Below are 57671 nucleotides of genomic sequence, written 5' to 3'. Positions count from 1 at the left end.
CGACCCGAACGAAACCCATGACCTCTCCAGCGACCCCGCGCACACCGAGGACGCCGCCCGGATGAAGGCCCTCCTCCGCAAGCGCCAGGGGGAGTTCGCCGACAACCTCCCGGCGACTCCGATCACCCCCTGATTCGTCCGATACCCTGCAAGACGCTCGTGGGAGGGCGGGGCTCCGGGGGCCTCCGGCCTGGTCGCGAACGCCGGGTCGCATGCTCCTGATCCACGAATGCGGATAATAAAAGAGAATTAATCAACCCGTCCCAGTCGCTGTGCACGCCTGCTCGTTATGTCAGCGAGCTGAAGCGACGCAATCCTCGACGAAATTATTCGTCGAACCACAAGCTTCTACCAAAACACGACTTGCAAATCACCACGACTTCACCGCACGGGGCTTTGGCACACAAATAGCTTGCAACACGCTGTTGAACCGACGACGACCTCAGTCGGCATCCCCCCTTGCGACTTGGCCCCCGCTACTCGACGCCGAATGCAGAAATCCATACGATACGATATGGCTACTGCATCGTATTAAGAAGCGATCGAGTGTGAACCACCCAACCACAATCGGTCCTTCTCCCTCCACTGCCCTGATCGTACCTCTGAATCCTGGGATATCAGCATGAGTCGAACTCGCCGTCTTCGCGGCTTTACGCTTATTGAACTTCTCGTCGTGATCGCCATCATCGCCGTGCTGATCGCGCTGCTGCTGCCGGCCGTACAGAGCGCCCGCGAGGCCGCCCGTCGCGCCCAGTGCGTCAACAACCTGAAGCAGATGGGTCTGGCCGCCGCCAACTTTGAGTCGACCTACAGCAATCTGGTGCCCGGTATCGGGCCCTACCCGACCGCGACCACGTACACGACGCGGATGTCGTCGCTGGCGATGTTGCTGCCGTATTTGGAGCAGTCGGCGGCCTATTCGGCGTTCAACCTCCAGCACGGGATCGACACCGGCGCTCCGGCGCAGCTCACGGCCAGCTATCAGATCGTCTCGGCCTACGTCTGCCCGTCTGACGGCGAGACCGCCAAGTTCAGCCAGTACGCCCCCGGCGGTCTCGGCTACAACAACTACATGTGCAGCCTGGGCAACTCCCCCTCCCAGCAGTTGGGCACGGCGACCAACCAGGAACCGGATTCCAGCCGGGCCGGCGTCTTCAATTACCGTCTCAAGACGGGGGGCTCGGCGTTCCTCGACGCGGCCAAGACGATGCCGAACACCGACTACCTGGCCTGCGTTCCGGTGAAGCTCTCGGAGATCACCGACGGCACGAGCAACACCGCCCTGTTCTCAGAGACGAAGCGGTCGCGAGCCGTCCAGAACACGACGGCCGAGATCCTCTTCGCCGACAAGATCAACGTTTACACCTCTGCGGCCTCGTTCTCGGGGGCGACGGCCATCGATCCGCCCGCGGACTGCGCGAGCGGCGCCACGCAGACTCGGATCCGCTATCGCGGTCAGATGTACTACCGCAGTCTTCCTTCGACCTACGCCTATTCCCACACTGTCCCGCCCAACTACAAGCTGTGGGATTGTGCGGACCTTCCCACCTACACCCAGGTTCACGGCGCGGCCCGGAGCTACCACTCCGGCGGCGTGAACGTGGCCTTCTGCGACGGCTCCGTCCGGTTCATCAAGGACTCCATCAGCCTGCCCACCTGGCGGGCCCTGGGGAGCAAGGCCGGCGGCGAAATCGTCAGCGCCGACTCGTACTGAGCCAACGTCGCCCGCCGTCGACCATCGCGATCGACGGCGGGCCGTCTTTTGGAATGAGCACCGAGTAAAGGGAACTTCGTCGATGCGAGGATTGGATCGAAGGCGATGGCTGGGACTGGTTCCGGTCCTCCTGAGCCTGGCGGCGGGTTGCGGCGGCGAAGGATCGCAGTCGGCTGGCGCCGCGGACGACAAGGTCTTTCTTGAGACCTTCGCCGAAGACTATCGGATGTACACGATCAAGAAGAAGCAACCGCCTCGCAAGGTCGACGATATGAAGGCCTTGCAGAACATGGTCTCGCCGGCCGTGGAGTCGGCGCGCCAGGGCGATATCATCGTCGAGTGGGGGGCCTCCCTCCCCGACACCATGGAAGAGCCGGGCCATACCTCGTCGCCGGAGATCCTCGCCTACGGCAAGGACGTTCCGGAAAAGGGAGGCTACGTCCTCCACCTCGACCGGACCATCTCCAAGATGACCCCCGAGGAATTCAAAGCCGCCCCCAAGGCCGCGAGCTCGGCCGAAAAGAAGCTCTGAGCGAAGCCCGTCTCCGATCGTCGCGGACGCCATCCAACCTCCGCGGCGAACTCGAACAATCCACGACTCCCCCCGCGACTCACGCCGGCGCTGGAACAAGATTCAGCGCCGGCTTTTCTTTTGGTCCGGCTTCCCATCGCATCTTCGCCCAGAATCGCGGCTTGGCCGACGGCAACGGGGGTTCTACAATGGTAGCGTGGGTCGTGAGGGACGGGGTCACGTCGAGGTCGCGGGGCGCGCATGCAAGAAGGCGGAGAGCCGCAGGGGATCGAGGTCGCTTCGAAGCGCCCGCTGTTCGGGGCGTCGGCCGACGAGCTGCGCGCATGGATCGCCGAACAGGGCCATAAGCCTTATCGGGCCAAGCAGATCCAGCAATGGGCCTTCCATCGGCGGGCCAAGACGTTCGCCGACATGACCGACGTTCCGCTCGACCTGCGGAAGAAGCTCGACGCCGAGTGGACGCTGTTCGCCACCGAGCTGGCCTACCGGGGGATCGCCGACGACGGCACGGACAAGCTCCTCCTCCGCTGTCGCGACGGCCGGAACATCGAGTGCGTCTCCATGTCCGACCCGCCCCGGCGGACCGTCTGCATCAGCACGCAGGTCGGCTGCGGCATGGGCTGCGTCTTCTGCGCCAGCGGGTTGAAGGGGGTCGAACGCAACCTGACCTCCGCGGAGATCTTCGACCAGGTCCTGCAGGCCCAGTCTCTCCTGCCGCCCGGCGAATCGATCACGCACGTCGTCGTGATGGGGATGGGCGAAAGCCTGGCGAACCTGGACAACCTGCTCGTCGCCCTCGACCGATTCTGCTCGCCGGAGGACGGCCTGGGCATGAGCCAGCGGAGGGTGACGATCTCGACCGTCGGCCTCCCCGCGAAGATCCGCAAGCTGGCCGGAATGGACCGCCAGTACCACCTGGCGGTCTCGCTGCACGCTCCGACGGAAGCCCTCCGCGACGAGTTGGTGCCGGTCAACGAGAAGGTCGGCCTGGCCGCCGTGATGGCCGCCGCCGATGAATACTTCCAGATCACCGGCCGCCAGGTGACGTATGAGTACGTCCTGCTCGGCGGCGTCAACGATCGCCGTGAACACGCAACAGCGCTGGGCAAGCTCTTGAAAGGCCGCAAGGCGCACGTCAATCTGATCCCCTACAACACGGTCGCCGGCCTGCCGTTCCAGCGTCCCGAACCGGACGACGTCCGACGGTTCGTCGAGACGGTGCGGCGGTTCGGCGTGGCGGTGACGGTCCGTCGTACCAAGGGGCGAGAGATCGACGCCGCCTGCGGCCAGCTCCGTCGCCGCCTGGAGGCGCCGTCGGAGCCCGTCGCCATCGGATCGCGTCCGTGAGCCTCCCCGTCATCGACTTTCGACGCTGAAAGGAGCGAGCGCCCTTGAGCCGAGGAGGAGAACTCGACGCGCTGGAACGGCAACTGGAAGCCCGCGATCCGGACGTGCGGCTCATGCTCCAGATCCGCGACGACGTCCCCGGCGCGTTCGAGGCGATGGTCGCGCGGTATCAAGACCGGCTCGTCGGCGTCCTCTTCCACATCGTCGGCAACCAGGACGAGGCCGAGGATCTCTCGCAGGACGTCTTCCTTCGGGTGTACAAGGCGCGCAAGGGATATCGACCCAAGGCGAAGTTCTCGACCTGGCTGTTCACCATCGCCAACAACCTGGCGATGAACCACGCGCGGACGAAGGGTCGCAATCCCTCTCGGCCGATGGGGGGGGCCGGCGACGAATCGCGGGCCGAATCCCCCGCCCTGGCCGTCCCCGGGCGCGAGAAAACCGCGTCGACCCAGATGCGCCAGGTGGAGCTTTCCGAGGTCGTCCGCGAGGCGATGGGGTCGCTCAACGAGGACCAGAAGATGGCCGTCCTCCTCAACAAGTTCGAGGAGATGAGCTACGCCGAGATCGCCCAGGTGATGAACCGCTCGCCGGCGGCCGTGAAGTCGCTGCTGGCCCGGGCGCGAAACGAGCTTCGCGAGCGGCTGGAGCCCTACCTCCAGCTGGACGACTCGGTTCCAAGACCCCGCGCCGAGGGGCGCTGAGGTGGCCTCGGCCGGCGGCTCGAACGCCGTCGGACGGCTCGCGACGGCCTGGCGGCTCGTCGGCGAGGCGGTCGGCGACCTCGTCTTCCCCTGGCGCTGCCTGCTCTGCGAGGCGTCCGGCCCTTCCGTCCGCGGGCCTTTCTGCTCAACCTGTCGGGGCGAGTTGCTGGAGCTCGCCGAAAGCTACGCCGCCCTCTCCTGCCCCCGGTGCGCCCTGCCGATCGGACCGTTCGCCGACCTCCGCGGCGGCTGCCATCACTGCCGACGCCGGCCGCTGGGGTTCGACTCGGCGGTTGCTCTCGGAGCACACGATCACGACTCCCCCTGGCGCGAGTTCGTCCTGAACCTCAAGAAGGAGCGTGGGGCGTTCCTGGCGCCGGCGATGGCCGCTCTCTGGGCCGAGTCCCGCCGCGAGACGTTCGACGCCGTTCCGGCCGACGCCCTGGTCGCCTCGGTGCCGCAGCACTGGTTCCGCCGGCTGGCCCGGAGATACAATCAGGCCGACGCGCTGGCCGGCGCCCTGGCTGAGACGCTCGGCCGCGAGCACCGACGCCTGCTGCGAAGAATCAAGCCGACGCCCCACCTGGTCGGCCGAGGCCGACAGGAGCGAGCCCTCGTCATGCGAGGAGCCTTCGCCCCCCGTCGCGGCGTCGGCCCCTCGCTCCTGAAGGGCCGCACCATCCTGCTCGTCGACGACGTCCTGACCACCGGAGCCACCCTGGGCTCCGCCGCTCGAGCGCTGAAACGGGCCGGAGCCCGTCGCGTCGTGGCGGTCGTCGTTTCCCGCGAACGTTGATGAGGGCCCGATGGCCGAGGCCATCCTGATTTACCTGCTCCTGATGCTGGCCTTCGGCCCCGGAACGTTCGTCTACGGATTGCTCACGATCGCGCGGAAAAAAGTGCGTGCGACTCGCAAGCTCACCCTTCAGGGCGCCCCCGCCGTGGCTGCCGGGCTCGTGTTGATGATTGTGGGGTGTGCGACGACCTGGTTTTTCTGGACGATGGGGGCGTACTTACCCCCTTGAGTTCCGGTAGGCTGGGTCCAAACCCAGTTCACGTAAAGCGTCACTCTCTCCAGGCTGGGTCTCGACTAAGCCTACGGGGAGAGCCCCCTCTCGCCCTCGATCCTGAGTTTCCCCGCCATGACCGCCCCCACCAACCCCCGAACGATCCGCATCGGCACCCGAGGCAGCCGCCTGGCGCGATGGCAGGCCGACTGGGTGGCCGATACCCTTCGCAACCGCAGCCCCGGCCTGTCCGTCGAACTGGTCGAGATCAAAACCCAGGGCGATCGCGACCGCAACTCGCCGCTGGCGGCCATCGGCGGCACGGGTCTGTTCACCAAGGAGATCCAGCGGGCCGTGCTCGACGGTGCGGTCGACGTCGCCGTCCACAGCCTCAAGGACCTCCCCACGCAGGGCCCCGCCGAACTCGTCCTGGCCGCGGTGCCGCCTCGCGAGGATGTGGCCGACGCCCTGATCGCGCCGGCCCGCAAGACGCTGGAGGCTCTCCCCGCCGGCTCTCGCGTGGGCACGGGCTCGATTCGACGCCGGGCGCAGATCCTCAACGCCAGGCCCGACCTGGTGGTCACGTCGATCCGGGGGAATGTCGAGACCCGGTTGAACCTGGCGCTCGGAGGCGAACTCGACGCCGTGGTCCTCGCCTGGGCCGGGTTGCATCGGCTCGGCCTGCACCACCACGCGACCCAGCGGCTGGAACCGCCCGCGATCCTGCCGGCCGTCGGCCAGGGGGCGCTCGGGATCGAGTGCCGAGCCGACGACCAGGCGACGCGCGGCCTCCTCGCTCTGCTCGACGACCCGGACGCTCATCGCGGCGTCGTCGCCGAGCGTCGGGCTCTGGCCGAGTTGGAAGGCGGCTGCATGATCCCGATGGCCGCCTGGGGACGGATTGCTGAGGACGGCCAGTTGCATCTGGACGCGGCCGTCCTCGACCCTGACGGCCGAACCCGCCTGCTGGCCTCGCTCTCGGGTGATCCCAACGCCGCCGACGAACTCGGCCGGCGCGTCGCCCAGGCCCTTCGCGATCAGGGCGCCGACGCGATCCTCAACGCCTTCCGCGCGGGGAGGTGAGCGACGCTCATCACGAACGACGAAGCATCGGTTTCTCGATGTAGGGCATGGCAACGGACGTGATCGGCTCGGTGAGCAACGCATCCGCCCGACGCCGGCCTACGGTTCGGAAGTAGCCAAGCGTTCGCCCCCGATCAGCGCCGAGCGCCGCCAGTTCGACTGCGTTGTCCGGCGCGACGGCTTCGACCCAGGCTCGCCAGTATCGCCAGCCGCCCTCCAGCTCATCGGCCGTTTCGACATCGAGGATTCCGGTCCGCCCCCAGTGCCGACGCCACCAGGCGGCCGAGTGGAGGCACCAGGGCTTGTCTTGCTCCCACCATTCGCGGAGATGTTCCGGGGGCGTTCCGTCGTCGAACTCGTGCATCAGGCCGGCGCCCGCGATCGCCAGCGGCCCGCCAGGCTTCACGAACCGCGCGATCTCGTTCAGGTAGAGGTCGTCGGTCCCGTAATAGAAGAACGAGTCGATCGACACGATCGCATCGAAAAACTCGGCGGCGAATGGCAGATTGCGGGCGTCGGCGTGGATCGGGAACACAGCGTCCTCGGCGCCAGCCGCCTGGATTCGGCGGAGATTCTCCGAGGCGCTGAACCAGAGGTCGACGGCCCAAACCTGCACGCCGAACTCGCGATGCAGGAAGATCGAGGAGAGAGCCCGACCACAGCTCAGGTCGAGCACCCTCATGCCGGGTCGGAGGTCAAGAGCCTCCGTCAGCCACTCCGCCAGCCAGAGCGGGTTGGCTGCGCCGGAGAAGCCGGCAAGCATCCATTCCGGGCTGTACCTTGAGGCGCGAGGGAACCGCGCCAGAGCCAGGGAATCATCCAGGGACATGCGAGTCTCCGGGGTGCGGCGCGACGGATCGACCGAGAACGTTCTGGAATTCGACACCCGCGCCGCACGACCGGTTCGCTCGTCAGAGTTCCCAGCCCTTGCGATAGGTCCCCTTCACAAGCTCCTGAGCGGCGGAGCTGTTGGTGATCCGGCCGCTGACGCCATCGTAGTCGACGGCTTCACCGGTCCGCATGGCGATGTTGCCGACCAGCAGAGCCTCGGTCTGGACGGCGGCGAAAGCGAAGTTCGAGAACGGCATCTCCGGCTTGCCGGCGCGGATGGCCTGGAACCACTCAAGCTTGTGGTTGTCGTCGTTGTTGGCGCCGGCTCCCTGGATGCGAGGAATGAACGGCTCGGGGGCCTTGAAGTCCTTGAACTTCTCGACGGGCCACAGTTGACGACCGACCGACTCGCCCCTGGCAGAACACATCGTTCCGTTCGAGCCGATGCAAAGCCAGCCGTTGTCCTCCATCTTGTACCCTTCAGGGAACAGATCGGAGGACGGCCGGTTGGGCTTCCCGTCCTTGGCGCCTTCATACCAGGTCAGCTTGACCGGCGGCCGTTTGCCGCGGGCGGGGAACTCGTAGACGACCGTGGCCCAGGCGGGGAAGGTCTCGGGGTTGATTTCGCCGCTCTTGGCCGAGACCCGCACCGGGAGACCGAGGTCCAGGCCGTGGAACGGGACGTTGGTGTTGTGGCAGCCCATGTCCCCCATGACGCCGGTGCCGAAGTCCCACCAGCCGCGCCAGAGCATCGGGGTGTAGACCGGGGCGAAGGGGCGTTCCGGAGCGCCGGCGAGGAAGAGGTCCCAGTGCAAGCCGGTGGGGGGCTCGAACGACCCCTGGGGACGGGCGGTGATGTCCGGGGCCTGCTTCCAGTACTTGCTGGGGCGGTCGGTCCAGACGTGGACGTCGGTCACGTCGCCGAGCACGCCGGCTTGAAGGATCTCGACGCTCTGTCGGAGGCCCTCGGTGGCCCCTCCCTGGTTGCCCATCTGGGTGCAGACGCCGTACTTCTTGGCGGTCTCGCGCATCAGGCGGGCTTCCCAGACGGTGTGCGTCAGGGGCTTCTGGCAGTAGACGTGCTTGCCCAGCCGCATCGCGGCCACAGACGCCTGGGCGTGGGCGTGGTCGGCCGTGGAGACGGTCACGGCGTCGATCTTGTCGCCCATCGTCGCCAGCAGTTCGCGGAAGTCGTGGAAGGTCTTGGCTTCCTTGAATTTCTCAGCCTTGCTCTTGAGCGTCTTATCAGAGACATCGCAGATGGCGACGACCTTGCCGTGGTTGCCGGCGTGGTCGATATCGCTGCTCCCCTTACCGCCGACGCCGATGCCGGCGACCTGGATCACGTCGTTCGGCCCGACGCCGGCCGCGCGGCCGTTGCGGCCCTGACAGAAGATCCCGAACCCCGCGAGCGAGGTCCCATACAAGAACGCGCGACGATCCATGACCGGCTGCTGCGACATCGGCGGGTCTCCAGGTGGGTGAAACCGGCGGGCGAGCCCCCGAGTGGGGGCGTGGCAGGCGACGAGGCCCACCATAGCGCGCGCAAGATCCCAAAGCCAGAGGCTGCCCGAACGACGGCGAGATTCTCCCGGATCGACCTGATCGCCGATTCAGACCACCGGCGCGAGGCGGTCGAGCGCCTCCAGGACGTCCTTGAGCTTCAGAGGCTTGGAGAGGACGGCTAGCTGATCGGCCGACGGCAGCTTCTCCTGGAGTGCGCCCTGCCGGGGTCCCAGGAGGACCAGGACGCGGAACGGCACCGAGGCCGCCTTGGCCCGATCACGCATCGCTTCCAGGTGAGACAGGGCCTGGGGGCCCAGGCCGTCGACGTCGAAGAGCACCGCGTCCGCCGGCTCCTCACCGTAACGCTCGGCCGCGCGTTCCGCGTCGGCGATCATGAGAATGCGATAGCCCCGGCGCGTCAGGCTCTTCCGCAGGACGTCCTGAATCTCGGTCAGAGGCTCAACGCAGAGCAGCGTCGGCGGGGCGGCCGCGTGGGGCTCGGGAGCGGGGGGCGCGGGAGCAGGCTCGACGACCGCCACGGGCTCAGGTTCGGCTTCGACCGGCGGGGTCCCCAGCAGAGCGTCGAGATCGGCTTCGTCGGGCTGCGACTCGAAGTGCTCAAGATCGAGGGCCAGGGCTGCTTCCTCGGCGGCGGCGCGGTTCTCAGGAGCCTCGGGATCGGTCGAGATGAAAGGATTGCGGAAGAGGGCGCTGCCGATCTCGGGATCGATCTCCAACTCGTCGTCGGAGATGGGGGCGTCAGTCCCGAGCTTGCCGTCGCGGAAGGCTTCCAGGTCGGCGAGAACCTGGTTGATGGTCTGGTAACGGGAGCGGAGGTCCATCTTCATCATCTTCTCGACGATCTGCGCCAGCGCCGGATCAGGGGCGTTGCGATGCTCGGAGATGGGACGGATGATGCTGAACGACCGCTTGAGCATCTTCTTGAGCGGGTCCTTGCTCTCAGAGTCCTCCAGCGGGACCTGCCCCGTGAGCATGTAATAGAAGACGCAGCCCAGGAAGTAAATGTCGGAGCGATGATCCCCCTTCGGGCTGCCGCACGAGCGTTCCAGCGCCGAGTAGTCGATCGTCCGCTGGCTCCGCCCGACCTTGCCGTCCTCGTCGATGTTCGCCAGACCGAAGTCCACGAGCTTCGCGACGCCCGAATTGGAGACCAGGATGTTGGTCCCCTTGATGTCGCGGTGGCCGACGCCGTTGCCGTGGGCGTAGGCGAGCCCCGCGGCCAGGTTGATCATCAACGGCAGGGCCTCTTTGCCCCGCAGGTTGTGGCGGAGGCGCAGGAGTTCGCGAAGGTTCATCCCCTCCACGTACTCCATGATGATGAAATGCTTGTCGTCCTGATCGCCGTAGTCGAGCACGCGGACGATATTGTCGTGCTGCAGCCGCATGCCGGCCTCAGCCTCTTTGCGGAAGGCGGCCACTGCCTCCGGATCGGCGGCGAATCGGCCCCGCAAGACCTTGATCGCGACAGCCTCGCCCGTGTTCGTCCGCTCGCCGCGGTAGACTCGCGCGAACGTCCCCTCCGCGAGATGGAAGAGCGCTCGATAGGGGCCGAAGAAGAAATGGGTGACGTCCCCCTTCTTCATCCGTTCGAGCTGCCAGCTTGTGATCCAGCTACGGCGCAGGCAGTATCGGACGAGGGCCTCGGGCGAGCCGTCCTCGGCCTCCATCCGCGCTTCAATAAACTGATCGCGGCTGATCAGACCGATGTGAGTCAGCTGATCCACGATCGTTTCGACGTCGAGTTCCGGCATAAGAGAGTTCCTGACCTTGCGCAGGGTGTCATCCATGATGCCGATGGAATCGGCGACGCTCCGATCTATTTTATACCTACACCGCAGAACCTTGTGACGCGAGGCCGGATTCGCGGATTTTCCTCCCCGCGAGACGCCGGCGAGGCCTGAAAAAACTACATCGATTGTACCAACTCGACTTCCGGGCGCTTTAGATTCCCCATGTGCCGCCCGCGGCAAGCCCCGCACGGCCACGAACCATGAGGAGCGACCCAGGAATGTACGAGCCCACCGGACGACCCCAGGCGACCCCCACTGCGGCGACGAAGAGCCCCATCATGACCCAGCCCAAGCCGAAGGATCCGACGCCCCCCCCCGAGGGTGGTGCTGAGTGGCTGAACCGCCGGGCCAGCGAGCAAGCCACTCGTGCGGCCGTCGCCCGTCACGCCAGCGGCCGGCGGCGGTTCGTGGACCCGACCACCTGCGAGCGCGACTACAGCGAGGCCGAGATGGAATTCATGCTCGCCATGAACGCCTACAAGCAACGAAGCGGCCGGATGTTCCCAACGTGGAGCGAGGTCCTGGAAGTCCTCCGCAGCCTCGGATACGAGAAGCCCGTCGAAGAGGGCTTGATGGACTGACGATTGAAGACCGACCGGCCCCGGCGTCAGACGTCGGGCTCGGCTTCGGGACGAGGAGGCTCGATGGGCGCGGCCAGTCGGCCGAGGGCTCGGCCCCACTTCCGGGGAACGCGGGCCCGGCCGAACTCCGAAAGCCGAGGCTCGAACTGGTTCCAGGTCAGAACGGTCAGACACGCCCCTTCCTGAAGAATGGCGACCAGAGTGCGGGCCTCGTGCAACGCCACGACGGCGATCGCACTGTTGGCCGGGTTGCGGCCGAGTCGCCGGGTCCGACGCAGGGCCCCCCGCAATCGTTCCTCGGCGGCCTCGGGTTCGACGCCGAACCGCTCGACGAAGCGCTCCAGGGCGTGCCGCGACAGCCGCACGCCGCTGTAATCGCGCTGGCCGGGGGGAGGCGTCATCGCACCTCGGCGGGCTCGCGCTCGGCAGCGCGGGCGGCCCGACGGGGCGCTTCAAGGGCCGGCGCCGAAGCGTCGGGTCGGTTCGACAGCAGAGAACGCAGGTCGAACGCATGGTATGGCTGCTCGGCTGCGGGACTGCCGTCCTTGGCGGCGTTCGCCACCCAGAATCGGCCGGTATCCGTCTCGAAGAGGACGTTGTGGAGGTTCGACTTCATCGCCACGGGGCGATCCATCAGTTTGCGGGCCGAGTCCGCATCGAAGCCTCCCCGGCCCTCCTTCACACGCTTCGCCAGTTCGACGTAACGGTCCCCCGCCGAGAGGACGACGGCGTCGGCGATCGGCTCGGGCAGCTTGGGATGCGACTCGCCCATCGCGATCAGGGTGAAGGCGTCCCAGGACGCCTCCATCCCAACGGCCTTCCCCGTCTCGCCGTCGGCGACGACGAAGTAATATTCACACGTCCGAGGATTGTCGCGGAAGATCGCCACGGCGTCGTCCAGCGACTTCGCATCCTCCAGAACCATGCGCATCAGGAACGACATCGGCACGCCGTCCCAGTGGCCCAGGCCCTTGCCCCCCATCTCGCCGATCGAAACCTTCTCCGCGTTCATCCCCGTGACCGAGCCGACGAAGCCGGCGTACGTCACGTTCACAAACGGCGTCCGACCTTCCGGTTCGGCGACGGTCAGAATCGCGTGTTCCTGGAGCCGCCAGTCGCAACCGTAGTCGAGGACCCGGCCGTGGTAGACCCGGCCGTCCTTCGTCGTCGAGCGTCCTAGGGCGAATCCGGAGCAATGGAACAATTCGGGAATGAAGTTGGCGTCGATCACCTCCTGCACGGGCAGCCCCGCGCCGTCGGCGACCCCCTGCATCTCCTCGAAAAACCGCTCCGGAACGTACTTCTTCTGCCGAGCGGCGATCCCGCCGATGACCCGCCTGGGATTGAGCAGGTTGAGTCCGGCGACTTCGACCTTCAGCTCCTTCCCCTTCACGTCGAAGAGGTAGCGGACGTTCTCGCGGATGTCCTCGCGAAGGAGCGTCCCCTGCTGAAAGCCCATCTGGTAGGGCGTTCCCTTGACGTGGAGCACCCGATACCCGTCCACATCCTCAAGAAAACCCTCGCCGCAGCGGGCGATCGTCCGGCTCCCCGCGCGGACGGACGGGAGAGCCGCGAGCAAAACCACAAAACACAGGACGGCGCGTCGCGAACGGCGAACGAACATGCGATGCGTCCTTTCGGTGCGTGCGAGAGGAGTGGTGAAAGGGTCACCCTTGACGGTAACCTACGTTCGCCCTGATTCCAAGGCGATTCGTCCCACCCCTCCCGTTGCACCGGATCGCATCAACCTACTTCGTCTTTCCTTTCACGTCGAAGTCGAGTTGGTTCTCGCCGGGCGTCACTTCAGCAGGGAACTCTCCACCGGGCTTGCCGGCCTTCGCGGCCTTCTTGGCTGGATCGATTCCCAGAGACATCATCGCCATGCGACGTTGCTCTTCGTCCTCGAACTTAGCCTGATCGGCCGCTGCTTCCTCCGCCGACGGACGAGCGACGACGATCACCTTGTACTTTCCGGTCGGAAGCCCGGCCCGTCCATTGTTGATCAGCTTGTAGTTCCCTTCCGGACCGGTCACGTCTTCGGCTTCCGCGAGCGCCAGGTTCGTCGGTTCCGGAACGAACTGGACGGCGACGCCAGGATAGGGCTTTCCATTCAGCGTTACGGTCCCCTGCACGGAATGCCGGGGAGCCTCGCCGCCGCTGCAACCCACGAGCCCCGCCGCCAGCAGGACCAAAGCCCTGCGCGATGATCTAACTAGCATGATCGTCTTCTGTCCTAGATCAGTTAATTAAGGCGTAGCGACCCCGACCGAAGCCGCAGAGCGTCATCGCCTGCGGTCGGTCGGGGCCCGTTAAAATCCAGGCCGATCGTGGCGGGCCTCCGAAAAGGCCCCTTGTCGGCAAAAGCCCGATCAGAGCGAATCGGCGCTGATGATCTCGTCGCCCGCCATGGTGTGCAGGGAGTACCAGGTCGAGGGGTTGATCGAATCCTTGATGAACCGGACGCTGCCGTCTCCGAGGAGCATGTTCAGGCCGCCGGGGTGCTTGCTTCCCAGAGTCCAGGCGTAGAGCAGCTTCTGGGTGTTGGCGGCGTTGTCGTACTTGCCGTTCGGCAGATACCGCGTGTAACCGGCGACCGAGGGCGGGAAAGCGATGCCGTGAACCGAGGTGTGGCTGCCTGCGCCCCACCAGGTCCCCCAGTTCGTCGAGTAGGTCCGCTGGGGGGCCTCGGCGACAGCCGCGGTGTTGCTGGTGCCGTCGGTGACGGCGGCGACGTTCGTGGCAAGGTCGCTGTAGAAGATCCCGCGGATCGAATTGCTCGGCGAGGCCGAAGCAGCGCAGTAGGAATCCGTGTACTGAGAAGTGCAGAACTTGTAATTGCTCCTCCGCGCGTTGACGCGGAAGAAGTTCGTCGTGGTGTCGGTCTCGACAGGCATCTCCTCATCCGAGGGGCACTGATAGCTCGAGATCTTCGCGCCGACGACCGTCGAATTCGCGTAGCAGGACCCCAGCAGCGTGGTATTCGGCGAGCCGTTGACCCCTACGCCGTTCGCCGAAGGCTGGCTGAAATTGTATGCGTTGTACATCGACGACTGCTCAACCTGATTCAAAATCAGAGCGAAGCCCGTCGTGTTCAACACCAGACCCGGCGTCGGTCCGTTCGGCAGGTTCTTCGAAGTGCAGCTCCCCGTCATCAATCGCGGAGGAGGGTATGCTCCATTCACATCATGATAGTTATGCAGAGCGATGCCCATCTGCTTCAAATTATTCACGCACTGAGCGCGACGGGCGGCCTCACGCGCCGACTGCACAGCCGGCAGCAGCAGGGCGATCAACACGGCGATGATGGCGATTACCACCAGGAGCTCGATCAGTGTAAACGCCGCAGCGCGCGCAGCTCCGCCTCGAACATTAACCCGCATTCAAAAACTCCTCTACCGAACGGCGCAGACTAAACCCACGACATCACCGGGGAGGAGAGGACCCCCGAGGACACAACGACGTGTCGATAATTTCCAGCCAGGCTCCAGAAAGAGAGTTGCTCCGGAGCCCGGCGGGAATTCTAAGGGATTCGGAGTCGCGAGAACAAGGCAACTATCGGCATTCGAATTCTAAATTTCGGTCACGCGACGATTCTCGTCAAAGTCGCTTTCCGAACCGATTCAGAAGGAACAGCACGACGACGGCGCCGACCGTCGCGGTCAGCAACTGGCCGATGATGTTCGTCGCCCCCAGGCCTAGGATCCCGAACAGGAAACCGCCGAGGATCGCGCCCAGAACGCCGACGATCATGTTGTTCACCGCGCCGAAATCACGCCCCTTCGTCATCTGGCCGGCGAGCCAGCCTGCGGCCAGTCCGATGAGCAGGAACCAGACCAAGGAAAAGAGCATGCCCATATGAGTCTCCGATGAATTGATAGGAAGGGGGAGCATCCGCCCTCAACCGAGACCGCAAGCGGAGCGGGCGCGGTCGAGGACCTTGCGGGCGGTGGCGCGGGCCTTGGCGGCGCCGGCGGCGCGGACCTCGGCGACGCGTTCGGGGTGGGCGACCCATTCGGCCCGACGTTCGCGAGCGGCCGCGAAGGTTTCGACCAGAGCCTCGCCGAGCCGGATCTTGACCTCGCCGTAGCCGATCCCCCCCTCGCGATACCGGCGCTCGACCTCGTCGCGGTCCTCAGGCTTGGCGAACAGCTTGAAGAGACCGAAGAGCGGATCCGTGTCGGGGTTCTTGGGAGCCTCCACGGGCGTACTGTCGGTGACGAACTTCTTGACCTTCTTCCGGATGACGGCCGGCTCGTCGAAGATCTCGATCGTGTTGTTGTAGCTCTTGGACATCTTCCGACCGTCCAACCCGGGAACGACGGCTACGCTGTCCAGGATGTAGGGTTCGGGCAGCCGGAAGACTTCCTTCTTCTTGCCGTAGACGTTGTTGAACCGCTCCGCGACGTCGCGGGTGATCTCAAGATGCTGTTTCTGGTCCTGGCCCACGGGGACGAGGTCGGCGTCATATAGAAGAATATCGGCGGCCTGAAGGACGGGGTACGCGAAGAGGCCGTGCTCGGCGGGGAGCCCCTGCTGCACCTTGTCCTTATAGCTGACGCACTTCTCCAACCAGCCCATCGGCGTCACCGACGTCAACAACCAGGACAGCTCAACCGTTTCAGGCACGTCAGACTGCACAAACAGCACAACACGATCGGGATCCAACCCGAGTGAAAGCAAATCGATCAGGACGTCGGAGACGTACTTCCGCAGCAGGGCGGGATCCCGGACGCTCGTCAGAGCGTGATAATCGGCCACGAAGTAATAGGCGTCATTACCCTCCTGAAGCGCGACGTACTGGCGGATGGCGCCCAGGTAATTGCCGATGTGCAGCGCGCCCGAAGGCTGAATCCCCGACAAAATCCTCATCACTTCCTCCTCGACGGCGGCCGCGACTTCCGATCGCGCGCCCGCCCTCCTCCAATTTACCACCATGTGCCGCACACGGCCATGTGGGCCGCATTAGTGGAGACGTACCCGGAGCGCCATCAACGAAATCCTTCGTGAAAAAAAAGGCATGATCGCGATGAAATTCTTTGACTCCGTCGAAGCCGGGCGATAATTAACTAGTAACTCTCCCCTGATATCCGAATCCATAGCTGCATTCGTTCTCGCAGTCTTTCGCTGGACCGACCTTTCCCACAGGCGTCCAGAGTCTCGAACGATCCCTTCGTAGCTCCACCATTGCACCTGTGTACGGCGTCGACCGACTCCGCTGCCTGGGTCGGCCTGCGCCTCGAGCAGACCGCTTCGACCGTCCTGGATTTCTGAGGAGGTGCGTCATTCGCCATGTAGCGTGCACGCTTCGAACGGCCGGCTGGTCGGTTGCGTTCGTTGCGTCGTTGTTGGGATTGGGCTGTGGGGGTGGATCGCCGGACGGTTTGGACCGCAAGGCCGTGTACGGGAAGGTGACTCTCGACGGGACGCCCCTGGCCAAGGGGATGATCTCGTTCGACCCGGCGGATGGCTCTGCGGGAGCCGTTCCGGCCGGCGGCGTCGTCACTGACGGCTCTTATTCGATCGACTCGGAGACTGGGCCGACGCCCGGGAAGTACAAGGTCTCGATCCGGTCGGCCGGCTCGGGGCCCGAGGGCGCGCTTGAGAAGTCTGCGCCCGGGATGCCTCCCAAGAAACCCAAGCCCGACCCCATTCCCAAGCAATACAACACAGCCTCCACGCTTAGGGCGGAAGTCAGGTCAAGTGGTTCCACGACAGCCGACTTCGCGTTGACGAGCAAGTAAGCCTCCCAACCGCAAGCAGTCTTGTGCACGCCGACGTCCGCGTGCCGCTCGCCGCATCATCACATCCAAGGATTTTCCCTGATGAACGATTCGCGTCGGTCTTCCGGTTTCACCCTGATCGAGTTGCTGGTGGTGATCGCGATCATCGCCGTGCTCATCGCCCTGTTGCTCCCCGCCGTCCAGGCGGCGCGCGAGGCCGCCCGCCGCGCCCAGTGCGTGAACAACCTCAAGCAAATCGGCCTCGCGATGCACAACTACGAGAGCGCCAACAGCGTGCTTCCGCAGGGCATGCGCGGCTGCTGCTGGGGTTCCTGGCTGATCCCGGTGCTGCCGTTCGTGGAACAGTCCGCCCTGTTCAACTCGTGGAACGCTTCCGGGAACAACAACTCGGCCCTGACGGCCAGTTACGCGACCGAGGGCAACTTCCGCTACGCCGGCGTCTGCAACATCACGGTCACTTCCACTCGCGTCAACGCGTACATGTGTCCCTCTGACGGCGGCAACACCGCGACCGTGGGGATCGCCGCCCTGGGCATGAACGTGACCTCGCAGAACTACGTCGTCAACTTCGGCAACATCACCATGCAGCAGGGGAGCGTGGTGGGGAGCACGTTCCAGCCGTATTTCGTCGACAACGGCGTCACCTACTCGTTCCTCGGCGCTCCATTCGGCGACATGGGCGCCCCGTTGGCCGACATCAGCACCGGCGGCGGCCAGGGGGCGACGAACGGCGCCATCCGGTTCTCGTCGATCAGCGACGGCCTGAGCAACACGATGATGACGTCCGAGGTCCTCGTCGGCCAATCGGGGGCCAGTTGGGACCTCCGCGGGTTCTCGCACTGGGCGTACGCGGCCAACTTCTCCGGTTACCTGCCGCCGAACTCGTCGAAGCCCGACTGGATGCAGAGCTCTGGGTACTGCAACTATCCGTTCCAGAAGAACCCGCCGTGCATCGGCGGAACCAACGGCCTGGTGATCATCGCCGCCCGTAGCAACCACTCCGGCGGCGCCAACGTCGGCTTCTGCGACGGCAGCGTGAAGTTCATCAAGAACTCCGTCAGCGTGCCCACCTACCAGGCCATCGCGTCGTCGCGAGGCGGCGAGGTCATCAGCTCCGACGCCTATTGATTTGACCTTGCCTTGAACATGCGACTGGATTTTGGTCCGGCCGCGCTTTCCGCGCGGCCGGGCCAAAATCCTGAATCCCATGAAGCGTTGAACATACCCTTGAGACGATGGCGACTGGCGGGCGTGCTCATCGCGACGACGCTCGCCACCGTCGCAGCCATGTTCATGATCTCCAAGGAGCGCGGGCCGCTCGACCTCCGCGTTCTCGCTCGCCCGGTTCAGCCCAACGAAGACGGCCTCGTCGTCGAAGTGAAAGTCCTCGATCCGGCCGAGGTCCACGATCGTCCCGATGCTCCAGACGATCGCCGGCAGAAACCCGGCGGTTTCCCTGCAGGGGCCGTATCGAATCCCCTCCTCGCCGGTCGCCTTCAAGTCACCATTCGCAATACTTCGAGTCAGGACCTGGCCGCCGGCCCGTACGGCGTGAAGCTCGACCAGTGCATCGGAGTCGGCGTCAGGCTGGTGGAGGAATCGGGCTTTCCCCTGCTCCCCCCTTTCTCGGGACCGGCGACCAACAGCCTAAAGACCTTGGGCCTGGTGGACGATGCTCCCGCGGGCCCGCCGGCCCCGCCAGTTCTGAAGGCCGGCGAATCCATCGTTCGCAACGTATCGATCTGGAACGGCGACGGTTGGTCTTACCTCCACCCGCGGGTCGATCCTCCCACGGGGGTTTACACCGCCCAGGTCGTCTGCGTCTACAGCAAGGAAGCCGGCGGCAACGGCCGCGCAGTGGGCCCGGACGTCCGCGTGCAGGTTCGCCCCGAGGACGTCCGCGAGTGGCGCCGCTTTCACGACGCCCAGCGCCGACGTGCCACGATGTCGGTGCGACTCATCGAGGCCCTGAAATCCCTGGTCGAATGATCGACGGACCGGGTCACTCGTCGCCGTCTTCTCCCCCGCCCTTCTTCTTCGCCACGGCGTTCGGGTCGGGCTTGTGCGGGGTCGGCATGGGGGCGTTCACGGCCTTCCGCCAGGCGACAAGCTTTGCGTGCAATGCCTTGGTCTTGTCGGGCTGCTCGGCGGCCAGGTCGTGCTTCTCGCCGGGGTCGTCGCGGAGGTTGTACAACTCGACCTTGTTGGTCTCGAAGAACTCGACGACCTTCCAATCTCCGTCGCGGATCGCGCCCGCGGGGGTGGTCCGCCAGTGGCCGCGAGAGGCTCCCAGGTAGCCGGGGAAGTGCCAGTACATCGGGTCGCGGTCGGGTCGTTCGCGACCGCCGCTGAGGAGCAACGGCAGATAGCTGGATCCGTCGAGCTTCGACTTCGCCTGGCCGCCGCCGAGTTCCAGCAGGGTCGGGTACAGGTCGACGCTGTTGATCGGCCGGTCGCTGGTCGTCCCGGCGGGGATCTTCCCGGTCCATCGGAAGACGTAGGGGACGCGGATCCCGCCTTCGTACAGCATCCCTTTCCCGCCGCGGAGGGGCGCGTTGTCGGTGATCTCCTTACCAGCGGGGATCCCCTCTCGGGAATAGCCGCCGACGCCGCCGTTGTCGCTGGTGAAGACGACGAGCGTGTCCTTGCCCAGGCCCAGGTCGTCAATCGTCTTGATGATCCGGCCGACGCTCTCGTCCACGCTGGCGATCATCGCCGCGTAGGTTGGGTCGTGATGGCCCCCCTCCGGCTTCGTGCCCACGAACCGGGCGATGACCTCGGGCTTGGCGTTGTGGGGTGCGTGAACCGCGAAGTGGTGCAGCGCCAGGAAGAACGGCCGCTCCTTGTTGCGGGCGATGAAATCGACGGCCTTATCGGTCAGGAAGTCGGCCAGATACTCGCCGGAGGGGTAGTCGACCTTGGGGATCGTCTCGAAGTCGAAGTGCTTGCCCATCGAGACGATCGACTCGTCGAAGCCTCGTTTCAGCGGGTGGTGGGCGTCGTCCTGACCGAGATGCCACTTGCCGAAGTGAGCCGTCGCATAACCGGCGTCCTTCATCGCCTGGGCGAGCGTGTACGTCTCCAGGGGGAGTTTCTGGACGTTGTCCGCCGGGCGGAGGGGGCGAGTCCGCCAGGCGAACCGCTCGATGGAGCCCACGGTATAGACACCCGTCCGGGGCCCGTACTGGCCGCTCATCAGGGTCGCCCGCGTCGGCTGGCAGTTGGGGCCGCAGGTGTAACCGTCGGTAAGCCGGAGCCCCTCGGTCGCCATGTGGTCGATGTTGGGAGTCCGGTAGAACCGGCTGCCGTAGCAGGCGACGTCCGTATACCCAAGGTCGTCCGCCAGGATGAACACCACGTTCGGCTTGCGGTCAGCCGCCGAGGCGACACCGCCGAGTATGAGGACCGCCAAAACCCCCGCCGTGATCGCTCGCATCGCTCCCTCCCTTCAGCGTCGTCACAAACCTCAGTGAGACCGAGACTATAGGAGACGCTTCCGCCGAAGGTCAAGGATGGGAGGCGGCTCCGATTGGCGGCGGAGCCGTCGCGCGGTACGATCGTCGTCCCGATCTTCGCAAAAATCGGGAATGCGGCAGCCGTCCCGGTCGTGACGGTTTCCCGACGATGAAGGAGGCGCGCGTGTCGATCCAGACGTACGACGAGCAGGGTCTCCGCTTCGAGTACCCTCCCGACTGGGTGCTTGAAGAGACCGAGGACGGATCCGTGCGGACGGTGGCCGTGCAGGCGCCGGACGGCCTGGGCTTCGCCGTGATCCAGACCGACGACTCGCGACCCGACCCAGCCGAGATCGCCGACGCTGCGCTCCAGGCGATGCGCGACGATTACCCCGAGTTGGACGCCCAACCCGTGCTGGAAACGATCAACGACCATGCGGCGACCGGCCATGACCTGGAGTTCGTCACGCTCGACATGACCAACGCCGCGTCGATCCGCTGCTTCCGCACCCCCCGGCGGACGATTCTGGTTCTGGGCCAGTGGTCCGACATGGGCGACGCGGAGCTTCCCGATCAGGTCCGCGAGGTCGTCCGTTCGATTGAAGAGACTGAGTAGGAATCGCCGTCGAAAAGATCGTGTCACACGCCCGACGTTCAGGATAGTCAGGCGGGGCGAGGCTCCGCCGGAGATCATCCCTGATCGTCGGGAGACCGTCCATGTTCCACTCGTCGCCTGCCCGCCGTTCCCGCCGCCTCGTCGTCGAAGGACTGGAGAACCGCCTGTCCCAGAGCGGACTCGGCCTGAGTTTCCAATTCTCCGAATCGTCCTATCAACTCGACCTGATCAGCCTTCAGCAGCAGATAAACCGTGCCACAAGTACGGCGGCGGCCCTCAGCAAAACGATGAGCCAATTCTCATCGAGCCTCGCGAGGTCGGTCGCGGACCTGAAATGAGGTCCGTGGGTCCGCCGTCGCGATCGTCAAGCGCTGACCGCGCGGCGCCCCCGGCGCATCCCGGACAGGGCCGACCTTCGCGACGCCAGGAATCCTCGTGCGAACGAGCCTCTTTGCGAAGGCCGGCAGCCCCGCGACAACCCGACGCACGGGCGATTTCCCGGGCCCGCGAGGGCGTGCGCCGGGTCGCCATCGGACCGATGAGGAAAGAGGTGGAATCGGCCCCGATCGACGACGACGCCTGACCAAGGACGGTCGTTCGCATGACGGTGAAGAAGCTCCTGATCGCAGCCTGCGCGCTGCTGGCCTGGAGAGGCGATGTCGCCTCGCGCGCCTCGGACAACGACCTTCGCGTCGAAGGGGCCGCGCTGGCCCAGGCCGGCCGCTACGCGGAGGCCCTGCAACGGTTCGACGCCGTTCTCTCGCATCATCCCCGCGACATCCAGACGCTCGCCCGACGCGGCAACGTCCACCTGATGATGGGGAGACCGTCGAAGGGGCTGGAGGACTTCGACCGGGCCATCCAGGCCCAGCCGCTCTACGTCTCCGCCTGGAGCGATCGCGGCGTCGCCCTGGTGATGCTGGGGAGGCTCAGCGAAGCCGAGGCTTCCTTCACGCGGGCGATCCGCGCGTCGCAGGCCCCTGCTCCATCGCTGATCAACATGGCCGACGGCGGGGCCCTCGGCGGAGGCGGCCCCTCCTTCGACGTCCGATCGCCCGAGGCGAAGCGTGAGCGCGCGACGCCGCACGCGGGCCTGGGGCAGGTCTACTACCGCCTGAATCGCAACGCCGAGGCGATCGACGAATACAACGAGGCGATCCGCCTCTACCCCTCCGACCCGAACAGCTACATCGGCCGCAGCGACGTCCGCCGAGTCATGGGCGACAACAACGGAGCCCTCGCCGATCTGGACGAGGCCGTCCGGCTGGGCCCGAATTATGCCCGCGCCCACGCAAATCGCGGACGCCTGCTGGAAGACATGAAGCAGAACGAACAGGCCGAAGCCGCCTACACGCAGGCGATCGCCGTCGACCCGAACGACGTCTTCGGCTACCGGCTGCGCGGGGCGCTGCGGTCGAAGCTGGGCCGCAACACCGCGGCCCTGGCCGACTTCGAGTCCGTCGCAAACCTTCGTCCCGACGACTCGGAGAACCTCAAGGACCGCGGCGGCGTCCTCGTCCGCATGGGCCGCAATGAGGAGGCGCTCGTCACGCTCGATCGCGCGATCGAGATCGACCCGAACAACGCCAAGGCCTATCAGAACCGAGGGGCCGCGTACAACAACCTCGGCCGCTACGTGGCGGCTGTCGCCGACCTCGACCGCGCGATCAAGCTCGACCCTCAGAACGCCGGCGCACGGACCAACTGCGGCCTCGCCCTGTTCATGTTGGGCGAATACGAACGGTCCATGGAGGACCTGGGCGAAGCGGTCAAGCTCGCGCCGAACAACGCGATCGTCCACTTCAACCGAGGGAACGTCTATGCCAAACTCGGGTTCACCGAGCTGGCATTGGCCGATTACCAGGCCGTCGAGAAGGCCGACCCACGGCTGCTCGCGTCGTACGGCGGCCCGGCGAAAGTCCTCGCCGAGATGACCCGCGAACGGATGGCCGTGCGGACGCCCGCTCCTCGTCCTGAACCCGATAGCGAGGCCGAACTCGCCCTGAAGGAAGGGCGATCGCTCCAGGCCGCTGGCGACTGGCCTGCCGCCGTCGCCGCCTTCGACCGCGCCGTCGCCGCCGATCCGCAACGCGCCGAATCGTACATCGCCCGCGGCTGGACTCGCCTCTGCGCCGACGTCGACGGGGCCGAGACGGACGCCCGCGCGTTCCTGAACCTCAAGGGCTGGAGCGACCCCGCTTCGGCCTATATGGCGATCCTCGGTGCGCTGGCCGAACGACGAGTTGGCCGCGATCCGGCCGCGTACGCGTTCCTCGAAGAGGCCCGCGCGAAGCTCCCGCCAAACTCCGCCTGGCCGCGCCCCCTCCTGCTCCACCTGGACGGCGACCTCGCCGAGCCTGCGCTTCTTGAAGCCGCCGCCAACGACCTCCAGCGAGCCGAGGCCCACACGATCCTCGCCGTCGGCCTCCTGCGACGAGGCAAGACCGCCGAGGCCCGCGAACACCTGGGATGGGTCCGCGACCACCCCGTCGCCGGCTCCGTCGCCGCCGACCTGGCCCGCGCGACGCTCGTCCGGCTGGACCAGGCCGAGCAGGTCGCTCGCAAGCCTTGACCCCGATCGGGGGAGCGCACCATGAGTGATGATCAGAGCGTCGGCGCCGATTCAGTGTCCTGGATCAAATGGGTGCTTGCGAATGCAAACGAGCGCAAGTCCAGGCTGTTTGCTTGCGCGTGCGTGAGACGTTTCCTCTATCTCGCCCGCGAGAGTGAAGAGCCCGAGGCTTTCGCGGCTATCGATACGGCCGAGCGCTTCGCCGACGGCGATGCGGACGCATCCGAGTTGCAACCGGCCGCCGATGCGGCCTACGAGGCGGCGACCCGGAACGATGGGCCCGAGATGGGAAATCCCCTTCTGGATGCGGTTGGGGCGGCGGCGGAAGACCTTCACACTTACTTCACGAAAAACCTCCTCGAACAAGCGGAGGACTATTCCGACTGCACGATCGGAGATCCGACATACGACAAATGGGTCTTGTCCTGGCATCGACACGTCCTGCGCGCGGCCCACGATGTCTTCGGCGAGCGAGATCATCCCACGCCATTCGATCCCGCCTGGCGAACCAGTGAAGTGGAGAACCTCGCCCGACGAATCTACGAGGAACGAGACTTCGGCCGCATGCCCGAACTAGGCGCGGCTCTTCGAGCCGCCGGATGCGACGACGCTGAAGTGCTCGCTCACTGCGAGTCGCCTGAAGGTCATTCACGCGGCTGCTGGGTGATCGACGCGATCCTCGGGAGGTCGTAAAAGGGAAGTTCCCCCGGCTCACACCAGGAGTTCCGCGATGCCGACGCCGAAGTTGGAAGAGATCGCCGCGAAGTTCCGCGTCCCACACGACAAGAAGTTCCGGCTCAAGGACTATGAACCCGACTGGGCCGGCGACAAGGACGTGCCCAAGGCCGAGCGGAAGAAGTTCGCCGAGAAGATCCTGGCCACAAGCGTCGCCGAACTGGCCGAGGCCCAGGATCGGCTGTACGCCTCGGACACCTGGTCGGTTCTCGTCGTCCTTCAGGCCATGGACGCGGCCGGCAAGGACGGCACGATCAAGCACGTGATGTCGGGCGTCAATCCCCAGGGATGCCAGGTCTTCAGCTTCAAGCAGCCGTCCTCCGAGGAACTCGACCACAACTACCTCTGGCGCTACTGGAAGGCCCTCCCCGAGCGCGGACGCATCGGCATCTTCAACAGGTCGTACTATGAGGAAGTCCTCGTCGTCCGCGTCCATCCCGAGCTGGCCCAGGCCGAACGCATCCCCGACGCCGAGATCGACGGCTCGTTCTGGACCGACCGATTCGAGGACATCAACAACCTGGAGCGGCACCTGACCCGCAACGGGACCAAGGTGCTCAAGTTCTTCCTGAACGTCTCCAAGAAGGAACAACGCAAGCGATTCCTCCAGCGGCTCGAAGATCCGTCGAAGCACTGGAAGTTCTCCCCCTCGGACATCTCTGAGCGCGGCTACTGGGACGATTACATGAAGGCCTATGAAGAAGCCATCGACGCGACCAGCACCAAGTGGGCGCCGTGGCACGTGGTTCCCGCCGACCACAAGTGGGCCGCCCGCGCCATCGTCGCCCACACGATCGCCAGGGCCGTTCAGGAGCTTGACCCCAAATACCCCGAAGTCAGCCCTGAGAAACTCGAGGCGATCGAAGCAGCCCGCAAGCAACTCGAAGATGAAAAAGGCTGAATAGGCAAGACAGGCGCTCTCGGAAGATCAAGTCGAGAGCACAATTTGCCCGATAATCAAACCGAACCTTCGGCTCTGGATGTCCGCGCGGCTCAAGCGCCGGGCGACGTGCCAGACTGCGCCCCGCATCCGGCTTCGCCCCACGCCGCCTTCGGACCTGCGACGCCCCAAACCACCCCGAAGCGCGTCGGCCCGCCGGCCTTCGCGAATTCTCATGAAAACATATACAACGCTGGAACGGCCGCGGGGCGACCGCGACAACGCGGTGGGGCTGTTGCGATTCGTACTGACGTCGACGGTCGTCCTGTCGCACTCCCTGCGCATGCACGGCCTCTCGATCAGCCACGACCCGATGATCAAGTTGACCTCCGGCCAGTACACGATGGGTGGGATGGCGGTCGATGCGTTCTTCGTCCTGAGCGGCTTCCTGGTCGCGGCGAGTTGGGCGGGGTCGCGCGGGTGGGGGGACTTCCTGACACGCCGGGCGACTCGGATCTATCCGGCCTTCTTCGCGGCGGTCGCCTTCACCAGCCTGGTCGCAGCGCCTTGGCTCGCGGCCCGAGGGATCAGGCGACCGCCCGAAGCCACGTTCGCAGGCCTGGCGATTCCGGCCCTCTGGCTCGACTTTCGCGAACTGGGTGTGAACGGCTCGCTCTGGACGATTCGCTACGACTTCTATTACTACCTGTTTATCGGCATGGTCGGAGCGGCCGGCCTGCTCCGCCGACGCTGGTCCGTGGCGGCGATGTGGCTGGCCGCGTGGGGGGTCTACATCGCCTCGATCACCCTGGGGGTCCAGGCGGGCATCGAAGGGCAGCACCCCAGGCTTCTGACCTGCTTCCTGTCGGGGACGGTAGCCTACGCCCTCCGAGACAAGATCCGGGTCTCCTGGGGCTGGATGGCCGTCTCGTTCGCGGCCCTCGCCTGGCTCGGCGGAGCGATGGTCTCCTACCAGACCTGGCCGTACCGGGTGATGAATCTGGCCTTCCCCGTCTTCGGGGCTTACGCCCTGCTCTTCGCCGCGTTCCGGCCAGGCGCCCGGGCGGCGAAGCTGAACTGGACCGGCGACTATTCGTACGGCCTGTACCTGTACGCGTACCCGATCCAGTTGATGATCATGGTGGCGTTCCGGCCGCACCTCAACGTGGTGACGCACTTCCTGATCTCGTGGGCCGTTGCGCTGGTCTTCGCCGGCGTCAGCCTGCGGTTGATCGAACGGCCGTTCATGAAGCTCCGCCTCAAGCCGGCCGTCGCTCAGCGTCCGGTCGTTCCCCGTCCCCATATCATGGTCGGGGACGAGGCGACGACGGCCGTTTCGGCGAAGGCGTGAGATCGGAAGAGCCGCGGTGGTCACGCCTCGCCGTCCTCCGGCAGCGGGCCGGCCGTCCAGGCGAGGACCACCTGGTCGATGGTGACGTCCGACTTGCGCGGCGTGAGTTCCAGCGGGACGAGCTTGAGCAGTTCCGGGCTGCGGGTGGTCTTGATGTGCTCAAGCTCGGTCTGGAACTCGGTCTCCAGCTCGACGTACTGCGAGTTCAGGTCGTCGACCCGGTCCTGGGCCGAGCCGACCTGACCGCGCTCGCGCATGGCCTTGCTCGCGGCCTTGGCGGCGCTGCCGACCTTGGTCACGTTGGTCTTCGTCCAGGTCTTGCGGCCGGTGAAGGCGTCCAGGACTGAGGTCCCGAACGAAACGGCGGCGTCCCAGCCCGACTTCGACGCCTTGGCCTGCTCCTTCTCCAGCGCCTCGTGGGCGGCCTTGAGCTTCTTCTCCAGGTCGGCGCGGCGGGGGCCGAACGCGGCCCGGAGCTTCTCGACCTCGGCGTCGCGCTTCTCTCGCGCGGCCTGGGCGAGCCGCGCCCGGAAGTCGCGGGCGGTCTCCTCGGGACGGCCGTACGCCTTCAACTCGGGGCAGGTCCAGATGGTGAGTCGACGGTCTCGGTAGAGATACGCCTTCAGGTCCTTGGTCCACTCCGCGTAGTTCTTGGCCCGGGCCATCGCCGAGGGGAGGTCGGCGAACGTCGCGCCGGTCTCGGGGGTCTTGTCCAGCACAGGGATCCGGCTGGTCAGGTGCTTGCCCCCCTCCCAGACGTCGGCCGGCATCTCGTCGCCGACCGGCCGCTGGACCGCCAGGGTCTCCCAGTAATCGACGCTCGACTTCTTGTCGATGTAATGCAGCCGAGCCACCCCCAGCAGCGAGGGCCGGTAGGTCGGCGGGCTTCCCGACGGAACGTTGTCGACGACGAAGAACTCGGGGACGTCGGGCGGCATGACGGGGCGGCGTCCGACTGCCGTCTTCGCGGCCGTAACCGCACGAGGCTCGGGCTCGGCGGGCGCGGGCTTCGGTTTGGAAGCCGCCGGCGGGTCGTCGTCTCCGGTCTCGTCGGCTGGGGCGACGGCCGCGGGCCGGGCTGGGATCGTCTCCCCGGCGGGATCCTTAGCGGGGGCCGACTTCGCCTTCTTCTTCGGGGCCATTAAGGTCTGGATCTGGTCGCGGTTGAGCGGGCCTCTCAGGTAGCTCAGGGCCCAGCGACTCTCGAAGACGATCGGGTGATCCTCGTGGACGTTGTTGAGCAGGAAGACCCGCTTGCCCAGCGAGGAGAGGGTCTTGTCCATCTCGGCCCGATCGAAGCTCGCACCGGCGGCATTGGAAGCCCCTTCCAGGCCCTCCAGCACGCGATCCTTGTCCCGCTTGGTCTGGAGCCGGCCGAGGAACCAGGTGCCGCAGTTGGACAGCCCTTTGTAGTCCAGGTCGACGGGGTTCTGCGTGGCCAGCACGACGCCGACGCCGAAGGCCCGCGCCTGCTTCAGCAGGGTCAGCATCGGCTTCTTGGTGGGCGGGTTGGCCGAGGGGGGGAAGTAGCCGTAGATCTCGTCCATGTAGAGGATCGCCCGCAGGCTCGACGTCCCCGGCTGAGCGCGGACCCACGAGAGGACCTCGTTCAGCAGGATCGTGACGAAGAACATCCGCTCGGCGTCGCTCAGGTGGGCGATCGAAAGGACCGAGATCCTCGGTTTCCCCTCGGGCGTGTAGAGCAGGCCGCCGACGTCGAGGGCGTCCCCTTCCATCCAGGCGGCGAAGCCCGGCGAGGCCAGCAGGTTGTTCAACCGAAGCGCCAGGGCGAAGCGTTCCTTGGCCGGGTAGAACGTCTCCAGGTCGATGACGCCGACCTTGTCGAAGGACGGCGACTGGATGGCGTGGATCAGGTCGGTCAGATCGAGGTCGCGGCCGTCGCGCCAGGAGCGGTCGAGCAGGCTGGAGAGCAGGATGTGCTCGCGGCCGGTCATGGGGTCGGAGTCGATCCCAAGGAGTGCCAGCAGCCCCGAGACGGCCGAGGAGATCCGCTCACGATAAGCCTCCCCCTGCTCTCGCAGGGCGGCCGAGGGGGCGGAGAACGATCGCAGCACGGTCAGCGGCAGCCCAGCGGAACTGCCCGGCGTGTAGATGGCCATATCGGCCGAGTCCATCAGCCGCTGGATCCGCGCGCCGTCCTGACCCCATTTGGCCAGGCCGTCCTTCCAGGTCTCGGCCGTTTTGTCGGCGAAGGCCTCCGCGGTCATCCCCTGGCGCGACGCCTCATCGGGGTCGACCCAGGGGAGGAAGTCCTGGCCGCGAAGCTGGGGGAAGTCGAGCAGGAGGTTGCCGATGTCCCCCTTGGGGTCGACCGCGATGACGGGGATGCCGTCGATCGCCGCCTCCTCCAGCATGGCGATGCAGAGCCCCGTCTTGCCGCTCCCCGTCATCCCCACGCAGACCGCGTGCGTCGTCAGTTGCTTTGAGTCGTACAGGAGCAGATTCGGCGTCGTCGCCCGCTCCCCGAGGTCGTACTCCTTGCCCAGATAAAAGACCCCGAGCTTCTCGAAATCCTCGTTCTTCATGAAACGGATCCCGCCCCGGCGCAAGTGTTCGACATCGTGGGGCCGCCCCGACGATCAGCCCTTTCGATCATTCACCAGTTTAGCTTACAGCGGTTCGCCCTGAAGTTGCACAACCTCAGAAGGCCCCCAAGCCTCGACGACCTCACTCCTTCCTCAAATGGGAGCAGGCCCCCCCGAAGGAACGAACGAGGGGCCGCGACAATCGGAGACGAACTGCGGCGGTCTGCAATCCTGGTCGCCAACCTCGATCAGAGCCGGTCCGGAGTTTGGCTCCGATTGGCTTCCTTCGCACCGGACGCCGCTCGGCCGGAATCGACGCAAACCAATAACCACAAACATGTTTTCCTCAGACATTCTCACCTTTACGGCGGGTTCGATCGTCCGCTTTTCTCACCAGACTCTCCGTGGTCGTCCCAATTGCACGACGTAGAGAACCACGCTGCCAAGGATCGCCCTCCGTAAAATAGGGTGGCGCAAGAACGCACTCGCGGGACGAGAAACCGCCAAGGAAGACCAGCGGCGCAATCGCCACAACCACCCCAGCCGCCGACTTCCCAACCTCTCGCCCAGGCGGAGCCCCCCTGGTCGGCGCAACGACCAGGCTTGCTGGTCCTAACGATTTCGCCGCATGTCGACCGGCCGAAGACCTGCGCCGATCGGAGGCGCTGCCGATCGGGTGGACGAAGAATTGGACGATCGCCGACCGCCCCCCCTCAGGGCACGTTCGCCTTCTGTTGGACCTGAATCATCGAGCGGGCGGACTCGACGAGTTGGGTGGTGTGGCGAGCCGTCATCTCAAGCAGTTCGATGTTGTGCCGCCGCGTTAAAGAGGCGATCTCGGCGTTGTGCCTCTGCGTCATCTCCATGAGCTGAGCGTTGTGGCGTGCGGTGAGCAGGAAGAGCGAGATCGTGAGCGCCGCCACAGCCGTAAGGAGGGAGATCGTCGAGATCCGGAACTGAAACGGTGTCGGCTCAGGCATGGTCATGGCTCTCCCGTGGCGCCCCTTGAGTGAAACTGCCGACGCCCCCTGGTCGGCTCTCAAGGTTTGCACCGCACCCATTTTTCGTCGATCTTCGAGTCCCGCCCGCCCAACTGGATCGTCCCGACCTTGGTCATGACGTCTCCCTCAAGCTTGACTGTGAACTCAAACGTGCTCCCTACGAACGAGTCGGGGACTCCATCGCCGCTCACAAACTCGATGATCTCGGTGAACTTGTCCTTCTCCAATTTGTAGCGGCCGCCGGCGGCGCCGAGGATCTTCCCATTCTGGACGATCGTCCAGATGAACCTTCCGCCGACGATGTAGTCGGTCATTTCCACGCCATCGGGAAGCTTTTCGTATTCCTTCGCAGCGCCGTTCTTGCTCTCGACCTGCCTCCAGGCTCCCTCGATCGTCGCGAGTTTCTCGTCGGCGAGGGCGGCTCCGGACAACGCCGCCAGACCGATCGCGATGCAAACGATGCGCGTCATCGACATCTCCATCGAGAGAGACTTGGCATTCCTACGTGTCTGCCTCACCAACACAATGCTGCTCTCAGGCTACCCCTGGCGATGACCGGGATCGAGGCTCTTCGTGAATTCGCCTGCGATCGGCCATTATTTCGCGCGCTGAAGTCCGAGATCGACGCCCCCTCCCTTCGCCAGATTCTCCCCAGGGCGAGCGTCCTCGCCTCACGTCAGGGTTTGATGTTCGAGGCCGGTTTGGAGTCGATGGTCGAATCCGTGTGGGACAGCACGGCGGATCGGCCTTTGATCGGCTCGCCGAGTTCCAGGCCCGATCGAGATCTCTGAAACGCCGTCACGGCGTTAACGTGGTGACGACACAAAAAATCAACTCAACGAGCCAGGGCATCAGGGCCACGGTGAGAAGGATCGCGCCGGAGAGTCGCCTCAACGAGGGGAGGAGCCTGCGAACGGCCAGATCGAGGAGCACGCCGATCGCGCCCAGCACCGTGAAGAGCCCCAGCACCACCGCCAGGAAAATGATAGGCGCCCCGCGCGGCCGTATGGAGAGAGCCGCGAGCCACAACGGGACGAATAAACCCGCGTTGATCAACATCAAGCGGAGCGCCCACCGTCGCCTCGATTGTTCTCGAGCCAGAATGGCGGGGTCTGGCTCCTGCGTCTCGACGGCCGCGATGAGAGGCGCCACGTCTTCGACGCCGAGAGCTTCCATGGCCTCCTCGATCAGGCTGCGATGCGCGTCGACGAAGGCGGCCTTGTCATGGGGGTCGCGCCACGCCGCGGCGAGCGGTGCCATGGCCTTTAACGCGCGGCGGTAGTCGTCGCGGGCGTCGTCGCCGCGCGACGCGGCGAAGTGGGCCAAGGCACGGTAGACCTGCAAATCGCGCACGTCCGAGAGATGTCTCAGTCGCTCAGCCTCGTAGCGGGATTGCAGTTCGGAAACGGCAGCCTGGTCGCCGGCGACGCAGGCGACGCGAAGGTGAACGGTCAGCGCCGACAGGCCGAACTCCGGGCGAGTCCGGCCCACCGGGTCGGCCGGCAGCCTCTCCAACGCCGCCATCGCCTCGCCTTGCCTGTCTTCGATCAGCAGCAGGCCGGCTCGCAGCAAGGCGAGCAAGTATCCCCCTTCCTCTCCGAACGTCTCGCCAAAGCTCTCCGCCCGCGATAGGGCGGCGCTCGCCTCGGCCGGATCGCCCTTGGCGAGTGCCAGGTTGGTTCGTGCGACTTCCTCCAGCCAATCGATGTACGGGTGCGCGACGTCGATGGCGACCGCCTCGGCAAAGACCGATTCGGCTTTTGCCGTAGCTCCCAGATCGATCCACGATAAAGCAGCGTTCAACGTGTAGAGGCGATCCATCAGCCGATCGCCGACTGCTTGCCACAGCCGACGGCATCCCTGCGCGTTCTGGATGACATCCGCTGGCGGCTGCCTCAGAGAGCCGACGCGGAGGACGTCCAGGAGCAACCTGCCATCGCTGCGCAACATCGCCCCGCCCACGCGAAAGCTGACGGGGATGAGGCTGGACGTCGCAAGCATAGCGTTGATCGCGGCGAACATGGCGGACGTGGTCTTGAGTCGGCCGGTCGGCAGGCATAAGGCAAGACCGATCGCCAATGCGGCGCAAAGTGCATTCGCGGCGATCCCCCCGGACACGAAAGCCGCCATGCGCTTCCGGTCGGGGTAGACGCGTGGGAGAAAAGCGAAGGTGATGCCTTGAAAGGGCCTGGTCAAGCCGAGATACAACCGCGTGCCGCCCATCGGCAGGACGAGAAACGGCCCCGCGATGCCGAGCCCTACCGAGGTGACCACGAAACCAACCGCCCTACCGATCAGGGCGTGACCGGCCTCATGAACGATCACGCCCAGATACACCGCGGCCGCCAGGATCAAGACGAGGAGGATCGGTCCAGGCATGGCGACTCCCGACAACCGGACGCCGAGACCTGGCCAGGGCTCGCATTCATCAGGGCGAACGCACCCGCAGGGCTCCAGGAAAAGGTACCATGATTGCGGGCCACCTTCTCAGGGCTTTCCGCGCACCTGGGGCACGCGACCCATTCGCTTGGGCTTCTCCATCTTTTCGGAGCCGCCCACGTAAGAAGTCGACGAGGAATCCGAAAGGACTATCTGGGGATGGACTCCATCGATCCATCCCAACTCAAGGAGAGTTCCACGCCCGGTGCGACGAATCCGGGTGGAGAACGAAATGTTCGGCTACGACGCCGTAACGATCGCGATTACCGCTGGGAGCCTTCTGGCCGCTTGCGCCCTCGTGTGCGGGGACGCCTACGTCGCCGAGCGTCGACTCCGCCGATGGGCCGAGGAGTCGGGCCTGACCATCCTGAGCAGGCGGGCGCCAAGATTTCTCCGCGGTCCTTACACGTGGACCTCCAGGCGAGAGGACTACGTCTACTTCCTCACCGGTCGCGACGCGAAGGGGAATCCCTTCGAGACCTGGGTGCGCATTCGCGGCTTCCCAACGAGCCTCTGGACCTCCAAGGTCGAGACCAGTTGGAGCCCCAAGCCAACCGCCACGCCGCTCCTCGACTAAGTTTGACAGCATTTTTTGACTTTGCGAATCCTGACCTCGCCCTTTCGCGCTGCGGTCGACAGTAAAGTGAATGGCGCGGAACCGCGGGTTCCGCCTGCCTGGCCTGCTCCCGAGTCCTTCCCCACTCCACCCCGCGAGGGCTCTCATGAAGTCGGCATCAATCGGATTTCTGGTTGCTTCGCTTGTCCTGATCGGGTCGCGGGCCGTGGCAGCTCAGGTCGACTGGGAGACGCCTCCCGGCTGGACCGACACGCGAGGCGGCGGCGACGGAAAGGTGATCCGCGTAACCACGCTCGCCGCGGGGGGGCCGGGTTCGCTCGCGGAGGCGTTGGCGGCCGACGGCCCTCGGGTGATCGAGTTCGCGGTCGGCGGAAAGATCGAGATGGGAGGGCGCTCGCTCAAGGTTGCGCGGCCGTTCGTTACGATCGCGGGGGAGACGGCGCCGACGCCAGGCATCACGATCACCGACGGCGGCATGGGGATTACCACCCACGACGTTATCGTCCGTCACCTCCGGATTCGTCCGGGCGCCAGCGCCCGTGAGCGAAAGAGCGGATGGGAAGTGGATGGACTCACCACGGCCGACGGCGCGCACGACGTCATCGTCGACCACTGTTCCCTCACCTGGGCGACCGACGAAAACCTGAACGCCTCCGGCCCTCGGTTCGACGGAGCGAACCCCGACGAATGGCGAAAGAACACATCGCACCGCGTCACGTTCAGCCATTGCATCATCGGCGAGGGTCTTCACAACTCGACCCATGCCAAGGGAAAGCATTCGAAGGGCTCGCTCGTGCATGACAACGCCACCGAGATCGCGATCATCGGCAACCTGTACATCAGCAACGACGATCGCAACCCGCTCTTCAAGGGGGGAGCCCGGGGTGCGGTGGTGAATAACCTGATCCACAACCCCGGCGGTCGCGTGATGCAGTACGCGCTCAACCCCGGCGAATGGAGCGGCCATGATTGGCAGCGGGGCGCGATTGTGATCGTGGGCAACGTGGCGAAAAAGGGCCCCAGCACATCATCGAAGACGGTTTTCCTGGATGGTCGAGGACCGTGCGACGTCTATCTCAAGGACAACCTGTACTTCGACAAGAAGGGCGGAGAATTACCTACCGCGCCGGTTTTCACCGACGTCACGCCTGCTCCCGCGCCCACGTCGCCCAGCACGCCTCGGGAACCGCGCATCGCCGAGGAGCCCATGTTTTGGCCTCCCCGACTCAAGGCCCTTTCCGCCGCCGAGACGAGCGTCTGGGTCCTCGCCAACGCCGGGGCGCGCGCCTGGGATCGCGACGCCACCGATCGACGACTGATTGACGAGGCCAACTCTGGCGGCGGCAAAATCATCGACTTTGAATCCGAGGTCCCGGAATCCACCGGCCCAGGTCGATAAGCAGCCGGCACCCAACGGCTTCCGCCTTCGAATCGGCGGATCTCACCGCGGGCGCCAGCACGTTCGCCCCCTGGAATCGCCTCGTCCACATGCGAGCGAAAAGCCCGAGGGGAGGTACAAGTCCACCCGGTCGTCAGGGATTCACGGCCTTGTCGACCTCTCGGCCGGCCTTCTCGACGGGGCCGGGCGGGTTGACGGCGTCCTTGGCGTTCTCCACCGCCTGATCGACGCTCTTGCCGGCCTTCTCAGCCGGTCCTTCCGGAGCGCAGCCGGTCGCCAGCCCCAGCAGCGGCGAGAGCAGGAATCCCAGGGCGGCGAGCTTCACGTTCGAGAGCTTCATCGGTTCGTTCTCCGTCGTTGAGTCATCGATCGATGGAAGGGCCGAGCGCGCTCTCAGCCTCCGTTACGGGTGAAAGAGAAACGCAAAACCCGTTCCAACACGGTGAGGGCTCCTCCAGCACGACGACTGAGAAAATCCAAAGCTTGGCCCTGGCTTTCACCTCGGGGCGTGAATACGATGGCCGTCGATCAGTATGACGATTTCGTATTTCGTAATACGCAACGAACAGTCGTCGACAACACCGGTGGGGAGGGGGGCCCATGAAGACTCGGCGTGGATTCACGCTGATCGAGCTGTTGGTCGTGATCGCGATCATCGCGGTCCTGATCGCGCTTTTGCTGCCGGCCGTGCAGGCGGCGCGGGAGGCGGCCAGGCGGATTCAGTGCACCAACAACCTGAAGCAGCTCGGGCTCTCGCTTCACAACTACCACTCGTCCATCGGAGCCTTCCCCTCGGCCGGTTGGGTCGCCCCGATGAATAACTGGTGGGTGGCCCAGAACCTGACCGCCCCGGGGCATTTCCGCTACTCGTCCCTGCTCCAACTTCTGCCCTACCTGGAGCAAGGGGCCGCGTCCAACGCGATGAACTTCATGCTCCCGCTGTACGACATCAACGGCGTGGACATGCCCCAGAACACGACCGTCTACCAGATGCAGGTCACCTCGTTCCTCTGCCCGAGCGACGTCCGGAGCGCGAGGAACGGAAACGAGGCGCCCTGCAATTACGCCTCGTGCTCGGGAGACGGTCTGCCCGGAGGCGACGGCCTTCCCTGGACGGGGGGCAAGCCGAACGGCGTCCTCTACCTCAACTCGACCACCAGCATGGCGACCGTCATCGACGGCACGAGCCAGACCGCGATGATGAGCGAGAGCCTCGTCGGCCCGAACGCCACTACCTCGCCGAACCCGCAGGAGGTGATGGTCCAGCTCACGCTCAGCCTCTCCACCCCGGCGGACATCTTCAACTATCAGCCGCTCGTGCCGACTGATTGCCAGGCGTCGACGAACTACCGCTACGATCGGCACACCAACTGGATCGACGGCGACTATCGCCACACCATGTACGATCATTACATGGGACCGAACAGCAAGATCTACGACTGTCTCCGCGGACCGCAGCACGGCTGGCGGACCGCCCGCAGCCGGCATTCCGGCGGGGTCAACGTCCTGATGTGCGACGGCAGCGTCCGGTTCTTCAAGGACTCCGTCAACGTCACGGCCTGGCAGGCCGTCGCCACCGTGGCGGGCGGCGAGGTCGTCAGCGCCGACGCTTATTGAGCCTTCCTTCGAGGAGATCGATACGATGCAAAGCTTCCGCTTCGCCGTCGCGGCGGGGATCCTGACCCTCGGGGCGGCTCAGGCAGGAGCCCATGAACTCTGGTTCCATCTGGACGCCCCTGACTCCGCGCGGATGACCTTCGGCGACACGCCCGCCCCCGGCGAGGCCGAACGCGTGGCGGAGATCGCCAGCACCAAGGTCTGGGCGGACGGCAAGCCCCTGGACGTCGTCCGCCTGCCGGACGGCCTGGAGGCCAGGCTCCCCCAACCGGGCCCCGCCCTCCTAAGCGCCTACGCCGATCGGGGCGTGATCGATTACCAGGGCAAGACGTTCGTCATCCAGCTCGCCGCCTACGCCCAGACCCGGGCCGTCGACGCCGCCGGCGCGGCGAACCTCGGCCTGGGAGACGACCAGCTTCGCCTCCTGCTGGTCGCCGACGCGGGCGGCCCGCCGGTTCTGAAAGCGACCTGGAAGGGCCGTCCGGTCGCCGACGCCGTGGTGAAGGTCTTCCACGGGACCGAGGAACCGGCCGAGATTCGCACCAACGCCCAGGGCCAGGCCCCCTGCCCCGACCTTCGCGAAGGCCCCTGGACGCTCTACCTCCAGTACATCGACGGCGTCCCCGGCGAGCGCGACGGCCGCAAGTTTTCGGAGACCCGCTGGAAGGCCACGCTCGCGATCAGCCCCGAGGCCGCCTACGGCCCGGCCGTCGCTGAGTGTCTCGCGCGCGTTAAGGAGGTCCACGGCGCAACCGGCCCCTGGGCCGTCGCGGGCTATCGGATGGGTGAGCGCGCGTTGAAGGAGCTGAGCCTCCCCCGCCACAGCTTCAACCTGCTGGTCGTCCACCGCAGTCCGGCCGAGGTCCAGTACTCGTGCATGGCCGACGGACTTCAGGCCGCGACCGGCGTCAGCGCGGGAAAGCTCAACCTGAAGCTGGAGGAAGCCTCCGCCGACGCCCTCAAGACCGTGGTCCGCGACCGCAAGACCAACCACGGCCTCGTCTTCACCCTCAAACCCGAATTCGTCCGTTCGATCATGAACCTGCCCCACGAGCAACTGGAAGCCGAGGGCCGTCGGATCGCCTCGCTGCCGGATGAGGCGATCTTCGTGGTGGCCCCGGAGTAATCGATCCCCGCCAGCGTTACCGGCTCCTCCAATCGCAGCCTCCTTCTCCCGTATGATGCGGAAAAGGACAGGAGGCACTCATGCGCAGAGATTTCGGATTGGCCCTGGCCGCCTCGGTCGCGATGAATCTCGCGCTCGCGTGCCACTTCCGCGGATCGATGGAACAGTTCATCCTCCTCATCCTGGCCTTCTGGGTCATGGTCTTCTGCTTCGGGCTCGCCGCCTGCATGTTCGTCGTCGCGCGGATCTCGCCGGCACGGCAGCAACCGGCGATCGGCGCCGTCGTCGAATGGGCTTCGCCGATCCTGCGGCGATCGACGACCGGCGTCGTCCTCGTGGGTCTCGTGGCGGGGAGCGCCGTCTTTTCGCTGCCGTTCGGCGTGGCCCTGCTTCAGTACGACATCCACAACGCGAAGGCGTATTGCGAAAGTCTCCAACCCGCGATCGATCGACACCGGACCGAGACCGGCCGATACCCCGACCGCCCTCCTGGGATCCTGCCCAACGCCTCGCTGCCCCGGCTCCTGAGAGGCCATGCTTTCTACCACGCCCAGGCCGACGACTACATGTTCGACTTCAGTGATCCTTCGGGCGTCTTCAGCATGATCGTCTACGACAGTCGTCGCGGCGAGTGGCAGGAGGTCCACGACTGACGATGACTGGCCGATCCCGGCGCGTGGACCCGTCGCTCGAGGTCAAGCCAAGTGGCGCGGCCGACGCTATCGGCCGACGCTATAATGAAACCGACCTCGACGAAACGACGACTGTACGTACCTCCTCCGCCCCCGAGTGACATGCACGCTGACCACGACGGTAGCCGCCTGGGATTTGGATTCTCCTTCCAAGACCTCTACTCTCGCGATGGGCTGGTCCGGCTGGACGCGGCCTTCCTCTCGGATCTGCTCGCCTGTTCCCCGGAACTCCACGCCGGGCTGCTCGCGGCTCGCGAGAACCCAACGGCCCTGGCCTCCAAGGCGGCGTCCGAGCTGATCGTCGGCGTCGCTCCGTATGTTGAGGACTTCATCGGTCGGCTGTTTCATGTCGAGGCCGAGCTGAACGCCCTGCGCCTCCGGCATGACGAGCTGGCCCCGCTCCGGACCGTGAAGCGGAAGTTCGTCCAGCGGAGGCTCACGGGCAAGACGGCCGAACACGCCATGGCGATCGACTCCGCCGCCGTGACCGCCGAGCTGGAAGCCTTCATGCTCGGCCCGATCACCGAGGCGAGCTTCGCCGAGCACGTCCTGAAGTGGATGGAAGACGAACCCGCGCACGAGGAGCAGCTCAAGCTCGCCGCCGACTACGCCGTCTGGGCCGTGCTCTCCCCCGAGGGAAAGGCCAAGCACCCCTCGAAGGTCGTCTTCGGCAACCCCCACAAGCTGGACTTCCTCCACCTCGTCGAATACGACGAGCGCGAGACCGACGGCACGACCCAGTTCGTCGCCAAGATCGGCCACACCCGGCACCGCGACGGCTTCCACCTCACCGACGCCGGCACGGATCTCGCCGGCGCGCTCGACGAGGTCGGCTACTGCATCAAGTGCCACCACCAGGGGAAGGACTCCTGCTCGACGGGCCTCCGCGAGAAAACCGGGGCCTTCAAGAAGAGCCTCTTCGGCGTGACCCTCGCCGGCTGCCCGCTCGGCGAGAAGATCTCCGAGATGAACGAGCTCAAGGGGGACGGCCACCCCATCGCCGCCGTGGCCGTCGTCACCATCGACAACCCCATGTGCGCCGCGACGGGCCACCGCATCTGCAACGACTGCATGAAGTCATGCATCTACCAGAAGCAGGATCCCGTCGACATCCCCCAGGCGGAGACGCGGTCGCTCAAGGACGTGCTGGAGCTGCCCTGGGGGTTTGAGATCTACAGCCTCCTCACGCGCTGGAACCCGCTGAACTTCGCCCGGCCGTACCCGCGCGAGGCCACCGGGCGGAAGGTGCTCGTGGTCGGTCTGGGGCCTGCGGGGTTCACCCTGGCTCACCACCTGATGAACGACGGCCATTCGGTCGTCGCGGTCGATGGGCTCAAGATCGAGCCGCTCGACGAGACGATCTCGGGCGTCGACGCCTTCGGTCAGCGGACGCCCTTCGAGCCGATCCGGGACGTGACGAAGCTCTATGAGCTGCTCGACCGCCGCGTGATGGCCGGTTTCGGCGGCGTGGCCGAGTACGGCATCACAGTCCGCTGGAACAAGAACTTCCTCAAGCTGATCCGGCTCGTACTGGAACGTCGGGCCGAGTTCGCGATGTTCGGCGGCGTCCGGTTTGGCGGCACGCTGACCGTGGACGACGCCTTCGACATGGGCTTCGACCACATCGCCCTCTGCATGGGGGCCGGCCGGCCGACCGTCATCCCGATGAAGAACGGCCTGGCCCGGGGCGTCCGGCAGGCGTCCGACTTCCTCATGGCTCTGCAGCTCACCGGCGCGGCGAAGGCCGCCTCGCTGGCGAACCTCCAGGTCCGGATGCCGATCGTCGTCATCGGCGGCGGCCTGACGGCCGTCGACACAGCCACGGAATCGCTGGCCTATTACATCGTCCAGGTCGAGAAGTTCCTCAAGCGCTACGAGGAGTTGGTCAAGGCCCACGGCGAGGACCACGTCCGCTCGCGATGGGTCGGCGATGAGGCCGAGGTCGCCGCCGAGTTCCTGGAGCACGGCCGCGCCATCCGTGCCGAGCGCAAGGCCGCGGCGGCTGAGGGTCGCCAGCCCCGACTGATCGAGCTGCTCGACTCGTGGGGAGGCGTGACGATCGCCTACCGTCGCCGACTGGTCGACGCGCCGAGCTACACGCTCAACCATGAGGAAGTCGCCAAGGCGTTCGAGGAAGGGATCCGCTTCGCCGAGCTGCTCGTCCCCGAGGAGGTGGAGGTGGACTCCCAGGGCGCGGCCCGCGCCTTGAAGTGCCGCCGCCAGGCGTTCGACGCCGAGGCGGGGACGCTGACCTCGGCCGGCGAGGTGACGCTCCCGGCCCGGACGATCCTGGTCGCCGCCGGCACCCAGCCGAACACGGTCCTCGCCCGCGAGGACGCGCACAACGTCCGCGTCGACGGCCGCTACTTCCAGGCGCTCGACGAGGAAGGGAACCCCGCCAAGCCCGAGGCCGTCTCCAAGCCGACCGACGTCCGGGTGCTGATGTCGATGCGCCCCGACGGCCGCTCGATGAGCTTCTTCGGCGACCTGCACCCCTCGTTCGCGGGGAACGTCGTCAAGGCGATGGCGAGCGCCAAGCAGGGCTACCCGGTCGTCTCGCGAGCCCTCGCCAAGACGCCCGCGACCGAACCCGCCCCGGGCGACCTGGTCGCGAAGCTGAACGACGAGCTGCGGACGGTCGTCCACGAGGTGATTCGCCTCACCCCCAACATCGTCGAGATCGTCGTCCGGGCGCCGATCGCCGCGCGCGCGTTCCAGCCCGGTCAGTTCTACCGGCTCCAGAACTTCGAGACGCTCGCCGGCCGCGACGGCGCCACGATCCTGGCGATGGAGGCCCTGGCGTTGACCGGGGCGTCAGTCGACCGCGAGCGCGGGTTGCTGTCGACGATCGTGCTGGAGATGGGGGGCTCGTCGGACCTCTGCGCCCTGCTCCAGCCGGGCGAGCCCATCTGCCTGATGGGCCCCACCGGCTCGCCGACCGAGACGCCCGGCCAGGAGACGGTCCTACTGGCCGGCGGCGGCCTGGGGAACGCGGTGCTCTTCTCGATCGGCCAGGCGCTGCGGGCGGCGGGCTCGCGGGTGCTCTACTTCGCCGGCTACAAGAAGCTGATCGACCGTTACAAGGTCGAGGAGATCGAGGCCGCGGCAGCCGTCGTCGTCTGGTGCTCGGACGAGGCCCCCGGGTTCACGCCCGGGCGGGTCCAGGACCGCTCGTTCGTCGGCAACATCGTGCAAGCGATGGCCGCCTACGCCACCGGCGATCTGGGCGAGATCGAGATCCCCCTCGATGAGGTCGACCGCCTGGTCGTCATCGGCTCCGACGGCATGATGCGCGGGGTGCAGCAGGCGAGACACACGGTCCTCGCCCCGTTCCTCAAGCCGGGCCACCACGCCATCGGCAGCATCAACTCGCCGATGCAGTGCATGATGAAGGAGATCTGCGCCCAGTGCCTCCAGACCCATCGCGACCCCGCGACGGGCAAGGAGACGGTCATCTTCTCCTGCTTCAACCAGGACCAGCCGCTGGACCACGTCGCCTTCGACGGCCTCCGCAGCCGGCTCTCGCAGAACACGGTCCAGGAGAAGCTGACCAAGCTCTGGATCGACGAATGCCTCCACGGCCTGGGCCACCGCGTGCGGCTCCACGGCCTGCCGACGACCCCGCCGAACATGGCCGTTGCGGCAACCGATGCGAAGTAAGAGTTGAACGTCGACCGCGACGGAGGGAGTTGCAGCCATCGTGGATCTGCGAGTTGCAGCGGCCCTCGTCGCGGTCGTCCTCATCATGTCGGCCGTGGAATGCGGCGAGCTCTGGTACGAGTCGGCCTGGGATCAACGCCAGGCCGCGCCCGGCCCCGAGCCCGATGACGTCCCCGGGATCGAGAACGTCTTCCGTCTCAGCCGCCGACTCTACAGCGGCGGCGAGCCGCGCGGGGACGCCGACATGGCCGCCCTCAAGCGGATGGCGATCCGGACGATCATCAGCGTGGACGGATCCATCCCCGACGTTGAGGCGGCGCGCAAGGCGGGCATCCGCTACGTTCACCTCCCCATCGGCTACGACGGCGTGCCCCGCGAGCAGGCGATCCGGATCGTCCGGGCCATCGAGACGCAGCCCGGCCCCGTGTTCATCCACTGCCACCACGGCAAGCATCGCGGTCCGGCCGTCGCGGCGATCTGCGGCATGGCCACCGAGCGTTGGACCGTCGAGCAGGCCGTCGACTGGATGAAACAGGCCGGAGCCTCGTCCGACTACCGCGGCCTTTACGAGTCGGCCCGCTCGTTCACTCCGCTGACCGACGAGGAGCGCAAGCGGGTCGGCGACGAGTTCCCCGAACGTTCCCCCGTTCCGGCCCTCGTCGACCTGATGGTGAAACTCGACGGCTCCTGGGATCGCTTGAAAGCCGCCCGCAAGGCCGGGTTCACAACGTCTTCCGATCACCTGGAAAACGACCCGGCGCACGACGCGATCCAGGTCGTCGAGTTCTTCCGAGAAGCCGCCCGGCTCGACGAAGCCCGCAGCCGAGGCGACGCCTTCCTCCAGGGCCTGGCGGATGCGGAGCGGAAGGCCGACGCACTTCACGCCTCGCTCAAGACCCGCGCCCTGGGCTCTCGCGAGAAAATCGAGGCGGCCTTCACCACCGTCGAGAAGTCCTGCACGACCTGCCACGCACGCCATCGCGACAACTGAACGTACAGCCCGATCAGGCCGTCTCCTCGATCCTCTTCTCCACCCGCTCCAGGTAGTGGTCGATGAAGTGGGCGGAGATCCGGCCTTGCACGGCGCTCCAGACGTCGTCGATGACGCTGGCATTGAGCACGGCGTCGGCGGCGACGCCGGCCTTCTGCTTGAGGGCGTCGAGAGCCGAGGCGGCGGCGGCGTCGCGCAGCGAGACCTCAGTCGGGCAGTGGACGTAGGTATTGGCGAAGAGGCTCACCGTCGGCAGCAGCGGAACGGGGTCCTCGAAGTTCACGTAGCGCGAGATCTTCTTCGCGAACTTCTTCTCGAACGCGTCGGCCGCCGTCTGGTTGCCGATCATCGGGGCGCCGAAGGTGACGATCTCGTCGACCGGGAGAAAAGTCCGCTCGAACCGCCAGGCGGAGAGCAGCGCGAGCGCCCCGCCCAGGCTGTGGCCGGTGATCCAGAGCGGGCGTTCGGCCTTCTGCATCGCCTCTTCAACGGCCGTGTGGAGGGGCGTCCAGATCGCGTCGAGGGCCGTCATGAAGCCCCGGTGGAACCGCGCCCCGACCCCCGCTGCGGCGAAGTCGGTGCCGATGCGGCCTTCAGGGAGGATCAGGTAGTTGTTGGCGTTCGTCAGCAGCCAGTCCTTGAAGCCGTCGAGGCTCGTCGGACACTCCGACCCTCGGAACGCCACCAGCACGACCTCCGGGCTCTGCGCCACGTAGGCCTGGGTGTTGTCGACGGAGATCAGGCGGGCTTCCAGCCCCAACTGCTCAAGGAAGCCTTTCGCCCCCTCGGCCTCGTTCAGGTAGGCCAATGCACAGGCCCGGCCCAGCAACAGCGCATTCCTCGGGTCGCCGTGGCGCGTCACGTCGAGCTTGTCAGCCACCGTCTTGCACCCTCGATGAGGCCTTGTCGTCCGATCCGACTTCTATTGGTGATTGTAGGCTACTGCATAGCCCGCCGCCCCGGTTTCGCGGCCTTCCAGGCGTCGACGGTCTCGGACGAGACCGCCGTCCCCGTCAGGTCGAGACGCTGGAGCGACTCCTTGTCGGCCAGCGCCGCCTTGAAGCCGGCGTCGGTGATCTTGGTGTTGGCGAGCCTCAGGGTCGTCAGCGCGGGAAGGTCCTTGAGAATCTTCAGCCCTTCGTCGGTGACCTTCGTATCGGACAGATCCAGTTCGCGAAGCTTGTCGAAGCCCTTCAGGTTGTTCAACGTCGCGTCGTCGACGTCCGGGTTCGCTATCTGGACGACCACGGCGTCGGACTTGGAACCCAGGAAGGCGTAGTCCTTGCGGTCCCACCCCGTCAGAGTGAGGTGTCGTTCGCCCTCGACGATGGTCTCGCGCGGGCCGAGGTCGATCGGCGCCAGGTTTGTGTAGAGCGGCGGGAAGGCGGTCAGCACCAATCCCAGAGCCAGCACGGCGGCCGGCGCCCAGACCGCGCCGCCCCTCATCAGAACGTACACCGGCGCCAGCGGGGGGAACAGCAGGATCGCCACCCCCCAGCCGACCCTGTCCCGAAACGCCGAAACCACCAGCCAGAGCCAACCGATCGCCATCAAGGCGAAGCCGGCCATCATCATATGAGCGCCGTATTGCTCGACCATGAACCGAGGGATTCCGACAACCGAGGGAGGGGGAAAGAAGGCCGGTTTGCCCCGTCCATCCTATCAGCTCCGACGCCGATCGCGAGCGTCCCGACCTCAGAAGTCAGTGAGAAGCTGCAACTGGAAAAGCATGCCGCTCTGGCCTGTGAAGTAGCCGTACAACACGTTGTTGGCGGGCGAATGGTTGATCCGCTTGGCCTCGAAGGTAGCCCGGACGTTGCGGTTGTCGAAGAAGTACCAGTTCCCGCCGCCGCCGTATTCCGAGCCGTCGCCGAACGGCCCAAAGACGCCCGACGCCCGGGTGAACAGCTCTAACCGCCGGGGGACCAGCGCGTACGATGCCTGGGCGAAACCACCCGTGTCGAAGATGTCCCCGAACGACCGCCGCGGCCCCCCCGCGCCGGGGTCCAGGTCGTAGATCCACCGCGTATAGACTTCGCTGCTGAGGCTCATCCCCCGGTATTTCAAGCCGACGTCGTAAGACGCGAGCAGGACGTGGGCCGCCTGGAGAGTGACGCCCTGCGCGAGGGCGTTCGCCTGGTACAACGGCGTGCCGTCGGAGAGGCGCAGGATGGTGTTCTCGGGGTTGGTCTGGCCGAGTTCGAGGTCGGGTTCGCGACGGCTGCGGTTGTAGGTGACGCTCGCCCCCAGGCGGACGGCAGGGCTCTGGTGGAATTCCTCGTCGGCGAACCCGGGGCCGAACGACCCAAGGGGTTCCCACCAGCCGTTGGCCGCGTAGGTCATGTTGGTGTTCACGCGGCTCGCGCTGTTGACGATGGAGTTGAGGTCGTCGAAGATCCCCTCGTAGTAATAGACGTTCCGCAGGGGCTCGCCCTGGGCCCAGACGCCCGAGCTGATGCCTGGGCGGAAAAACGTGTTGGACATGGTCCGATCGACGCCCAGCGGATAGCGCGCGGACTCAATCCACTCGCGCGTTCCCGGCACCTTGTAGTATCCGCCGTTGACGATGAGCGCCTTGCTGAATTCGTACCCGATCAGCCCCGTGGCGATCGTCTGGTTGGTCGCTGAGGTGCTGAACACCGTGGCGGTGAATCGGAGCCGGGGCGAGAAGGCGAAGCCGGTGAAGCTGAACCAATTGCGGTTGAGCGTGAAGACGCTGCGATTCCGCACCGGCAGCACATTCCCTGCGGAGTCAGTCCAGGTCTCGACCGAGCGGGCGAACCCGGTGTAACGGACCTGGGTCGTCACGTTCAGCTTGAGCGAGAACGGCGTGCGCTGCTTGTCCGACGGGGCGACCAGGACGTACCCCTTATCGTAAAGCCCCGTGATGTACGACCGAGACGCAGCCGACAGATCCGGCTCGACGATCGAGGCGTCGCCGGCGTCCATCAAGGCGGAGAGCGCCTCGCGCTCTTGCCTCCAGCCGCCCGCCCCGACGATCCCCGGCGCTTCGTCGCTCGCGACGGTCGGACTCGTCGGCGAGGGCGTCGCGGCGTCGCCCGCCTCCCAGTCATCGTCGATGATGGCGGGGAGACTCGTCGCGGGCGGGTCCGGCGTCTGGAGATCGCCCGAGAGGCGCTCGGAGAGCCTGCGGTTCTCCGCCGATAGCTCGCGGATCTGATCCGCCTGGTCGGCCACCAGCCGTTCCAGTCGGCGAAACCGTTCTTCGACGTCAGCCGGCGAGGGGGACTGGGCGAATACGGACGCCCCAAACCAGGCGAGCGCGATCGCCAGGTTCCTCCCCAATGGCAATACCCGGCCGAGTCGCATGGGTGGTCGCTCCTCGGCCTGGCGGAATCGACGCCGAAGAGGCGTCACCACCCATCGATATCGGCAGAATCGGCCGCCTCCGCCAGTTTTCCCCAAACCGAACGGACGGCGGTCATCGAACCCTCAGAACTTCGGTTTCTCCGGCAGACGTTCGACGGGGACGTCCTCGGCGTGGAGGTCGCCGAAGATCGCCCGGTAGGCCTGGCCCCCCTTCGGCCGGTACCAGAACAGGATCTTGTCGGGCTCGCCGAGCTTGACCTTGTCGGGGGCGTATCCATACGCGTCCTTGAGAACGAACTGGATGAAGACGACGCTGCTAGCGACCGACTGGGCGAATCGGATCATCTTCGGATCGTCTGGCCCCGCCCATTTCTCCTTGGAAATCTTCTGGTGGATCGCCTTCGAATCGTCGAGCTTCGCGGGGAACGAGCCGTCGGCCGCCTCGGCGTAGGTGCGCAGGAGGAAGACGAGCGACTCCTCAAGGTTGCCCGTCAGGGGAGTATCGAGCTTCCGCACTCGATAACCGTCGGGAGGAGCGAGCTGGAACAGGGAGTCATCGAGCGGCGGGTCGATGCGGAAATCGCTGAGTGCTAGTGCTACATCCATACCTTCGATGCGGACCGTTGTCTCCACGAGCAAGGGTAACTTCCGCGCGGGGTCGACCCAGACGGCCCAGGTGAAGCCGGAGTCCTCGACTCGGAAGCCCTCGGCCTCGACGTCGCCGATCTTGCGACGGCCCAGGGGCTGACCGTCCTTGCCGGCGAACGACCGAATCTGTTCCGCGCCGCCGACCGCTTCACGTGCCAGTTTCTCTTTCGTGTTGTTCGGGACCTTCCAGTCCTGGACCAACGCAGTCTTGTTGACGACGTCGAGCGCCAGGATTCGCCCCTGGGAGGCGTCCAGGACGTTTACGCCCATCAGCGGATCGCCGGTCTCGATCCGGCTCAGGCCGGGGTCTTTGAAGTAGAAGGCCATGTGCACGTCGGTCGGTCGCTCCTGGCCGGCCTGCCGCATTTGCATCTTGCCGACATAGGAGAGCGTCCGGGCGTCCCGCAGCTTCGCTGCGGCCTCGGTGAACGCCGTGGTCGCCTCCACGCGAGGCGAGATGAGATAGGCGACGCCGGCCGTGAGAGCCAGCACGGCCGCGGCGGCGACCTTGAACATCGCAAACATGGGGTTTCTCCGTATGCGAGGATCGGGCGCGGGCCGCGCATCCGCGTCGCGGAGCGCGGCGAGAGTCCGGGCGACGAGTTCGGCCGAGGGCCCCTCCGGCGAGGGCGATCCCTTCAGGGCGGCCTCGGCCCGCGCCAGGCGGTCGAGGGGGTCGGGGGTCGGCTCGATCGGGTTCATGAGGGGTCCTCCGCGGCCTGGGGACGGGCGAGGAGCGAGCGCAGGCGCTTCCGCGCCCGATGCAGCAGAACGCCGACGGCGTCGGTCGTCTCCTCCAGGTGCTCGGCGATCTCGGCGTAGCTCCAGTCCTCAAGGGCCTGAAGGCAGAAAGCCTCCGCCTGCTTCGCCGGGAGTTCCGCGAGGGCCTCGCGAAGCTCCGACGAGAGTTCGGCGTCCTCGACGGGCTGCGAAGGCAGGGGACTCGACCCGCTCAGGGCGTCCCAGTCCACGGCCTCCTCGCGACCTCCCCGACGAACCCGCCGCCGCAGCCGGTCCACGGCTCGCGCCGCGGCTAGCCGCTGCAACAGGGCTCGCCAGTTCCGCACGGGTCCTCGACGCGCGACCTCCCAGGCGGCGAGGAACGCTTCCTGGAAACACTCGTCCGCATCCGCGCGATCGCCGATGATCCGGAACGCCGTCCGCCAGACGGCCGGTCCGTCCCGGGCCAGGATCTCCTCCCACTCCGGCATGCGTCCCTCCCGGGCGTCGACCCGCCCACAGAGGATAGTCGACGAAGCCTCGGGATTTCTTACACCGCGCCGAGAACGAAATCAGGGATGTTCCCAGGATCGGGGATCGACCGATTCGCCGCCGTCGATGGTCAGCAGCGCCTTCAAAGTCTGCCGGTCCACGTCCTGACGGATCTTCCGCACCCGGCCGTCCGCGAAAAGGGCGTTGAACCAGCCGGCATGCCGACGGCTGCCGCCGCGGTCAAGAATTTCCTCCATGCTGAAATCCCGAGACTCCATCCAGAGAATCCCGGAGTCGTCCACCTCGACGACGAGGATCGTATTCTCCGGCCCGTCCGTGATCTCGTCGAGCCTCAGCCCGCGTCCCTCCGGCCAGGCCGTGTGCGGGCCGATCACCGCGACGTAATCCGTCGCCTTCGTCTGCCGTCCGTTGCCGCTGGGACACCAATAGAAAAAACCCGACGTGTCATACGACGACATGGCCGCATTAGCGGGATCATCCCAAGGGACGTCGAAGCGATAGACCCCGTTCAGCGGATGCCCGGTCCATTCCTGAAACGCGGCCGCCCTCCAACTGAACATGGGACGTCCCTGATCGTCGACCGTAACGACCAGGGGAAACGAACCGTGAGCGTCGTAGTAGTTTCGCAGTGCGAACCCGTACTGATACAACTGCCCACGACAGTCGGCGTCGCGAGCGGCCTCCCAGGCCTCCCGATACCGAACCACGAACCATGGAACGCCCGCCAGTGCCAGGGTCATGACGACGAAGAGAGTCGGCAAGGACCTTCCGAACGAGGCTGATCGGGCCATCATCGTCGCAAGCCTCCCCGAAGAACCGCCCCACGGCGGGACGACTGGATTATCGCCGCACCGCCATCAAGCCGGAAGCCGCCTCCCCGATGACGACGACGGTTCCGGGCCGTATCATCGGAGCGCAATCGCGCGAATCCCCCGAGCAGGAACAACAGCCATGTCGAATCGATGGGCGACGCTCTGTCTCTTGATCCTCACCGGCCCCCCGGCTTGGGCCCAGGCCCCCGGGGAAAAGCTGCGGCCGATCCCCCCGCCGGGCGTCGCGATCCCCGACGCCGACCGCGCCGCGCTCCAGGCCGGGGCGGATGCACTCGCGAAGAAGATCGACGGCCTCCGCGGCTCGCTCAAGGATCGTCCCAAACTGCTGGCGCTCCTGCCCGACGTCCAGATTTTCCAGATCGCCGTGGACTCGGCCCTGCGGTATGGGGAGTTCTTCGACGTGAAGGAAGTGCCGGGGGCGAAGGCTCTCCTGAAGGAGGGTGAGGCCCGCGCAGAGGCCCTCGGCCGCGGCGAGGCGCCGTGGGATTCGGCGACCGGCCTGGTCGTCCGAGGTTACGTCTCGAAGATCGACGGGTCGGTGCAGCCTTACGGGCTGGTCGTGCCGAAGTCGTTCCGGGCGGATTCACCCCATGAGTTCCGGCTCGACGTCTGGTGTCACGGCCGGGGCGAGACCCTCAGCGAGGTTAACTTCCTCCGCCAGCGGATGAACTCCGTCGGCGAGTTCGCCCCGGCGAACGCCTTCGTGCTGCACCCCTACGGGCGGTTCTGCAACGCCAACCGATTCGCCGGCGAGGTGGACCTGTTCGAGGCCCTCGACGACGTCCGCTCCCACTATCCCATCGACGACGATCGACTCGTCATGCGAGGCTTCTCGATGGGAGGCGCCGCTTGCTGGCAGTACGCGACCCACCATCCCGGGCTCTGGGCCGCGACATCCCCCGGCGCGGGGTTCGTGGAGGCGTTCGACTTCCTCAAGCTCGCCCGCGATCCGGCCCCCCCGCCCTCGTATGAGCAAACGCTCTGGCGGCTCTACAACAGCACCGACTACGCGGCCAACCTGTTCAACGTGCCGACGGTCGCCTACAGCGGCGAGAAGGACGGCCAGAAGCAGGCCGCCGACTTCATGGCCCGCGCCCTGGCCGACGAGGGGATCGACATGGTCCACGTCATCGGCGCCGGGGCCGGCCACAAGTACACGCCCGAGGCCAAGGTCGAAGTCGACCGCCGCCTCGACGCCATCGCCCGGATCGGCCGCGACCCCCTCCCCTCCCACGTCGTCTTCACGACCTACACCCTGCGCTACAACCAGTCGAACTGGGTCCAGCTCGACGGCCTGGCGAAGCACTGGGAGAAGGCCCGCGTCGACGCCGAGCTTCAGGCCCCGCACGGCGGCCCCGCCCTCAAGACCTCCAACGTTACGGCCCTGACCCTGACCATCCCCTCCGGCCGCTCCCCGTTCGACATCCGCCGGCCGGTGAAGGTCCGCATCGACGACGCCGAGATCGACGCCCCCAAGCCCGGTTCGGACTGCTCGTGGACCGCGAGCTTCCGCAAGGTCGACGGCCGTTGGACGCTCGCCGGCCCCGACGACGGGACGACCCTCGCCAAACGCCACGGCCTTCAGGGACCAATCGACGACGCCTTCTTCGAAAGCTTCCTGATGGTCCGACCGACCGGCGCAGCGGCCCATGAGAAGGTCGGCGCCTGGGCCTCGGCCGAGATGTCCCACGCGGTCGACCGTTGGCGAAAGCAGTTCCGCGGCCAGGCGCGCGTCAAGGACGACAAGGACGTCTCCGAGGCCGACATCGCCTCCTCAAACCTGGTCCTCTGGGGAGACCCGGGGAGCAACGCGGTCCTCGCCAAGATCCTCGACCGCCTGCCCGTGAAGTGGACGAATGACCGCGTCGAGATTGCCGGCCAATCGCACGACGCGGCCACGTCCGCCCCGATCCTCATCTACCCCAATCCGTTGAACCCGAAGCGATACATCGTGCTCAACAGCGGCTTCACCTACCGCGAGGTCGACGACCTCAACAACGCCCGGCAGTCGCCCAAGCTGCCGGACTTCGCCGTGGTCGACGTCGCCTCGCCGCCGACCTCGCGGACGCCGGGGAAGGTCGTCCAGGCGGGGTTCTTCGACGAGGCCTGGAAGCCCCGCGCCGAGGGGCGGCCCTGACGGTCGCCGGCGCAATCAGAGTTCCGCGGCCGAGGGCTCCGGCTCTTCGGCCGCGGTCGTTTCGAACTCGACCTCGTGGGCCGCGGCCTCGGGCGAATTCCGGTGCCGGAGGAAGTGTTCCTGCACGGCGGCCATGCAGATCTCGCCCTCGGGAACCTGCTCGGCGAACAGATTGGCCAGTTCGTCGAGGCGGGCGTCGGTCACGCCGCAGCCGCGGTAGAACCAGCGGTAAAGCCGCCGCGCCTGGCTTCGGGTGGCGTTGCACAGCGTTACCCGCTTATCGACGCGCCCCGGCCGCACGAGCGCAGGATCGAGCCGCTCCGGGTGGTTCGTGGTCAGGAACAGGATCCGCCCCTCGCGCGAGCTGACGCCGTCGAGCGCGTTGAGCAGGCCGCTGAGCGTCACGCCGGTCTGGTCGCCCGTCGTCCGCTCGGTCTTGAAGGCGCAGTCGACGTCCTCGATCAGCAGGATCGTGGAGGGGGGAAGCGCGTCGACCATCGCACGCAGCGAGTCGTCGGAGAGGATCCGGTTGCTCAGGCTGAGGACGGCGACCGACAGGTTCAACTCGCCGGCTGCGGCCAGCACCAGCGTCGTCTTGCCGTTGCCCGGCGGCCCGTGCAGCAGGTATCCGCGACGATACGGCACCCCGCGCTCGACGTACCACGTTCGCGACCGGCTGAACTCGCGGAGGTCTTCCATCACCTCTTCGAGCACGCCGTCGCTCAGCACCAGCGACGCCAAGGGACGTCGCGGCTGCCACGACGTGGCCTCCCACGACTCATACCGGCTGGTCAGAATGCTCACCCCCGGCGACTTCGGGCAGGCCAGCGCGCGGGCCTCCTCCAGCAGATCCTCGATCAGTTGACGCGAGCCGCCGAGCACCTGGAGCGACAGCGTTTCCTGGAACGTCCGCGCATTCCCCGCCTGGAGGTCGCGACGGCTCCGGTTCAGGATCACGAACCGATTCTGGTAGAACATCCAGTGGACGCCCGGCGCAGGCGAGAGCAGGAACTTCACCTTGGTCCCGCCGCCGCGCGACGCGCTCTCATCCTGGTCGAACGACACCGCCCCTTCCGATCCGGGCTCGGCGTCGGCGGGCACCCAGGTCGTCGCCAGGCTCAGGTCGCGAGCCCGGCCGGCGTACGGCTGCGAGGCCAGCCAGACCTGGAGCCAGCGGAAGGCCGGGTCGCGGTCGGGCACCTCGACGGCGATCGAGAATCGTCGCTGCACGAACGCCCAGATCCGCCCAGGCGCATTCCGCAGCATGGCCGCCGCCGCGCCCACGACCATCAGCCAGATCCCGCCCGAGAAGACGGGGTTCTGATTCAAGGCCTCAAACATCTCTACCCGCCCTCCCCGGTGCGTCCTCGACTGATCCCCAACCTCGCTCGGCGGGTATAGTCACCGGGAATTGTACTCGGGTTCACTCGAATTCAACCCAAATCAGTCCCCCTGATGAGTTCCCGCCGCCCCTCCTCTGGGAATTCAGGAGCCGCGATCGGATCGGGCCCGCTCCCTGATCTGGGTACCGAGCCGGAACCGGTGGCTGATCACTCGACGTCGGCCAGCAACCAAGACGCAGCCCAGGCCGCGGTGCCGCCGAATACTCCATCGAAAGAAATTGCGATCGTCGAAAACGACCGCACGGGACGGGACGATCAATTCTTCCGGAGTCGATAAACCACGGCGGTGAGAATGGTTCCGGAGAAAAGAACCACAAGCGAGGTGGGTTCAGGGACGACGGCCGCGATGATGGGGCTGGATAGAGCGTAAAGGTGCAGTGGAAACGTGCCAGGATAGGAACCGGCCGAGACCCAGTTGGTGAACTGGCCCGAAGCTTCGCCGAAACCGACGAGGAACGGACTGCCCATGGCGTAATACGGCAGCGCCTTCCCGTTCTGGTCGGTTCCCGTCCAGACGAATTCGTAGAAAAGTTCGTCGCCCTTTTCCGTCACGTCGATGGGATTCTGGAGAATGTGGGTAAAGCTATCCCATAGCCCACCCGCGTCAGGCGTCACCAGCTCCTGATTCAGGTTGTAGACCGGGGCCATCTGGACGGCGTTGTCACGGGCGTCGACCGTACCCGTGGAAACGATGGCCGACCACGTGATTTGCTGGCCGTTAATCACGTCCAACCCGGCCGCCTTGGCTGCGGCCGTGACATAGGCGTTGTAGGTGGCGATGCTGCTGGCCGTCGGACGGTACGTCCCGCTCGTGACGAATGCGAGTTGGAACGTTCCCCCCGTCTCAACGTCCGGCGGCAGAATGATCGAAGCCCCCAGCGTCGCCTTCCCTGCGTAGGCCGCCCACATCACCCAGGGCGCGAATTTCGATACGGCCGCCGGAGCAGCGAGAAGGCGGGTTTTCCAGTCGCCAAGACTCGGGCTCATGCTTGTGATCGCCGTGAAGTCCCTGTTTTCGCCACAGCCTGATAGCAGGCACGCCTCGCAGGCCGTTTTAGACCGCCCTCGGTCTAAATGTGGTTCACAATGACAACTGAGCGATCATAGTCAAACCGAGACGCTGATTGCACGCTCAACCTGAATCCGCGTGGCTTTTTTTAATCATTACCCTCCAAGCATTGAAAAAATGCACCTCAGCCGTCTCCGCCCCCTCCACCGAGCAGCTTCAATCGACCAGCCCCCACTCAGCCCGGCCAAGAATCGCCGCAACCCATTTCAAACAAACACGATGCGCCATCGCCGCCGCATCGAGAGGGGCGAGGCCATGGCTCCCCTGAAACGACGACCGACGAGCGGCCGCCTCGGGACGTTCTCGCCATCAGGATTCTTCGATTTGTAATAAAGCCGATGCATAACAACATCGTAACCGAACAATTCTCTCATTCGTCGAAGCGTCGTCTGTGTCCGGCGAATATCGACATGGCACTACATGCCGACTCCGTTGCACGTGCACATGCACACATTTGCGGATGATCACACCTAGGATCGAACGGCGAACGCGGACGGGCTGGAAGCCGACAGAGGGAGTAGGGAGGGGAAGCTTGCGACCACTGCAAGGGCCGGAGGTGGGGAGAACCAATCAATAACGCCGACAGGCCGGGCGATCGCCCGGCCTGTCGGTCGCCCCCCAGCCCAAGGCTGGGGGGCTCTGTGCGACCTGTATGGGTCGTCAGAACGAGAAGACGGCGAAGTTCGGCGAGACGATGATGCCCACGTTGCCGCCGCCGTCGAAGAAGGTGTTGCCCGTCCCGCCGGCGTCGATGTAGCCGCCGAAGAAGTCGAGCACGATGAGGTTCTTGGCCGCCACCAGGGCGCCGCCCGTCGTGCCGGCGAGGACCTGGAGGCCGTAGGTGAGGAAGGTCGTCGCGTTGCCGAGGACGGCCGCGAAGAAGATGGCGTTGTTAGCGCCGCCCTGGGTGAGATTCGTCTGGTTGCCGACGGTGACGCTCGCGTTGGTGGCGAGGTACATCGCGTAGTTGCCGCCGCTGCCGCCCTGAGTGATGGTCAGGTTGTCAACGACGTTCGTGCCATCGACGGTCGCCGTGCCGCCGCCGGCGCTGGCGGCGTCCTGAGAGATCGTCAGTTCGTTGACCGCAACCGTCCCGCCGGCCGCGCCGACCGTGGCGCTGCTGCCGCCGCCGTTCTGGCTGATGGTCACGGCGCCCCGGACCGGCAACGCGTACGGACCGTACGGGATCGTCGACCCGATCGTGCTGGTCTTCAGGCTGGCCGTGCTGGCGCCGGTGCCGCCCTGGATAATCGACAGGTCGCCGAACAGGGCCGTGATGCCGGTCAGGGTGGCGGTCCCGCCGCCGGTCTGGTTGATCACGACGTTGCCGATGCCCGCCAGAATCGAGGGGTTGTTCACCGTGACGGTGGTCAGAGTCGCAGTGCCGCCGGCCTGGTTGACCGTGACGTTGCCGCCGGTCACCGTGACGGTGGTGAGGGTTGCGGTCGCACCAGTGCCGGCCTGATTCACCAGGCCGCTGCCGCCGGTCACAATAACGCTGGTCACCGTGGCGGTGTCGCCGGTGCCGCTGCCCTGGCCGATGGTGAACCCGAGGCCGGCGGTCATGCTCGAGATCGTCGCCTTGTCACCGGTGCCGTTGCCCTGCGTGATCGACGCGGTTCCGGCGGTGACCGAGCTGGTCGTGATCGTGGCGACCATGCCCGCGGTCGCCCCCTGGGTGATGGAGTGGCTGCCGGTCGGGCTGGTGGCGTTGCCGCTGATCGTCGCCGTGGTGGCGCCGGTCGGGCTGGCGGCGTTCGAGTTATTCTGGGCGATCGAGATGCCGCCGTAGATGAACGTCAAGCCGGTGACCGTCGCCGTGTTGGGGAGAGGCGTGGCCGGCGCTGGCGGAACCACGGTGGCGGTTCCCTGCGTGACACTCACGCTGTTGAACGACCCGCCGCTGACCAGGGCCGTCAGGTTAGTGCCGTTGCCCTGCGAGATGAAGGCGGTGCCCAGAACGGCGACCGGCACCGGGATGACCGGCGGGTTGGCCGCGACGACGAAGCCGCCGCTGCTGTTGGTGATCCTGGCCACGTCGTTGTAGCCATTGCCCTGGCTGATCCGGATGTCGCCCTCGACGACCGACTGGTCGACCGTGGCCGTCGTCCCGATGCCGCTGCCGCCGACGCCCTGCATGATGATGATGCTCGGGATCGAGGAGAGCGGCGGAATCGTCGTCGGCGGCGCCAGGCTGGGCGTCGTGACCTTGGTGACGGTGATCGTGTTGCTGCTTCCAGTGCCCTGCTGCACGCGGAGCCCGTTGCCCGTGTCGCTCAGCGCGACGGTGTCCACCGTGACAATGTCGCCGGTCCCGTTCCCCTGGCCGATCGCCAGATTCTGCAGCGTCGAGTTCTTGACGCTGATGCTGTCGCCGTTGCCGGCGCCGGTCTGGGTCAAGGTGGTCGGGCCGAAGGTGGCCCCGGTGATCGCGAGGGTGCTGGTCGCGGTGGTCCCCAGTGCCACGCTGACGTTGCCGGCGACCGTAACGCCGCTCATCGACACGTTCGAGGCGCCCGAGCCCGCCTGGGTGATCGACATGCTCTGGAAGGAGCTGTTGGTGATCGAGAAGGGCGTCGCCGCCGTGCCAAGGCCGCCGGACGTCGAGCCGATCGTGAGGCCGCCGGCGTTGTTGACGCCGGTGATCGAGGAGGCCTGCGCCGGCAGGACCGTCGAGCCCAGGCTTGTCGTCCCGGTCACCGGGATGAAGTTGTACTGGACGTCGCGAACAGTTGTATTCACCGCGGCGCCAGGGCCGACGAGCTGGACGACGTCAGTGTCGTTGCCGCCCTGGAAATTGACCACGATCTTCGTCACGGCTTCCCACGACGTGAAGGGGACGGCCGTGCTGTTGATGGTGGTTTGGAAGACGCCGGGCAGGACGGGGAGGGCTTCGACGACGACTTTGCCGCCCGCCGCCGTGCTCTGTTCGGTGATTTTGAACTGGTTGTTGAACTGGTCGGGGGTGATGGTGAGGATGCCGCTGGGCTGATCGAAGGTGACCAGCACGTTGCTGAGGACCACGCGGTCCTCCAAATTCTCAAGGGTCATGCGCCGGCGGCGCGACTTGATCCGGCGGTTGAAGTCGGTCGTGTTGAGGTGGTGGCCCTTGCTCTGCGGGAGGAGACGGCTAAGCCAAGTCATGGTCGGTGGCTCCTGAATCCAGCGGCTCGGTCGTGACGACGGCGCGACGGTTCACCCGATCCCCCCTCGCCTGGGGGGACGGCCTGAATCGAGGCGCCGAGGAGTAGGGGCGATCACGTGCGATCCCTGCGGGGACGCGCTCACTCGCGTCTCTCGCCGGGGACCCTTCGTCCGGGTCGGGAGGCCTCACACCAGGCTTCCCGCTCCGGACATAACAAAGTGCCCCACTCAATCACGTTTCCTGACAATCCTGCGCTCAGGAGTTCCGACCGTAGTAGGTCCGGAACTTCTTGAAGACGCGGCAGCGAAGCTGCCAGCCGTTGGCCGCGCTGAAGTTGCGGCGAGAGGAGGGTTCAAACTCGTTCAGCAGGTAGGCAAGGCAAAATTCACGTTCGCGAGGGGTGAGGGTGTCCAGGAACTCCTGGATGACGAGGCCGCGCTCGCAGTCGGGAACCGTCGACTCCTTCCGCGCCACGCGGCTCTCGCGCGACGCTCGGCTGCGATCCGCCCGCTTCCGCCGCCAGATCTCGCCTCGGGCCAGCAGTCCAAGGTAGCGGAGAAAGCCCCCGATCGCCGGATCGAACCGCCGAAGCCGGACGAACGAGTCGCTGCACAGCGAGCACCACACGGCGGCCGCGATCTCTTCAGCCAGCTCAACGCCCCCCTCGCCCCGTAGCAGATACAGGATGTACGAGAGGAGATGCGGCTGGTAACGCTCGAACATGAGATCCCAGGCCGACTCGTCCCCCTTCAGGCACTGGGAGATGAGTCGTTCCAACTCGGGCTCCATCGGCTCCGCGTGACGCATCCGACCCTCGCATGCTCATGTGGCGAAGACGCTTCCACGCCTCCAACCACCGCCTGGATTGGTCCTGACACTGCCCGACGTGGTCCGATTCCTTCGCCCCCGTCATCCTGGGCGCCGCCGCCCCAATCGTGCGTCCTGCACATGGGCCCGGCAAAGCCTCGCCGCGCCCTTCCTGGACATCTTCTGTTGATTCTGAGTCGCACGACGAGACCAGCGTGGCCGCCGATCATCAGACACCGATTTATCACGACGAACCGAACGGCGTCTAGTTTCGGCTGCCCCCGATTCACAATAATTCACAACTAAACCCAATCTTGAGGCATTTCCGCAACACTTAAGCATTCTCTGGCGAAAGCCCGGAAACACGAATCGCGATTCTCAAATCGAATCCGCTCGATTCTCATCAGTACCAATTATTTAGATGACACCAATCACTCATGCGCCCACGCCCGAGTTCGAGCGTGTTAACACACGCCGAAAGTCAAGCTGGCGAGAAGCTCGGCGCAAAAAATAACGCCCTCGATCATACGATCGAGGGCGTTATTTATTATG

The 57671-nt window shown here is 65.9% G+C and carries 51 protein-coding genes (1 of these 51 running past the window's edge); 26 read left to right on the top strand and 25 right to left on the bottom strand.

Annotation, left to right across the window (positions count from 1 at the left end; genetic code table 11):
- The 8 genes from G5C50_RS27410 to hemC form a co-directional block, all read left to right on the top strand.
- The coding region annotated (locus tag G5C50_RS27410) for a sulfatase-like hydrolase/transferase (protein ID WP_206107881.1) crosses the window boundary (this coding region is incomplete at its 5' end): on the top strand, nt 1-133 show 133 of its 1389 nt. Its footprint begins 1256 nt before the window's first position.
- Between the two features lie 489 nt (nt 134-622).
- Complete coding sequence (locus tag G5C50_RS27405) at nt 623-1714, top strand: DUF1559 domain-containing protein (RefSeq protein ID WP_165074174.1); 1092 nt, start codon at nt 623-625, stop codon at nt 1712-1714.
- A gap of 82 nt (nt 1715-1796) precedes the next feature.
- Nucleotides 1797-2246, top strand: a complete 450-nt coding sequence (locus G5C50_RS27400; RefSeq protein WP_165074172.1) for a hypothetical protein — start codon at nt 1797-1799, stop codon at nt 2244-2246.
- Between the two features lie 240 nt (nt 2247-2486).
- Complete coding sequence (gene rlmN / locus G5C50_RS27395) at nt 2487-3593, top strand: 23S rRNA (adenine(2503)-C(2))-methyltransferase RlmN (RefSeq protein WP_165074171.1); 1107 nt, start codon at nt 2487-2489, stop codon at nt 3591-3593.
- A 44-nt stretch (nt 3594-3637) separates the two neighbouring features.
- On the top strand, nt 3638-4297 hold the full coding sequence (locus G5C50_RS27390; protein ID WP_240907391.1) for an RNA polymerase sigma factor: 660 nt from the start codon (nt 3638-3640) through the stop codon (nt 4295-4297).
- Between the two features lies 1 nt (nt 4298).
- Nucleotides 4299-5093: a ComF family protein gene (locus G5C50_RS27385; protein WP_165074170.1), complete on the top strand. Its 795-nt coding sequence runs from the start codon at nt 4299-4301 to the stop codon at nt 5091-5093.
- A gap of 10 nt (nt 5094-5103) precedes the next feature.
- Entirely contained in the window at nt 5104-5322 is a 219-nt protein-coding gene (locus tag G5C50_RS27380; protein ID WP_165074169.1) for a hypothetical protein, read from the top strand.
- 117 nt (nt 5323-5439) lie between these two features.
- Nucleotides 5440-6387 (top strand): hydroxymethylbilane synthase, encoded by a 948-nt coding sequence (gene hemC, locus G5C50_RS27375; RefSeq protein ID WP_165074168.1) that lies wholly within the window; start codon nt 5440-5442, stop codon nt 6385-6387.
- 10 nt (nt 6388-6397) lie between these two features.
- Here hemC and G5C50_RS27370 read toward each other — a convergent pair whose 3' ends face one another.
- The 3 genes from G5C50_RS27370 to G5C50_RS27360 form a co-directional block, all read right to left on the bottom strand.
- The gene (locus G5C50_RS27370; RefSeq protein ID WP_165074167.1) at nt 6398-7216 is read right to left on the bottom strand and encodes an SAM-dependent methyltransferase; all 819 of its coding nucleotides are present in this window, start codon (nt 7214-7216) and stop codon (nt 6398-6400) included.
- Nucleotides 7217-7298: 82 nt separating this feature from the next.
- Nucleotides 7299-8681, bottom strand: coding sequence for a Gfo/Idh/MocA family protein (locus tag G5C50_RS27365; protein ID WP_206107880.1), 1383 nt, complete (start codon nt 8679-8681; stop codon nt 7299-7301).
- Between the two features lie 150 nt (nt 8682-8831).
- Nucleotides 8832-10496 carry a serine/threonine-protein kinase gene (locus tag G5C50_RS27360; RefSeq protein ID WP_165074166.1) on the bottom strand — a complete coding sequence of 555 codons (1665 nt, stop codon included), beginning with the start codon at nt 10494-10496 and terminating at the stop codon, nt 8832-8834.
- Between the two features lie 257 nt (nt 10497-10753).
- On the opposite strand from G5C50_RS27360, the gene G5C50_RS32445 reads away from it, so the two are divergent.
- The gene (locus tag G5C50_RS32445) at nt 10754-11116 is read left to right on the top strand and encodes a hypothetical protein (RefSeq protein WP_206107882.1); all 363 of its coding nucleotides are present in this window, start codon (nt 10754-10756) and stop codon (nt 11114-11116) included.
- A 26-nt stretch (nt 11117-11142) separates the two neighbouring features.
- Here the strand turns inward: G5C50_RS32445 and G5C50_RS27350 are convergent, their stop codons facing one another.
- The 6 genes from G5C50_RS27350 to trpS form a co-directional block, all read right to left on the bottom strand.
- Entirely contained in the window at nt 11143-11517 is a 375-nt protein-coding gene (locus G5C50_RS27350; RefSeq protein ID WP_165074165.1) for a hypothetical protein, read from the bottom strand.
- Entirely contained in the window at nt 11514-12740 is a 1227-nt protein-coding gene (locus G5C50_RS27345; RefSeq protein ID WP_165074163.1) for a C45 family autoproteolytic acyltransferase/hydolase, read from the bottom strand. Before G5C50_RS27345 ends, G5C50_RS27350 begins: the two co-directional genes overlap by 4 nt.
- Before the next feature lie 124 nt (nt 12741-12864).
- Nucleotides 12865-13335 carry a carboxypeptidase-like regulatory domain-containing protein gene (locus tag G5C50_RS27340; RefSeq protein WP_165074161.1) on the bottom strand — a complete coding sequence of 157 codons (471 nt, stop codon included), beginning with the start codon at nt 13333-13335 and terminating at the stop codon, nt 12865-12867.
- A 150-nt stretch (nt 13336-13485) separates the two neighbouring features.
- The gene (locus G5C50_RS27335) at nt 13486-14496 is read right to left on the bottom strand and encodes a DUF1559 domain-containing protein (protein ID WP_165074160.1); all 1011 of its coding nucleotides are present in this window, start codon (nt 14494-14496) and stop codon (nt 13486-13488) included.
- Nucleotides 14497-14713: 217 nt separating this feature from the next.
- Nucleotides 14714-14965 (bottom strand): GlsB/YeaQ/YmgE family stress response membrane protein, encoded by a 252-nt coding sequence (locus G5C50_RS27330; protein ID WP_165074158.1) that lies wholly within the window; start codon nt 14963-14965, stop codon nt 14714-14716.
- Nucleotides 14966-15013: 48 nt separating this feature from the next.
- Entirely contained in the window at nt 15014-15985 is a 972-nt protein-coding gene (trpS, locus tag G5C50_RS27325; protein WP_165074156.1) for a tryptophan--tRNA ligase, read from the bottom strand.
- Between the two features lie 512 nt (nt 15986-16497).
- Here trpS and G5C50_RS27320 point away from each other — a divergent pair.
- The 3 genes from G5C50_RS27320 (at nt 16498) to G5C50_RS27310 (ending at nt 18846) form a co-directional block, all read left to right on the top strand.
- A complete protein-coding gene (locus G5C50_RS27320; protein ID WP_240907390.1) occupies nt 16498-16857 on the top strand; it encodes a hypothetical protein in 360 nt (119 codons plus the stop codon).
- Between the two features lie 81 nt (nt 16858-16938).
- The gene (locus tag G5C50_RS27315; protein WP_165074153.1) at nt 16939-17985 is read left to right on the top strand and encodes a DUF1559 domain-containing protein; all 1047 of its coding nucleotides are present in this window, start codon (nt 16939-16941) and stop codon (nt 17983-17985) included.
- 99 nt (nt 17986-18084) lie between these two features.
- The gene (locus G5C50_RS27310; RefSeq protein WP_165074152.1) at nt 18085-18846 is read left to right on the top strand and encodes a hypothetical protein; all 762 of its coding nucleotides are present in this window, start codon (nt 18085-18087) and stop codon (nt 18844-18846) included.
- A 13-nt stretch (nt 18847-18859) separates the two neighbouring features.
- Here G5C50_RS27310 and G5C50_RS27305 read toward each other — a convergent pair whose 3' ends face one another.
- On the bottom strand, nt 18860-20293 hold the full coding sequence (locus G5C50_RS27305; RefSeq protein WP_165074151.1) for a sulfatase: 1434 nt from the start codon (nt 20291-20293) through the stop codon (nt 18860-18862).
- Nucleotides 20294-20496: 203 nt separating this feature from the next.
- On the opposite strand from G5C50_RS27305, the gene G5C50_RS27300 reads away from it, so the two are divergent.
- The 6 genes from G5C50_RS27300 to G5C50_RS27275 all read left to right on the top strand — a co-directional run bounded on the left by G5C50_RS27300 (nt 20497) and on the right by G5C50_RS27275 (nt 26466).
- Entirely contained in the window at nt 20497-20928 is a 432-nt protein-coding gene (locus G5C50_RS27300; protein ID WP_240907389.1) for a hypothetical protein, read from the top strand.
- Nucleotides 20929-21029: 101 nt separating this feature from the next.
- Nucleotides 21030-21266, top strand: a complete 237-nt coding sequence (locus tag G5C50_RS27295) for a hypothetical protein (RefSeq protein WP_165074149.1) — start codon at nt 21030-21032, stop codon at nt 21264-21266.
- A gap of 263 nt (nt 21267-21529) precedes the next feature.
- The gene (locus G5C50_RS27290) at nt 21530-23500 is read left to right on the top strand and encodes a tetratricopeptide repeat protein (protein ID WP_165074148.1); all 1971 of its coding nucleotides are present in this window, start codon (nt 21530-21532) and stop codon (nt 23498-23500) included.
- Between the two features lie 21 nt (nt 23501-23521).
- Nucleotides 23522-24193: a hypothetical protein gene (locus G5C50_RS32440; protein ID WP_206107879.1), complete on the top strand. Its 672-nt coding sequence runs from the start codon at nt 23522-23524 to the stop codon at nt 24191-24193.
- Between the two features lie 37 nt (nt 24194-24230).
- Entirely contained in the window at nt 24231-25136 is a 906-nt protein-coding gene (locus G5C50_RS27280) for a polyphosphate kinase 2 family protein (protein ID WP_165074147.1), read from the top strand.
- Between the two features lie 214 nt (nt 25137-25350).
- Nucleotides 25351-26466: an acyltransferase family protein gene (locus G5C50_RS27275; protein ID WP_165074146.1), complete on the top strand. Its 1116-nt coding sequence runs from the start codon at nt 25351-25353 to the stop codon at nt 26464-26466.
- Nucleotides 26467-26486: 20 nt separating this feature from the next.
- Here G5C50_RS27275 and G5C50_RS27270 read toward each other — a convergent pair whose 3' ends face one another.
- The 4 genes from G5C50_RS27270 to G5C50_RS27255 form a co-directional block, all read right to left on the bottom strand.
- Nucleotides 26487-29012, bottom strand: coding sequence for an ATP-binding protein (locus G5C50_RS27270; RefSeq protein WP_165074145.1), 2526 nt, complete (start codon nt 29010-29012; stop codon nt 26487-26489).
- Between the two features lie 713 nt (nt 29013-29725).
- Nucleotides 29726-29992 carry a hypothetical protein gene (locus G5C50_RS27265; protein WP_165074144.1) on the bottom strand — a complete coding sequence of 89 codons (267 nt, stop codon included), beginning with the start codon at nt 29990-29992 and terminating at the stop codon, nt 29726-29728.
- Nucleotides 29993-30051: 59 nt separating this feature from the next.
- Complete coding sequence (locus G5C50_RS27260; RefSeq protein ID WP_240907388.1) at nt 30052-30483, bottom strand: hypothetical protein; 432 nt, start codon at nt 30481-30483, stop codon at nt 30052-30054.
- Between the two features lie 328 nt (nt 30484-30811).
- Nucleotides 30812-32392: a hypothetical protein gene (locus tag G5C50_RS27255; RefSeq protein WP_165074142.1), complete on the bottom strand. Its 1581-nt coding sequence runs from the start codon at nt 32390-32392 to the stop codon at nt 30812-30814.
- 265 nt (nt 32393-32657) lie between these two features.
- On the opposite strand from G5C50_RS27255, the gene G5C50_RS27250 reads away from it, so the two are divergent.
- Entirely contained in the window at nt 32658-33029 is a 372-nt protein-coding gene (locus G5C50_RS27250; RefSeq protein ID WP_165074141.1) for a hypothetical protein, read from the top strand.
- Nucleotides 33030-33174: 145 nt separating this feature from the next.
- Nucleotides 33175-34428, top strand: a complete 1254-nt coding sequence (locus G5C50_RS27245; protein ID WP_165074140.1) for a pectate lyase family protein — start codon at nt 33175-33177, stop codon at nt 34426-34428.
- Between the two features lie 133 nt (nt 34429-34561).
- Here the strand turns inward: G5C50_RS27245 and G5C50_RS27240 are convergent, their stop codons facing one another.
- Nucleotides 34562-34768 (bottom strand): hypothetical protein, encoded by a 207-nt coding sequence (locus G5C50_RS27240; protein ID WP_165074139.1) that lies wholly within the window; start codon nt 34766-34768, stop codon nt 34562-34564.
- A 260-nt stretch (nt 34769-35028) separates the two neighbouring features.
- Here G5C50_RS27240 and G5C50_RS27235 point away from each other — a divergent pair, with 260 nt between their 5' ends.
- From G5C50_RS27235 to G5C50_RS27215, 5 genes are all read left to right on the top strand, one after another.
- Complete coding sequence (locus tag G5C50_RS27235) at nt 35029-36045, top strand: DUF1559 domain-containing protein (RefSeq protein WP_165074138.1); 1017 nt, start codon at nt 35029-35031, stop codon at nt 36043-36045.
- Nucleotides 36046-36070: 25 nt separating this feature from the next.
- Entirely contained in the window at nt 36071-37171 is a 1101-nt protein-coding gene (locus G5C50_RS27230; RefSeq protein WP_165074137.1) for a formylmethanofuran dehydrogenase subunit E family protein, read from the top strand.
- An 80-nt stretch (nt 37172-37251) separates the two neighbouring features.
- Complete coding sequence (locus G5C50_RS27225) at nt 37252-37824, top strand: hypothetical protein (RefSeq protein ID WP_165074136.1); 573 nt, start codon at nt 37252-37254, stop codon at nt 37822-37824.
- Between the two features lie 141 nt (nt 37825-37965).
- Complete coding sequence (locus tag G5C50_RS27220; RefSeq protein ID WP_165074135.1) at nt 37966-41523, top strand: FAD-dependent oxidoreductase; 3558 nt, start codon at nt 37966-37968, stop codon at nt 41521-41523.
- Between the two features lie 40 nt (nt 41524-41563).
- Nucleotides 41564-42514 (top strand): protein-tyrosine phosphatase family protein, encoded by a 951-nt coding sequence (locus tag G5C50_RS27215; protein WP_165074134.1) that lies wholly within the window; start codon nt 41564-41566, stop codon nt 42512-42514.
- Between the two features lie 13 nt (nt 42515-42527).
- On the opposite strand, the gene G5C50_RS27210 is transcribed toward G5C50_RS27215, so the two are convergent.
- From G5C50_RS27210 to G5C50_RS27185, 6 genes are all read right to left on the bottom strand, one after another.
- The gene (locus tag G5C50_RS27210; RefSeq protein ID WP_206107878.1) at nt 42528-43394 is read right to left on the bottom strand and encodes a lipase family protein; all 867 of its coding nucleotides are present in this window, start codon (nt 43392-43394) and stop codon (nt 42528-42530) included.
- 59 nt (nt 43395-43453) lie between these two features.
- Nucleotides 43454-44113 carry a leucine-rich repeat domain-containing protein gene (locus G5C50_RS27205; protein WP_206107877.1) on the bottom strand — a complete coding sequence of 220 codons (660 nt, stop codon included), beginning with the start codon at nt 44111-44113 and terminating at the stop codon, nt 43454-43456.
- 96 nt (nt 44114-44209) lie between these two features.
- A complete protein-coding gene (locus tag G5C50_RS27200; RefSeq protein WP_165074133.1) occupies nt 44210-45844 on the bottom strand; it encodes a hypothetical protein in 1635 nt (544 codons plus the stop codon).
- A gap of 123 nt (nt 45845-45967) precedes the next feature.
- Entirely contained in the window at nt 45968-47194 is a 1227-nt protein-coding gene (locus G5C50_RS27195) for a LolA family protein (RefSeq protein ID WP_165074132.1), read from the bottom strand.
- Nucleotides 47191-47703 carry an RNA polymerase sigma factor gene (locus G5C50_RS27190; protein WP_165074131.1) on the bottom strand — a complete coding sequence of 171 codons (513 nt, stop codon included), beginning with the start codon at nt 47701-47703 and terminating at the stop codon, nt 47191-47193. The genes G5C50_RS27195 and G5C50_RS27190 overlap by 4 nt, the downstream gene beginning before the upstream one ends.
- 81 nt (nt 47704-47784) lie before the next feature.
- Nucleotides 47785-48519: a DUF1559 family PulG-like putative transporter gene (locus G5C50_RS27185; protein ID WP_165074130.1), complete on the bottom strand. Its 735-nt coding sequence runs from the start codon at nt 48517-48519 to the stop codon at nt 47785-47787.
- Between the two features lie 157 nt (nt 48520-48676).
- On the opposite strand from G5C50_RS27185, the gene G5C50_RS27180 reads away from it, so the two are divergent.
- The gene (locus G5C50_RS27180) at nt 48677-50695 is read left to right on the top strand and encodes a prolyl oligopeptidase family serine peptidase (protein WP_165074129.1); all 2019 of its coding nucleotides are present in this window, start codon (nt 48677-48679) and stop codon (nt 50693-50695) included.
- 15 nt (nt 50696-50710) lie between these two features.
- Here the strand turns inward: G5C50_RS27180 and G5C50_RS27175 are convergent, their stop codons facing one another.
- From G5C50_RS27175 to G5C50_RS27160, 4 genes are all read right to left on the bottom strand, one after another.
- On the bottom strand, nt 50711-52036 hold the full coding sequence (locus G5C50_RS27175; protein WP_165074128.1) for an AAA family ATPase: 1326 nt from the start codon (nt 52034-52036) through the stop codon (nt 50711-50713).
- A gap of 317 nt (nt 52037-52353) precedes the next feature.
- Complete coding sequence (locus G5C50_RS27170) at nt 52354-53085, bottom strand: hypothetical protein (protein WP_165074127.1); 732 nt, start codon at nt 53083-53085, stop codon at nt 52354-52356.
- Between the two features lie 742 nt (nt 53086-53827).
- Complete coding sequence (locus tag G5C50_RS27165; RefSeq protein ID WP_165074126.1) at nt 53828-56311, bottom strand: beta strand repeat-containing protein; 2484 nt, start codon at nt 56309-56311, stop codon at nt 53828-53830.
- A gap of 256 nt (nt 56312-56567) precedes the next feature.
- Entirely contained in the window at nt 56568-57119 is a 552-nt protein-coding gene (locus tag G5C50_RS27160) for an RNA polymerase sigma factor (protein ID WP_165074125.1), read from the bottom strand.
- Between the last annotated feature and the right edge of the window lie 552 nt (nt 57120-57671).

The sequence above is a fragment of the Paludisphaera rhizosphaerae genome (genome assembly GCF_011065895.1).
Classification (GTDB): domain Bacteria; phylum Planctomycetota; class Planctomycetia; order Isosphaerales; family Isosphaeraceae; genus Paludisphaera; species Paludisphaera rhizosphaerae.
The sequence above is the reverse complement of the archived record's forward strand: the minus strand, read 5'-3'. Positions and strand labels throughout refer to the sequence as shown.

Coding starts and splice junctions, on each gene's coding strand:
- G5C50_RS27405 (WP_165074174.1), top strand. CDS start 623: ATGAGTCGAACTCGCCGTCTTCGCGGCTTTACGCTTATTGAACTTCTC.
- G5C50_RS27400 (WP_165074172.1), top strand. CDS start 1,797: ATGCGAGGATTGGATCGAAGGCGATGGCTGGGACTGGTTCCGGTCCTC.
- rlmN (WP_165074171.1), top strand. CDS start 2,487: ATGCAAGAAGGCGGAGAGCCGCAGGGGATCGAGGTCGCTTCGAAGCGC.
- G5C50_RS27380 (WP_165074169.1), top strand. CDS start 5,104: ATGGCCGAGGCCATCCTGATTTACCTGCTCCTGATGCTGGCCTTCGGC.
- hemC (WP_165074168.1), top strand. CDS start 5,440: ATGACCGCCCCCACCAACCCCCGAACGATCCGCATCGGCACCCGAGGC.
- G5C50_RS27370 (WP_165074167.1), bottom strand. CDS start 7,216: ATGTCCCTGGATGATTCCCTGGCTCTGGCGCGGTTCCCTCGCGCCTCA.
- G5C50_RS27365 (WP_206107880.1), bottom strand. CDS start 8,681: ATGTCGCAGCAGCCGGTCATGGATCGTCGCGCGTTCTTGTATGGGACC.
- G5C50_RS27360 (WP_165074166.1), bottom strand. CDS start 10,496: ATGCCGGAACTCGACGTCGAAACGATCGTGGATCAGCTGACTCACATC.
- G5C50_RS32445 (WP_206107882.1), top strand. CDS start 10,754: ATGTACGAGCCCACCGGACGACCCCAGGCGACCCCCACTGCGGCGACG.
- G5C50_RS27350 (WP_165074165.1), bottom strand. CDS start 11,517: ATGACGCCTCCCCCCGGCCAGCGCGATTACAGCGGCGTGCGGCTGTCG.
- G5C50_RS27345 (WP_165074163.1), bottom strand. CDS start 12,740: ATGTTCGTTCGCCGTTCGCGACGCGCCGTCCTGTGTTTTGTGGTTTTG.
- G5C50_RS27340 (WP_165074161.1), bottom strand. CDS start 13,335: ATGCTAGTTAGATCATCGCGCAGGGCTTTGGTCCTGCTGGCGGCGGGG.
- G5C50_RS27335 (WP_165074160.1), bottom strand. CDS start 14,496: ATGCGGGTTAATGTTCGAGGCGGAGCTGCGCGCGCTGCGGCGTTTACA.
- G5C50_RS27330 (WP_165074158.1), bottom strand. CDS start 14,965: ATGCTCTTTTCCTTGGTCTGGTTCCTGCTCATCGGACTGGCCGCAGGC.
- trpS (WP_165074156.1), bottom strand. CDS start 15,985: ATGAGGATTTTGTCGGGGATTCAGCCTTCGGGCGCGCTGCACATCGGC.
- G5C50_RS27315 (WP_165074153.1), top strand. CDS start 16,939: ATGAACGATTCGCGTCGGTCTTCCGGTTTCACCCTGATCGAGTTGCTG.
- G5C50_RS27305 (WP_165074151.1), bottom strand. CDS start 20,293: ATGCGAGCGATCACGGCGGGGGTTTTGGCGGTCCTCATACTCGGCGGT.
- G5C50_RS27295 (WP_165074149.1), top strand. CDS start 21,030: ATGTTCCACTCGTCGCCTGCCCGCCGTTCCCGCCGCCTCGTCGTCGAA.
- G5C50_RS27290 (WP_165074148.1), top strand. CDS start 21,530: ATGACGGTGAAGAAGCTCCTGATCGCAGCCTGCGCGCTGCTGGCCTGG.
- G5C50_RS32440 (WP_206107879.1), top strand. CDS start 23,522: ATGAGTGATGATCAGAGCGTCGGCGCCGATTCAGTGTCCTGGATCAAA.
- G5C50_RS27280 (WP_165074147.1), top strand. CDS start 24,231: ATGCCGACGCCGAAGTTGGAAGAGATCGCCGCGAAGTTCCGCGTCCCA.
- G5C50_RS27275 (WP_165074146.1), top strand. CDS start 25,351: ATGAAAACATATACAACGCTGGAACGGCCGCGGGGCGACCGCGACAAC.
- G5C50_RS27270 (WP_165074145.1), bottom strand. CDS start 29,012: ATGAAGAACGAGGATTTCGAGAAGCTCGGGGTCTTTTATCTGGGCAAG.
- G5C50_RS27265 (WP_165074144.1), bottom strand. CDS start 29,992: ATGCCTGAGCCGACACCGTTTCAGTTCCGGATCTCGACGATCTCCCTC.
- G5C50_RS27260 (WP_240907388.1), bottom strand. CDS start 30,483: ATGACGCGCATCGTTTGCATCGCGATCGGTCTGGCGGCGTTGTCCGGA.
- G5C50_RS27255 (WP_165074142.1), bottom strand. CDS start 32,392: ATGCCTGGACCGATCCTCCTCGTCTTGATCCTGGCGGCCGCGGTGTAT.
- G5C50_RS27245 (WP_165074140.1), top strand. CDS start 33,175: ATGAAGTCGGCATCAATCGGATTTCTGGTTGCTTCGCTTGTCCTGATC.
- G5C50_RS27240 (WP_165074139.1), bottom strand. CDS start 34,768: ATGAAGCTCTCGAACGTGAAGCTCGCCGCCCTGGGATTCCTGCTCTCG.
- G5C50_RS27235 (WP_165074138.1), top strand. CDS start 35,029: ATGAAGACTCGGCGTGGATTCACGCTGATCGAGCTGTTGGTCGTGATC.
- G5C50_RS27230 (WP_165074137.1), top strand. CDS start 36,071: ATGCAAAGCTTCCGCTTCGCCGTCGCGGCGGGGATCCTGACCCTCGGG.
- G5C50_RS27225 (WP_165074136.1), top strand. CDS start 37,252: ATGCGCAGAGATTTCGGATTGGCCCTGGCCGCCTCGGTCGCGATGAAT.
- G5C50_RS27220 (WP_165074135.1), top strand. CDS start 37,966: ATGCACGCTGACCACGACGGTAGCCGCCTGGGATTTGGATTCTCCTTC.
- G5C50_RS27205 (WP_206107877.1), bottom strand. CDS start 44,113: ATGGTCGAGCAATACGGCGCTCATATGATGATGGCCGGCTTCGCCTTG.
- G5C50_RS27200 (WP_165074133.1), bottom strand. CDS start 45,844: ATGCGACTCGGCCGGGTATTGCCATTGGGGAGGAACCTGGCGATCGCG.
- G5C50_RS27195 (WP_165074132.1), bottom strand. CDS start 47,194: ATGAACCCGATCGAGCCGACCCCCGACCCCCTCGACCGCCTGGCGCGG.
- G5C50_RS27190 (WP_165074131.1), bottom strand. CDS start 47,703: ATGCCGGAGTGGGAGGAGATCCTGGCCCGGGACGGACCGGCCGTCTGG.
- G5C50_RS27185 (WP_165074130.1), bottom strand. CDS start 48,519: ATGATGGCCCGATCAGCCTCGTTCGGAAGGTCCTTGCCGACTCTCTTC.
- G5C50_RS27180 (WP_165074129.1), top strand. CDS start 48,677: ATGTCGAATCGATGGGCGACGCTCTGTCTCTTGATCCTCACCGGCCCC.
- G5C50_RS27175 (WP_165074128.1), bottom strand. CDS start 52,036: ATGTTTGAGGCCTTGAATCAGAACCCCGTCTTCTCGGGCGGGATCTGG.
- G5C50_RS27170 (WP_165074127.1), bottom strand. CDS start 53,085: ATGAGCCCGAGTCTTGGCGACTGGAAAACCCGCCTTCTCGCTGCTCCG.
- G5C50_RS27165 (WP_165074126.1), bottom strand. CDS start 56,311: ATGACTTGGCTTAGCCGTCTCCTCCCGCAGAGCAAGGGCCACCACCTC.
- G5C50_RS27160 (WP_165074125.1), bottom strand. CDS start 57,119: ATGCGTCACGCGGAGCCGATGGAGCCCGAGTTGGAACGACTCATCTCC.